Genomic DNA, 53,891 nt, shown 5'->3' with positions numbered 1-53,891 from the left:
GACGATCAGGTCCAGGCCCTGGGGCAGTTCGGTCTCGGCGTGCCAGACCATCGAGACGGGCTCGCCGGTGGAGCGTTCGACGGCGACCTTGCAGTCGCGATCACAGTTGGAACCGGGGAAGACGATGACGGCTGCGCTCATGGCGCGGGCCTCTAGCACCGTTTTCGGGAAATGTCAGTGCGCGGGTTCAAGAAGTCCGAGGCGGGTCTCGATCCGGCCGAGACGGGCGTCCTGACGATCAACGATCTGATAGAGGTTGGAGACGTCTTGGTTCAGGCCGTTGAGGTGGAGGCGCATGGCCTGAAGTTCGCCCTTCACGTCGGCGATGTTGCCGTCGATCCGATCCAGGCGCGTCTGCATCGACTTCAGCACTTCGTAGATGAGGTCATTGGTGACGTCCGCCATACGCCCATACTACTACCATAAACTGTGGTTACGCCAAACGCTCCGACGCAGCACGTTTGCGCCCCGCCAACCAGGCGATCACGAAGATTGCAAACCCGCCCAGGGACAGGCCCATGCCGACCCAGCCGGTCGAGGTCCAGCCGTAGCCGGCGGCGATGGCCAGACCGCCGAGAAGCGGACCCAGCGCATTGGCGGTGTTGAAGGCCGAGTGATTCAGGGCCGCCGCCAGGGTCTGGGCGTCGCCGGCGACGTCCATCAGACGGGTCTGAAGCACCGAGCCCAGGCCGCCGCCGCCGCCGATCAGGAAGACCACGAGCATGACGGCCCACAGGTGCGGCGCGGCGAAGGGATAGAGGGCCAGGGCGGCGGCGCTCCACAGCAGCAGGCCGCCCGCCGCAGGAAAGCCGACCCGGTCGGCCGCCCAGGCCCCGAGTATATTGCCCAGGAACATGCCGACGCCGAAGACGGCGAAGACCCAAGGCAGGATCTCCGGCCCCACGCCGGTCACCGCCTGAAGCGTCGAAGCCAGATAGGCGTAGACGCAGAACATGCCGCCGAAGCCGATCGCGCCGACGCCGAGCGTCAGCCAGACCTGGCTGCGCTTCAGGGCGCCCAGTTCGCGCAAGGGGCTGGCGTCGGCATGGGCGGGGTCGCGCGGGGCGAACAGAGCGACCAACCCCATGGTGATCACGGCCAGGACGCTGACGATGGCGAAGGTCCAGCGCCAGCCGAAGGCGTGGCTGACCAGATTGGCGAAGGGGACGCCGATGACGGTGGCGACCGTCAGCCCCATCAGAATGGTCGAGACGGCGCGGGTGCGAAGATGCAGCGGCACGATGGAGGCGGCGACCAGGGCCGCCACGCCGAAATAGGCGCCGTGCGGCACGCCGCTGAGGAAGCGGAAGACCAGCATCCATTCATAGGTGGGCGCCATGGCCGACAGGCCGTTGCCGACGGCGAACAGGGCCATGAAGCCGATAAGCAGCAGCCAGCGGGGGCTGCGCGCGCCCAGCACCGCCAGGATGGGCGCCCCGACCACCACGCCGGCCGCATAGGCGCTGATCACATGGCCCGCCGTCGGGGCGTCGACGCCCAGGCCGGCGGCGAAGTCCGGCAGGATGCTCATGGCCGCGAACTCGGTGACCCCGATGGCGAAACCGCCCATGGCCAGGGCGATCAGGACCAGGGCCACACGGCCCGCAGCCATGGGTCTTACGGCGACGTCAGTGTCGGCCACGGCGCCGGAGACGGCCATGCGAAAATCCTGGGGCGAGAGAAGGGCGGGGTGTTGCGCTGCAACATAGGCGGCCCCTCTCAGGCTTCAACCCGCTGGAAATGATCGGCGATCACATAAGGTTGCGGCGCGACCGCCGAGGGGCGGGCTCAGCCCAGGTTTTCATAGGTCGCGGTGATCGAGGCCTTGGCCAGGGTGTGGAAGTGCAGGTTGAAGCCGAAGACGGCGCCGGAATCGTCGGCGGTCACGTCCAGCCGCTCCACGTCCACGGCGAAGACGGTGAAGATGTAGCGGTGCGGGCCGTGGCCGGCAGGCGGGGCGGCGCCGCCGAAGCCGGCCTTGCCGTAGTCGGTGCGGCCCTGGACGGCGGTGGCCGGCAACTGGCCGCCGGGCGAGCCGGCGCCGGTCGCCAGTTCAGTCACATCGGCGGGGATGTTGGCGACCGTCCAGTGCCAGAAGCCGGAGCCGGTGGGGGCATCGGGATCATAGCAGGTGACGGCGTAGCTCTTCGTCCCCTCCGGCGCGCCCGACCAGGCGAGGTGGGGCGAGGTGTTGCCCTTGGCGTGAACCTGGGCGTCGGGCAGGACGCCGCCGTCCTGGATGTCGGTGGAGGTGAGGGTGAAGGGCATAGGTGCTCCGTCGTTCAAGCCGTTAGCTTAACTAGGAGTCCGCTGTATGGATGCAAGCGCCTCTTCCGCACCTTCGCGCGGAAGAGGCCGAATGCTTCAAGCCGCCTCGATACGGTAGCCTTCGATCACCGTATTGGCGAGCAGCTGCTCGCACATCTTCTTGGCCTCGCCTTGCGGATCCTCGACGCCGTCGAGGTCGAACTCGATCAGCTTGCCGACGCGGGCGTTCGATACGCCCGACCAGCCCAGACCCTGAAGGGCGCCTTCAACGGCCTTGCCCTGGACGTCCAGCACGCCGGCCTTGAGGAAGACGTGAACCTTGATTTTGGCCATCAGCCGTTGCCTTTCATGAAGGGAGTGAAGTCGGACCAGTTCTCGACGCGGAAGCCGCGAACGTCCTTCACGCATTGGGGGAACCAGGGCAGAGCCTTGAGGGCGGTCATGGCCAGAGTCAGATTAGCGAGGTCCGGGATTTCAGTGAGATAGACGCTCTGTTGGACGCGGTGGAAATCATAGCGTTTCAGGGTCCGTTCGATCTCGCGATACGCCTGCCTCACCCCGGCGGGATGGATAGCGGTCGTCTCGTTGAGGTCCAGATCGAAGGAAATGGCGAACATCAGGCCAGGGGGTCGTTTTCGGCGTCGGCCAGCGGATAGTCGAAGGCTTCGTCGCTGTCGATTAGACAGGCCCTGATGAGGTCCCCGACAATGGCGGTCACTTCATAGACCGGCCCGACGCCCGCGATGCGGCGAAAGCGGCTGGTTCCGGCCAGGTCAATGGACCGTCGGAACTCGCCGCCCTCTTCCGCTACGTCAATCATCAGTGCAGCCCGCCCTGAATCACCGTCGGCATGCCCTTCATGATGCCCAGGCGACGGGCGACTTCGGTGTAGCTTTCGATGACGTTGCCCAGGTCGCGGCGGAAGCGGTCCTTGTCCATCTTCTCGCCGGTCGAGGAGTCCCACAGGCGGCAGGAATCGGGGCTGATCTCGTCGGCCAGGATGACGCGGCTGAAGTCGTTCTCCCAGATTCGGCCGAACTCGATCTTGAAATCGACCAGGGTGATTCCGACCGCGCTGAACAGGCCCGACAGATAGTCGTTGACCCGAACCGTCATCGCCAGGATGTCGTCCAGTTCCTGGGTCGAGGCCCAGTTGAAGGCGGTGATGTGCTCTTCGGTGACCATCGGGTCGTTGAGCTCGTCCTTCTTGTAGTAGAATTCAATGATCGAGCGGGGCAGGGGCGTGCCTTCCTCGATGCCCAGACGCTGGCTCATCGAGCCGGCGACGATGTTGCGGCAGACGACCTCCAGCGGAATGATCTCGACTTCGCGGATCAGCTGTTCGCGCAGGTTCAGGCGCTTGATGAAGTGGTTGGTCACGCCGATGCCGTTCAGGCGCGACATGATGAATTCGCTGATCTGGTTGTTGACCACGCCCTTGCCTTCGAGAACGGCCTTCTTCTGGGCGTTGAAGGCGGTGGCGTCGTCCTTGAAGTACTGGATCAGGGTGCCGGGCTCGGGTCCTTCGTACAGGATCTTGGCCTTGCCCTCGTAGATCTTCTTGCGTTTGCTGTTCATATTCCGGTCCCGGCTTACGGGCGCCCTCCAGAAACAAAAATCGCGCGGCCATGGTGGAAAGGGGAAGACCCGGTCCTGGCGGCGCGTTTTGGAATCGTTCGGGCAGTCAATCTCGTTCGGCGTCTCCTTAGCGGAAGGCGGCCCTCGACACAAATGAACGCCGCGTGCGACGCCGCAACAGGACCAAGGTCTATGCAAGCCATGTTGCGTTCGGGCGCGGGCGGGCTATAGACGGCGCTTGCCCCGAGGTCAGGGGTGTGCGGAGCTTGCTGAGCGACATGACGACGTTCGACGATCGGGAAAAGGGCTTTGAGGCCAAGTTCGCCCTCGATCAGGAGCAGGAATTCAAGGCCATCGCCCGGCGCAACAAGATGCTGGGCCTGTGGGCGGCCGAGAAGATGGGCCTGTCGGCCGACAGCGCGGACCAGTACGCCGCCGCCATCGTGCGCGCCGACATGGAGCAGCCGGGCGACGAAGACGTGTTCCGCAAGGTCGCCGGCGACTTCAAGGCCTCGGGCCTGACGGTCTCGGAGGGCGAAATCCGCTCCAAGATCGACGAACTGGCCTCGATCGCCCGCGAACAGATTCGCGCCGGCGAATAGGACTTTCGGCCTTCGGGCCTTCAGACGTCGAAAGGGCCGCACCCGGGGGAAAGTGCGGCCCTTTCTTTTTGCCGGGGACGTTGGGGGATGTCTCACCCGGCTTACTGTGCGTCTCGCGCCCCCTAAGAACACGGGGGGCGGGATTTGGTTTCCGCCGGTTCCGGGCGGATCGTAAATATTTTTACGGCATCAGAACCGTATCTACGACATGGACCATGCCGTTCGATTGAGCCACGTCCGCCTGGGTGATGGTGGACTTTCCGCCCTTGGCGTCGGTGATGACCCAGGTATCGTTCGGGCCCGCCGAAACCTTCAGTTCCTCGCCCTGAACGGTCTTCAGGGTCGCGGTTCCGCCGTTCGCCTGGGCCTGGGCGGCGATGTCGGCGGCCGTCAGACGCCCGGCGACGACGTGATAGGTCAGGATCTTGGTCAGATCGGCCTTCATGTCAGGCTGCATCAAGGCGGTGCGGGTGGCTTCGGGAATCTTGTCGAAGGCGGCGTTGTCGGGGGCGAAGACGGTGAAGGGGCCGGGGCCTTGCAGGGTTTCGACCAGGCCGGCGGCCTGAACGGCGGCGACCAGGGTCGACAGGTTCGAGGCCTTGGAGGCGTTGGCGACGATGGTCTCGTTCGAGCTCATGGCGGCGCCGCCGACCATGGGTTCGGCCGCCATAGGCGCCATGGCGGTACCTTCCGCCGGCGCCATGGCCGTCGATTCGGCCGGGGCGGTCTCGTTGTTGTTGCAAGCGCCGAGCGCCATCAAGGCGCCGCCGGAGGCGGCGACGAGCATAAGTGTCCGAAGATTTGGCATGGTTGTTCCTTCCCTGTTGGTCCGCACTGCGGCGTTGACGGAAAGGTTACGGCTTGAGGCGGGTAAAGGATGCCTGCGGCGTGACAAGAGGACGCAGCTTGGCCGTTAGTCCTCGAAGATGACCGTCTTGGCGCCATGCAGCAAAACCCGGTCTTCCAGGTGCCGACGGACTGCGCGGGCCAGGACGCGGCGCTCGATGTCGCGGCCTTTTCTGATCAAATCTTCGGGCGTGTCGCGGTGGCTGATTCGCTCCACGTCCTGTTCGATGATCGGACCTTCATCCAGGTCGGCGGTGACATAGTGGGCCGTGGCGCCGATCACCTTCACCCCGCGCGCATGGGCCTGGTGATAGGGGCGGGCGCCCTTGAAGCCGGGCAGGAAGGAGTGGTGGATGTTGATGCAGCGCCCCGCCAGCCGACCGCTGAGATCGTCGGACAGAATCTGCATGTAGCGGGCCAGAACGACCAGTTCCGTGCCGGTCTCCTCGATCAGGCGCAGAAGCTGGGCCTCCTGGGCCGGCCTGTCGGCGGCGCTGACGGGCAGGTGATGGAAGGGCAGGTCGCCCAGATCGACGTGGCCGATCATCTCGCGCGGATGGTTCGAAACGACCGCCGTCACATCCATGGGCAGTTCGTCGATCCGCCAGCGGTACAGCAGGTCCGCCAGGCAATGGTCGAAGCGCGAAGTCAGAATCATCACCTTGCGCGGTTCCGGCCCCCTCAGGGTCCAGTCCATGTCGAATCGCCCAGCCAGAGGGGCGAAGGCGGTGCGGATCGCGGCCGGGTCGTCGCCTTCGCGCGGTTCGAACACCACACGCATGAAGAAGGTGGCACCGGCGGCGTCGCCGAACTGCTGGGCGTCGGAGATGTTGGCGTCCCGCTCCAGCAGGAAGGCGGACACGGCCGCCACAATGCCGTGGCGGTCGGGGCAGGAGAGGGTCAGGATCATCAGACGGCAGGCTTATCCGGGAGAAACTTGCCGAGTATGGCCCAGGTTTCCGCCTTTGCCGACAAGGATATTGCATGGGCGGGGCTGGACGACGGCAGATCGACCAGGGCTAGGCCGGCGAGGTCGGCCAGGATCCGCCGACCCAGCTTGGCCGCCAGACCACCGTTGAAGGCGACGGCGCGCAGTTCGGGGAGGTCCTGGATCAGACCGCGCAGATCGGCGGCCTCGGGCGACTTGATCGCCGCGTCCAGACTGCCGGATCGCCGGGCCGAGGCAATTACGTCCCACAGGCCGACGCCGCGCGCCTTCAACCGCTCCAGGCGGTCGGGGTAGGGCAGGGCGGCCAGGGGCTCGTCCAGCACCCCGCCGATCAAGGGCCAGAAGCCGTTGCGCGGGTGGGCGTAATATTGCGCCGCCTTCAGCGAGGCGTCGCCCGGCAGGCTGCCGAGGATCAGCAGGCGGGTGTCCGCATCGACGACGGGGGGGAACTGGCTCTTGGTCATTCCCGACGCGCCGCGTCCCGATACACCTGGCTGCGGTCGCGTCTGCCCACCGCGACGACGGTCACCGTGACGATTGCGTCCTCGACCCGATAGACCAGCCGATATCCGGCGTCGCGCAGCTTGATCTTGTAGTGATCGCGCATCCCGTGGAGCGCATCCTTCGGAACACGCGGACTCTCCAGTCGTTCGGCGAGCTTTTTCTTGAACTGGACCCGGACCGGAGCGCCCAGCTTCTCCCACTCCTTCAGCGCGGAGGGGAGGAACTGAAGATCAAAGGGCATCGAGCGAGACGCGCACCGGCGTCTCGTCCTGCCGCTGGCGGACAGTCTCGATCAAGGCCAGATCGTCCAGGCGTTCGATCATCGCCTCATAGACGGCGGCGGGGACCATATAGGCCATGACCCGATTGTGGTTCAGCACGGCCACGGTCTGGCCCGCCGCGTCGTCCATGACGGCGCTGGGGCTCTTCTTCAGGTCAGAGACGCTGACCGCGATAGAGGCTTCGACGCGTTGCATGATGATAGAGTACGAAAATCGGCGCCATTTTCAATACTGAAGATCATCCCTCGCCGAATACCCGCTTGAACACCACGTCCACATTCTTGGTGTGGTAGCCGAGGTCGAACAGGGCCTCGAGCTGGTCGTGGGGCAGGGTGACGCGGTCGTCGGCCTTGAGGAAGTCCAGGAAGGCGCCCTCGCCGCGCCAGACCTTCATGGCGTTCTCCTGCACGGCGGCGTAGGCCGCCTCGCGCGAGACGCCGGCCTGGGTCAGGGCCAGCATGACCCGTTGCGAGTGCACCAGACCGCCCAGGCGGTCGAGGTTCTTCTGCATGTTCTCGGGATAGACGTTCAGCCGCTCGACCACGCCGGCCAGGCGCTGCAGGGCGAAGTCCAGGTGGATGGTGGCGTCCGGGCCGATGCCGCGCTCGACGGACGAGTGGCTGATGTCCCGCTCATGCCACAGGGCGACATTTTCCATGGCGGGGGTCACCGCCGAACGGACCAGACGGGCCAGGCCGGTCAGGTTTTCGGTCAGGATCGGGTTGCGCTTGTGCGGCATGGCCGACGAGCCCTTCTGGCCCTTGTCGAAGAACTCCTCGGCCTCCAGCACCTCGGTGCGCTGAAGGTGACGGATCTCCACGGCCAGGCGTTCGATCGAGCTGGCGACCACGCCCAGGGCGGCGAAGAAGGCGGCGTGGCGGTCGCGCGGGATGACCTGGGTCGAGACAGGCTCGACCTGGAGCCCCATCTGTTCGGCCACATAGGCTTCGACGGCGGGATCGACATTGGCGAAGGTGCCGACGGCGCCGGAGATGGCGCAGGTGGCGATCTCTTCCTTGGCCGTGATCAGACGACGTTTGGCGCGCTGGAACTCGGCGTGATAGCCGGCCAGCTTCAGGCCGAAGGTCACGGGCTCGGCGTGGATGCCGTGCGAACGGCCGACGGTCGGGGTGTACTTATGCTCCTTGGCGCGGGTCTCCAGCGCGGCCAGGACGCGGTCGACCCCGGCGATCAGCAGGTCCGACGACCGGGCCAGCTGGACCGCGAAACAGGTGTCCAGCACGTCCGACGAGGTCATGCCCTGGTGCAGGAAGCGGGCTTCCTCGCCGACGATCTCGGCCACGTGGGTCAGGAAGGCGATGACGTCGTGCTTGGTGGTGCGTTCGATCTCGTCGATGCGGTCGGCGTCGAAGGTCGCATCCTTGCCCTTGGCCCAGATGGCGTCGGCCGCCGCCTGGGGGATGACGCCCAGTTCGGCCATCTTGGTCGCCGCATGGGCCTCGATCTCGAACCAGATCTTGTACTTGGTCTCTTGCGACCAGATGGCGGCGGCGTCGGGGCGGGAATAGCGCGTGATCATGGGGCGGTCGTGTCGGTCCGGCCGCCGTCGGAGTCAAGGTTTGCGGTGCTCTAAAGCTGTCCCATCGTATTGTCGTGATCGACGGCCTGCCGCTTCAGCCAGGCGACGAAGGCGGTGGCGCTGGGCGAGGGCGGACGGTCGCGAGGCTGGACGACGTAATAGGCGAAGCCGACCGCTTCCGAGCCGTCGGGGAAGGGGGCGACCAGACGGCCCGAGGCCAGGTCGGCCTGGGCCAGGGTCCGTTTGGCCAGGGCGACGCCGCGGCCGGAGACGGCGGCCTCGATCAGCAGGCTGGACTGGTTGAAGCGCGAGCCCCGGCGCGGGTCGGGGTGGCGCACGCCGCGCGCCTTCAGCCACATGGCCCAGTCGGGGCGGCTGGGGTCGCCGTCGTTGGACATGTCGTGCAGCAGGGTGTGGCGCATCAGGTCGGCGGGTTTGCGGATCGGATGTTCGCCGTCCATCAGAGACGGGGCGCAGACGGGCAGGACCGTTTCGGTCATCAGCCGGTCCACGGTCAGGCCGGGGTAGTCGCCGGGGCCGTAGCGGATGGCCAGATCCACCTTGCCCTCGGTCAGGTCGGCCGGCTCCATGTCGGCCGAGATCCAAAGCTCGATCTCGGGATGGGCGGCGTGGAAGTCGTCCATGCGCGGCATCAGCCATTTGGAGGCGAAGCCGGGGGCGATGCTGATCGACACCTGTTTGCGGCGCGGCGGTTCGCGCAGCAGGGCCGAGGCGTCCATCAGCCGCTCGAACCCCTCGCGCAGCAGGGGGACCGAGGATCGACCGAGGTCGGTCAGCTGGAGACCCCGCGCCTCGCGCACGAACAGGGGGCCGCCGACGATGTCCTCCAGCAGGCGGATCTGCTGGCTGACGGCGCCCGGCGTCACCGCCAGTTCGTCGGCGGCGCGCGAGAAGTTCAGGTGACGCGCGGCGGCTTCGAAGGCGCGCAGGGCATTGAGTGGAAGCAGGGAACGGGCCATCGCCGTTAGAAATCCTATCAGCGTGCCAAAGGCAATCTGGTTTGCGGGTCTGGACGGGGAGGCCGATGGTTCGGGTTCCGCCGCCGTCCCTCCTTCCCCTGATGACGGCCCTGAAAGCAAGACGATGCGTGTATTTCTCGCCTCCATTCCGCTGGAGGCCGCCAAGATTGTGATCATCGGCGGCGGCGAGCCCGCCCTGGCCAAGCTGCGGCTGTTCCTGAACACGCCGGCCCAGCTGCTGTGGTTCGCGCCTGACGGCGCCCCGCCGAAGATGGAAGTCCCGCTGAGCGCGCCGGAGCCGGTGCTGCGCGCGCCCGAGGCCCAGGATCTGGCGGGGGCGCGTCTGGTGTTCATGGCGCTGGACGACGCCGACGAACTGACGCGGCTGGGCGCCCTGGCGCGGGCGGCGGGGGCTCAGGTCAATGTGGTGGACAAACCCCATCTGAGCGACTTCCAGACCCCGGCCCTGATCGACCGGGACGAGGTGGTGATCGGGGTCGCCACTGGGGGATCGGCGCCCATACTGGCCCGCGACGTGCGCTCGCGGATCGAGGGTGTTCTGCCGGCCGGCCTGGCCAATGTCGCCCGAATGGCGCGCGAACTGCGCGATACGGTGAAGGCCAGCGTGCCGGACTTCATGGCCCGGCGGCGGTTCTGGGAGAAGGCGTTCCGGGGTCCGGCGGCCGATCTGGCGGCGGCGGGCCGCACGGCCGAGGCGCGGCGCGAGATGCTGCGGCTGCTGAACGTCGCCGCGCCCGAACAGGGGGTGGTCCATATCGTCGGGGCGGGGCCGGGCGATCCGGAGCTGCTGACCCTGAAGGCGCTGCGGGTGCTGCAGGATGCCGACGTCATTATTCACGACCGGCTGGTGCCGGAGGCCGTGCTGGAACGGGCGCGGCGCGACGCCAAGCGGCTGTATGTCGGCAAGGCGCGCGGCGAACATTCGGTGCCCCAGGATCAGATCGAGGCCCTGATGATCGAGGAGGCCAAGGCCGGTCACCGGGTGGTGCGGTTGAAGGGCGGCGATCCCTTCGTCTTCGGGCGCGGCGGCGAGGAGCTGGAGGCGATGCGGGCGGCCGGGGTTCCGGTCTTTGTGGTGCCGGGGGTGACGGCGGCCCTGGCCTGCGCGGCTTCGGCCGGGATCCCTCTGACGCACCGCGAGCACGCCCAGGCGGTGACCTTCGTGACGGCCCAGGCCAAGCCGGGCGGCGTTGACGCCGACTGGACCCGACTGGCGGCCCCGAACCATACCCTGGCCATCTATATGGGCGTGGACCGGGCCGAGGAGACGGCGGCCAGGCTGATGGCGGCCGGCCGCGCGGGCACGACACCCGTGGCCGTCGTCGAGAACGGCAGCCGGCCGGATGAGCGGGTGCTGACCGGCCGGCTCGACGGGCTGGGCGCCCTGGTGCGCGGCGCGGACCTGACCGGTCCGGCCCTGGTGTTCGTGGGCGAGACGGCGGCGTTTTCGGCGGCCCAGCCGGACGTGCGGACGGAGGCGGCGGCATGAAGATCGTCACCGCAAACCGCCTGTCGGACGGGCGCGTCATCTATGCGGGCGTGGACAATCAGCCGGTCGAGCGCCTGGACCAGGCCTCGACCCTGGACGACGCGGCGGCCGAGATCGTGCTGGCCGAGGTGGCGGCGCGGCCGGACGTGTTCGTCAATCCCTATCTGGTCGAGGTTCAGGATCGCGCGCCCTCGGGCCGGGATCGGCTGAAGGAGCGGATTCGCGCCGCCGGTCCGACCGTCGGCCACAGCGTCGCGGGAGGCGTGGGCTGATGTATCGCTATGACGAGTTCGACCACGCCCTGGTGCGTGAGCGGGTGGCGGAGTTTTCCGACCAGGTGGCGCGCCGCGCCTCCGGCGCCCTGACCGAGGACGAGTTCAAGCCGCTGCGGCTGATGAACGGGGTCTATCTGCAGCTTCACGCCTATATGCTGCGGGTCGCCATTCCCTATGGAACGTTCAACAGTCGGCAGATGCGGCGGCTGGCCCATATCGCCCGCACCTATGACAAGGGCTACGGCCATTTCACCACGCGGACGAACATCCAGTACAACTGGCCGGCCCTGACGGACCTGCCGGCGATCCTGAGCGATCTGGCCGATGTCGAGATGCACGCCATCCAGACCTCGGGCAACTGCATCCGCAACACCACGACCGACGTCTTCGCCGGGGCGGCGGAGGACGAGATCGAGGATCCGCGGCCCTGGTGCGAGATCATCCGACAGTGGTCGACGATCCATCCGGAGTTCAGCTTCCTGCCGCGCAAGTTCAAGATCGCGGTCATCGGCGCCGAGAAGGATAGGGCGGCGATCCGCACCCACGACGTGGGGCTGCAGATCGTGCGCGGCGAAGACGGCGGGACCGCCTTCCGCGTCTTCGTCGGGGGCGGGCAGGGACGCCTGCCCCATATCGGGCAGGAGATCGCGTCCAGCGTCCCGGCTGCGGACCTGCTGGCCTATCTGACCGCCATATTGCGGGCGTGGAACCTCTTGGGACGGCGCGACAATATCCATAAGGCGCGGATCAAGATCCTGGTCGCTTCGGTCGGGCTGGAGGCCTTCCGCGAGGAGGTGGACAAACACTACGCCACCCTGCGCCTGGAAGACCTGCGGATCCCGGAGGACGAGGCCGAGCGGATCAAGGCCTATTTCGCCCCGCCGCCGTTTGAGGATCTGCCCAGGAGCAGCGCGCCGTTCGAGCGCGCCCTGCTGGCCGATCCGGACTTTGCGCGGTTTGCGCGGAACAATGTGCGGCGTCACCGGCAGCCGGGTTACGCCTCGGTGGTGGTGTCGCTGAAGCCGGTCGGCGGCGTGCCGGGCGACATCACGGCGGACCAGATGGACGCGGTTGCTGATCTAGCCGAGCGATACGCCTTCGACGAACTGCGGGCCGCCTATGAGCAGAACCTGGTCCTGCCCCATGTGAAGCTGGACGACGTGCCGACGGTCTGGCGGGCGCTGCTGGAGGCGGGGCTGGCGACGGCCAACGCCGACCTGGCGACCGACGTCATCGCCTGCCCGGGTCTGGACTATTGCAGCCTGGCCAACGCCCGGTCGATCCCGGTGGCCCAGGCCCTGTCGAAACGGCTGGCGGACCTGGACTATCAGGAGAAGCTGGGGCCGGTGCGTATCAATATGAGCGGGTGCATCAACGCCTGCGGCCACCATCACGTCGGCCACATCGGGGTGCTGGGCGTCGACCGGAAGGGCGAGGAATACTACCAGATCACGGTCGGCGGCTCGCCCGACGAACAGGCGGCGCTCGGCGACATCGTCGGCAAGAGCCTGCCCGCCGATGAGGTCGCGCCCGCCATCCAGCGGACTCTGGACCGCTATCTGCAAATCCGCGCCGAGGGCGAGCGGTTCATCGACACGGTGCGCCGTGTCGGACCCGATCCCTTCCGCGACGCCATCTATGAGACGCTCGATGCTGCAAACGCTTGAGGGAGTTCAGAACGGACCGCGCCTGCCGGTGACGACCCCGCTGGAGGAGGTCGAGGCGGCCGCCGCCGCAACCGACGTCCTGGTGCTGGAGTTTGACGCCTTTCGCGACGGGCGCGGCTTCTCGCTGGCGGCGGTGCTGCGCGAGCGGGGCTACGCTGGGCGGCTGATCGCGGCGGGCAAGGTCCTGCCGGACCAGGCGCGCCATCTGCGGCGGTCGGGATTCGATGCGGTGGAACTGGCGCCGGGCGCTGACACGGCGGCCTGGGCGCGGATGGATCAGGCTTTCAGCGGCTCCTATCAGCCGGCTGTCGATCCGGCCCCGACCATCTGGCAAAGGCGGCGGGCGGCGTCGAACGATCGGGATCTGCAGGCCCTGGCCGACCGGTTGAACCGCCAGACCGAGGGCAAGGAGGCGTCCGAGATCCTGAAGGCGGCGCTGGATCCGGCCCTGGGCCTGCGCGTCGGCGCCATATCCTCGTTCGGGGCGGAATCGGCGGCCCTGCTGCACATCGTGGCCGAGACGGACCCGAACCTGCCGGTCGTCTTCCTGGAGACCGGCCAGCATTTCCTGCAGACCCTGTCCTATCGCACCCAGCTGACCAAGGCTCTGGGGCTGACCGACGTGCGGCTGGTCACGCCGGATGCGAACGAGAAGGCGGCGCTGGACGCCCGCGACGACCTGTGGAAGACGGACGCCGACGCCTGCTGCGACCTGCGGAAGGTGCGGCCCCTGGCGCGGGCGACGGTCGGGTTCAACGCCCTGATCACCGGGCGCAAACGCTATCAGGCCGCGACCCGCGCGGCGTTGAAACCGTTCGAGGTGCTGGACGGGGTGCTGCGGATCAATCCGCTGGCGGACTGGGACGCCGACGCCGTCGAGGCCTGGCTGGAGGCGCACGACCTGCCCCGTCATCCCTTGGTCGAGCAGGGCTACCGCTCTATCGGCTGCTGGCCCTGCACCCGCGCCGTCGAAGACGACGAAGACGCGCGGGCCGGACGCTGGTCGGGGATGGACAAGGTCGAATGCGGCATCCACCTAGGCAAGCGTCAGGTCGCCGCCTGATCGTCCTCCCGTTCGACCTCGCCTGAAAGCTGAAACGTGTCCGTCACACCGTCTGTCATCGACCTGATCGGCCATACGCCGCTGGTCCGCCTGAATCGCCTGTCCGACGAGACGGGCTGCGAAATCCTGGGCAAGGCCGAGTTCATGAACCCCGGCGGCTCGATCAAGGACCGCGCCGCCCTGTCCATCGTTCAGGGCGCGCGGGCGTCGGGCGCGCTGAAGCCCGGCGGCGCCATCGTCGAGGGCACGGCGGGCAATACCGGCATCGGCCTGGCCCTGGTCGGGGCGGCCCTGGGCCATCCGGTGGTCATCGTCATGCCCCGCACCCAGTCGGAGGAGAAGAAGTCGGCCATCCGGTCGCTGGGCGCACGCCTGGTCGAGGTGGACGCCGCCCCCTTCTCCAGTCCCAACCATTTCGTCCATTATTCGGGCCGTCTGGCGACCGAGCTGAACGAGAGCGAGGAGGCGGGCGCTATCTGGGCGAACCAGTTCGACAACACCGCCAACCGAGACGCCCATTATACGACGACAGCGCCGGAAATCTGGGAACAGACGGGCGGCCAGATCGACGCCTTCGTCTCGGCCGTGGGGTCGGGCGGCACCATCTCGGGCGTCGCCGCCTATCTGCGCGAGAAGAAGCCCGAGGTGACCATCGCCCTGGCCGATCCCGCCGGCGCGGCCCTGTTCAACTGGTTCACCAAGGGCGAGATGACGGGCGAGGGCTCGTCGATCACCGAGGGAATCGGGGTGGCGCGGATCACCGGCAATCTGGAGGGGTTCAAGCCGGATTACGCCTACCGGATCGAGGATGCGGAGTTTCTGCCGATCCTGTTCGATCTGGTGAAGTACGAAGGCCTGTCGTTGGGCGGATCGGCCGGAGTGAACATCGCCGGCGCCGTGCGGCTGGCGCGCGAGATCGGGCCGGGCAAGACCATCGTCACCTGCCTGTGCGATCCGGGGTCGCGCTATGCGTCCAAGCTGTTCAATCCGGAATTCCTGACGTCGAAGGGCCTGCCGGTTCCGGCGTGGGCTTAAGACCCTCTCCCGCTCGCGGGAGAGGTGGCCCGGCGTCCGCGCAGCGGACCAGGGTCGGAGAGGGGAGTCTCGTTTGAACAGAAGACTTCCCCCATCGTCAGGCGTGTCGCTGCGCGCCACGACCTGACACTTCCCCCGCAAGCGGGGGAAGGTCCTATTTCTCCGCCGCGATCCAGGCGTCCATGCGCTGATCCAGCAGGGCCAGCGGCAGCGGGCCCTCCGTCAGCAGGGCGTCGTGGAAGGTGCGGATGTTGAACTTCGGCCCCAGTTCGCGTTCCGCCCGAGCGCGGATCTCGCGCAGGCGGATCTCGCCGATCTTGTAGGCCGTGGCCTGGCCGGGCCAGCCGATGTAGCGCTGAAGCTCGGTCTCGATATTGTGGGACGCCAGGGCCGAGTTGTCGCGGAAACAGGCGCGGGCCTCTTCCTCTGTCCAGCCCATCCAGTGCAGGCCGGTGTCGGCCACCAGGCGGCAGGCGCGCCACATTTCATAGGACAGGCGGCCGAAGCGCTCATAGGGCGTGCGGTAGAAGCCCATCTCCTCGCCCAGATATTCGGCGTACAGGCCCCAGCCCTCGGTGAAGGCGGTGACATTGGCCTGGCGACGGAAATAGGGCTGGTCCTCGGCTTCCTGTTGCAGGGCGATCTGGAGGTGGTGGCCGGGCACGGCCTCGTGCAGGGTCAAGGCCGGCAGTTCGTACAGGGGGCGCTGGTCCAGCTTGGACGTGTTGACCACATAGTGTCCAGGGACGCCGTTCTGCATCGAGCCGGGATTGTAGCGGCCGGTGGTGTAGGTCGCCTCGATCTGCGGCGGGACCGGCTGCACGTCATAGGGCAGGCGAGGCAGGGTGGCGAACAGGGCGGGCAGGCCGCCGTCCGCACGCTTGGCCATCTCCGACGCCTTCTCCAGCAGGTCCTCGCGCGTCTTGGCGTAGAACTGGGGTTCGGTGCGCAGGAAGTTCAAAAAGCCGGCGAAGTCGCCGGTCCAGCCGGCGGCCTTCATCTCGACCTCCATCCGGGCGCGGATGCGGGCGACCTCGGACAGGCCGATCTGGTGGATCTGGTCCGGCGTCAGGTCCGTGGTGGTGTGGCCGCGCACCAGATAGGCGTAGAGGGCCTTGCCGCCGGGGCGGTTGCCCAGGCCGGGCTCGATCGGAGCCTTGGGCAGGTATTCGGTCTCCAGGAAGGCCAGCCAGTCCTGGCGTGCGGGGACGATGACTGCGGCGACCGCAGCGGCGGCCTCGGCCCTCAGCCGGTCGCGGTCGGCGGGGGCGATGGTGGTCGGCAGGGTGGCGAAGGGTTTGAGCAGGGGCTCGTCCTCGGGCGTGATCGCCACGTCGTTGCGCGCCCCGGCCAGGGCGCTTTCGGTGACGGAGCGGGGCTGGACCATGCCGGTGGCGAGACCCCGCCGGGCGTTGTCGGTGGTCTGGGCGTAGATGTCGCCAAAGCCCCGTATGCGCCGGATATAGGCCTGGGCCTCCGCCACCGTGTTCAGTCGGGTGCTCTGGCCGACATAGAGGGCCCAGGTTCCCGGCCCGCCTTCGCTGTCGAAGGCCAGGCGAGAGGCGTCGTAATCCAGACCCTCGACGCCGCGCTTCAGGCTGTACAGCAGAAAGGCGTGATTGATCCGCGCCGCCTGGGAAAGACTTGCCGGGTCGATGGTCTCGAGCCGGGCGACGAAGGCTTCCAGCGGCGCGCGCTGGGCCAGTTCGAAGGCGCGCGACAGGTCGGGAACCCGGCCCATGGCCTCCACATCGCCCTCTCCGCCCGCAGCGAAGGGGTCGATCGCCTTCAGATAGGTTTCGTAGTCCGCGATCAGGGCGTTCAGGGCCGCCTCAGCCGGGCGGGCCGTCGCCGGCGCCGTCACCGGGCCCCCCGTCTGCGCAGCCTGCGGGGCCGCAGCCGCGCCGGTCGCCGCCGTCGCCAAACCGGCCGCAACGGCCAAACCGATGATCTTCATGACGCCCTCCGCTTTCCACCGCCACGCAAGCGGAGCGGACGGGGGGCGTCAAGCCGTCATCCGCAGGCGGCGAAGAAGCGTTCGATCTCGGCCAGGGCGGCGGGGCGGGCGGCGTAGGCGTGACGTTCGTCCCCGTCCCAGACGGCGATCCAGCCCAGCCGGCGGAACCGCTGGAAGACGGGGTCCTTGGTGCTGGCGCGGGCCTGGGCGTAGTAGCCGTCGCTGATCGCCGCCTCTTCAGAAGTGGCGCGATAGGTTTCGGTGTCGCCGCCGGACTCCAGCCGCAGCTGGCGCGCCGGCTTGTCGAGTATGGCGGCCAGATCCAGGGTGTCGGAACCGGGACGGCAGAAGAGCTGAAGCTTGACCTCGTCGCTGTGGGCCATGCCGTAGACCAGGGCCTGTTGCGGCGGCTCGTCCGTGTTGCGGATCCAGTCGTAGCCCGGCGTCGGGGCGGGGGCGGATGCGGCCGGGGACAGGTCGGCCGTCGGCGGCTGGGTCGCGCAGGCGGCCAGGGCCGCGACGGACAGAAGGGGCGGGATCAGCTTAAGCCGGGACATCGTCGGTCTCCTCAACCGGCGCAACGGTCCGCCAAACGGCGCAGCTTGGCAAGATGGGCGCGGGGGATGGCCACCCGGTCTGTTCGATCGCCCGTCTGAATGGTCAGATCGCCCGAGCCGACGAAGGCGGCGAACAGCGGATGGTCGGTGCGGACCGTCACCTGCAGCCGTCCCCGCCGTCCGAACCGGGCCGGACTGGTCGCGGCGACGTCGCCGGAGCTCAGGCGCGCGAAGGCGGCGCCGGGCGCCGGGGCGTCTTCCTTGTATACGGTAAGGTCCACGACGCCTGAGCGCGGATCACATTCCACGGTGGCGCGAAGATTGGGCGTGTCGGGCGCCTCATTGGCCAGAACGACCGGACCCTCGTTCTCATAAAGGGTCCAGGTCCAGACCGGGGCGGCGTGCGGAGCTCCCGCCTGGCCGAAAGCCAGGAGGGCGGCGAGAATGAGGTTCATCGGTCGGCCCTGCTGGCGGTGGAAGTCAAGCCTGCGTCAGCCGCGTATTTTGTCAAGCGCGCGAAGATCCGCAATAGGCCAGAAAGTCCGCGATCATCCGCCGCTCGGCCCTGTCAGCGGTCAGGTCGAACTGGCCTGCATCGCCCTGAACCCGCATCACGCCGCGGTCGGCGAGACCCTTCAGACTGGCGTCCTGCAAGGACAGGCGCGACTCCGTAGCGTCGCCGCCGGTCAAGGGATCGATAAGGCTGGGACCGTGCGAGGCGTTGATCAGGCGAGGCGTGTCCGGCTGAACGTCGCCATAGACCACGGCCGTCCGGTCGCCGGGCGAGCAGGTGACCATCAGGGCCAACTGATCGGAGTTGGCCACGCCGTAGGCCAGCTTGGCCATGGCGCCCTCGTGGCTCAGATGCCAGGCCATGGCCGGCGTTTCCGCCGACATATGGGCCGAGGGCTCGGTCGCCTGCGGCTTGGCGGCGAAGGCGACCAAGGCGATGGCAGCGGCGGCGGGGATCAGAACCTTGAACATTTGATTAACTCGCGTCTGACGGTCAAACGCGGGTATCCGTCAACAGTTCACGGCTCCGCTTGTGCGGCTGATGGTTGTGGCTTTCGCGCCGCAGCGGGTCAGAAGGGGCTGAAGCGCTCCACCAGGCTCTGGGCGGCGGGCGTGGCCTGCATCCGGCTGATGTCGCCGCGGCCGCCGTAGGAGATGCGGGCCTCGGCGATTTGGGTGTGGTTGATCGAATTGGCCGAGGAGATGTCTTCCGGCCGCACGATGCCGGCGACGGTCAGTTCGCGAACCTCACGATTGGTGCGGACCTCCTGGCGGCCCTGGATGACCATATTGCCGTTGGCCAGAACCTCGGTGACGACGGCGGCGATGGTCAGAGAGACCTTTTCGGACCGGTTGACCGAGCCCGAGCCCGAGGCGTTCGTTTCGCCTTCCAGCCCGACCATCTTGGCCGGATCGAAACCGCCGGGGAAGGCGCGGCCCAGGCTGCTCTCTAGGCCGAAGAAGTTGGACACTCCGGTCGAGGCGTCGTTGGACCGCGACCGTTGGGTCGTGTTCTGGGTCTGGGCGCGGTCGTCGATGTCGATGCGGACGGTCAGGATGTCGCCGACGTGACGGGCGCGCTGGTCGCCGAAGAAGGTGCGGGCGCCGACCCGCCACAGGCTGTTGGCGCTGGCGGGGGTCGATTCAGTCCGCATCGCCGGGGCGGCCATATAGGCCTGCTGGGTGGGAACCAGGGCGGCGGGATAGCCGATGGGCGCCAGTTGGGGGCCGCGCACCGCCTCGACGGCGGTGGAGCAGGCGCCCAGGGAGGCGGCGGAGACGGCGGCGGCGAGGACGAGCTTACGCATGACGGACTTCCCTAGCGGGCGGCGAATTGTTGAGGATTGGCGCGGACCATGTCGGCGGCGGGACCGGCAAGGGCCTGGCCGGGACCGGAGGCCACGGCGTCGATGATGCGGTTGGAGGCGGTGTTCATGACCGCCACGGGCTCGCCCAGGGCGGCGTTGCGCAGCGCCTTGCCCATGACGCTGAGATTGACGCCCCCGACCTGATAGGTGACGCGCACCATGTCGTTGCGGGCGATGACCTGAGCGCCGGCGGAGACAAAGGCGGGGCGGGCCGTCTGGCCGGCCGAGGCGGCGGCGGTCTGAACCGGGACGGCGGCGGCGCGACGCACGGCGACTCGACGCAGGCCCGTCGGATTGTCCCAGTCCAGACCCGCCTGACGCGCCTGGGCCTGAAGGGCGCCGGCTTCCAGAACGACGGACGGGCCAACGCGCTGGGCCACCACCACCTCAGAGGCGGCGCCCGCGCCCTCGAACAGGTCGCCCAGCGTCACCCGGCCGTCGTCGTCGACAGGGTTGGACTTCAGGACCACCGAGCCGGCTGAGGCGGCGCCGGCGATCGCGGCGAAGACGGCGGTCAGGGCCAGGGCGTTACGAACGATCTTCATGGCTCAGCCCTTCACCTGGGAGGTGACCGACATCATCTGGTCCGCCGTCGATATGACCTTGGAGTTCATCTCATAGGCGCGCTGGGCGATGATCAGGGCGCTGATCTCGGACACCGCATCGACGTTCGAGGCTTCGGTATAGGCCTGCAGGATCTGGCCGAAACCGACGTCGCCGGGCGAGCCGATGTTGGCGGCGCCCGAGGCGGCCGTCTCCAGCAAAAGATTGTCGCCGATCGCTTCCAGCCCCGCCTCGTTGAAGAAGGTCGCCAACTGGATCTGGCCCACGGTGGTCGGCGCCGTCTGACCCTGCTGCGTCGCCTGGACCAGGCCGGTCTTGGAGATGGTCAGCTTGACCGTGTCCTGCGGGATGGAGATCGCCGGTTCCAGAGGATAGCCGTCGTCGGTGACGATCTGGCCTTCGGGGCTGAGCTGCAGATTGCCCGCGCGAGTGTAGCCGATCTCGCCCGAGGGCAGGGTCACCTGGAAATAGCCGCGGCCGTCGATCGCCATGTCATAGGGATTGCCGGTCTGCTGGGGCGTGCCCTGTTCGGTCACGCGATAGACCGCCCCGGCCTTGACGCCGGCGCCGATCTGAATGCCCGTCGGGACGACCGTGCCCTGGCTGGAGGACTGAGCCCCCATCCGTTCGACGTTCTGATAGAGCAGATCCTGGAACTCGGCGCGCTGCTTCTTGAAGCCCACCGTGTTCATGTTGGCGATGTTGTTGGAGATGACCTCCACGTTCAGCTGCTGGGCGGCCATGCCCGAGGCGGCGGTGCGAAGTGCGCGCATGTCCAGGGTTCCTTATGCGACCTTGCCGAGGCGCTCGACGGCGCGACGGCTCAGGTCGGTGGTGTTCTCGATCATCCGGGTGACGCTCTCATAGGCGCGGCTGATCTCGACCAGGTTGGTGATCTCGACGAGGGAGTTGACGTTGGAGGCTTCCAGAGCGCCCTGATGGACCTGGGCGTCGTTCGCCTCGACCGGCTGGGTGTTGGAACCGTTGCGGTAGAGGCCGTCGCCGCCCTTCTCCAAAACGCCCAGGGTATCGAACCGGACGACGGAAAGGCGGCCGGTGATCTGGCCCGCCTGGGTGATGGTCCCGTCCGCGCCGACCGATATGGCGCCCAGCGCAGGGTCCAGCACGATCTCGGCGCCGCCGCTCAGCACAGGCGCGCCCTGTTTGGTCGTCAACCGGCCCTCGGGGTCCAGGGTGAAGGCGCCGTCGCGGGTATAGGCCTCGCCGTTGGCGCCGTCGCGGACGGTGAAGAAGGCGCCTTCTCCGGCGATGGCGAAGTCCAGCGTGCGGCCCGTCTCGGACATGGCGCCCTGGCCGAAGTCCCGGCCGACGCCGTTGTCCAGCACGAAGCTGGCGGACGGCCGGATGGCGTCGTTGCGCGCCCGCTGGCCGATTTCCGTCCCGACCATCAGCTGCTCCACCTTGAAGCCGGTGGTGTCGGCGTTGGCGATGTTGTTGGCCACGATGTCCAGCTCGCGGCGCAGCGTCATCTGACGGGACAGTCCGATATAGGCGGCGTTTTCCACGACGAGGCTCCTTCGGAAATCCCTTACGCAATGACCGTGCCAACAGGGTTAATTCAGGCGCGGCGGGGCTTTGCGGGGGAGGAGGGCCGGGTTCGCCCGGCAAAAACTGCCGTTTGTAAACGTCGCATTAACCAAGCCGGGCCGATCTTCCCCTGTAGATTCTCCGGGGCGAGCGCATGTTGAAACTTGGCAAGAAGAAGGGCGACCCCAACGCCGACGCGGCCGAGGCCGAGGCGGGCGCCGAGGGCGAAGAAGGCGCGCCCAAGAAAAAGAAGCTGCCGATCCTGTTCATCATCGCGCCGGTCGCCCTGCTGGTCCTGGGCGGCGGCGGCGCGGCGGCCTTCTTCCTGATGAAGCCCAAGCCGGCCGAGGCGCATGGCGAGGAAGCCGCCGCAGCGGAAGGCGGCCACGGCGAAGCCAAGGCCGAGGAAAAGGGCGGCCACGGCAAGGAAGAGAAGAAGGGCGAGGAAAAGGGCGGCGGCCACGGCGGGGGCGGCAAGGAGGGCGAGGCCGATCCGTCGCTGGGCAAGATTTCGGAAGGGCCGGACGGCGTCACCTTCTACACCCTGCCGGACATGGTGATGAACATCCAGTCGCCGGACGGACGCCCCACCTTCCTGAAGCTCAAGCTGACGCTGGAGATGCATGACGCCGAGGTGGCGACGCATCTGCAGGAAGAAATGCCGCGCCTGCAGGACATGTTCACGGGCTTCGTGCGGGAGCTTCGCCCTGAGGATCTGAGCGGTTCCGCCGGCACCTATCAGCTGCGCGCCGAGCTTCTGCGCCGCATCAATCTGGTCGCCGCGCCGGGCAAGGTCGACGCCGTTCTGATCGAAGAAATGCTGGTGCAATAGGCGATGACCGACGCGCCGATCGATTCCCTGGCCGGACTGGGCGATCCTGCGGACGCCCTGTCCGAGCGCGTCCTGAACCAGGACGAGATCGACAGCCTGCTGGGCTTCGATCTCGGCGACGACGACGGGTCGGAAAAGTCCGGCATTCGCGCCATCATCAACTCGGCGCTCGTCTCATACGAACGCCTGCCGATGCTGGAAATCGTGTTCGACCGCCTGGTGCGGTTGATGACGACCAGCTTGCGCAACTTCACCTCGGACAACGTCGAGGTGTCGCTGGACAACATCTCGTCGATCCGGTTCGGCGACTATCTGAACTCCATCCCTCTGCCGGCCATCCTGGCGGTGTTTCGGGCCGAGGAACTGGACAACTACGGCCTGCTGACCGTCGATTCCAACCTGATCTATTCGATCGTCGACGTGCTGCTGGGCGGCCGTCGCGGCACGGCGGCCCTGCGGATCGAGGGGCGGCCCTACACCACCATCGAACGGGTGCTGGTGCAGCGGATGGTGGAGGTGGTGCTGAACGACGCCCGCCAGGCGTTCGAGCCCTTGACCCCGGTCACCTTCAATCTGGACCGGCTGGAGACCAATCCGCGCTTCGCCGCCATTGCGCGCCCGGCCAACGCCGCCATCCTGATCAAGCTGCGGATCGACATGGAGGATCGCGGCGGACGGATCGAACTGCTCCTGCCCTATGCGACGCTGGAGCCGATCCGCAAGATGCTGCTGCAGCAGTTCATGGGTGAGAAGTTCGGCCGCGACAACATCTGGGAAGGCCACTTGGCCACCGAAATCTGGACCACCGAAACCGAGGTGCGGGCGGTGCTGGACGAGCAGGTCATGCCCCTGTCCAGCGTCTTGAACCTGAAGGTCGGGGACACGATGATGCTGAACGCCACGCCGGATTCGGAGGTTTCGATCCGTGCGGGCTCCATCCCCCTGACGACCGGCCGCATGGGCCGAAAGGGACAACATATCGCCGTGCGCGTCGAAGGGCCGATCAGCCCGGAATCCGCGGCGAGAATAAAGGGCGCGCGCTGATGGCTGGAATGATCATGGACGCCGTCCTGATGCTGCTGCTGGTCGCGGCGGTCGGCTACGGGATCAAGCTGGAGCGCAAGCTGGCGGCCCTTCGCACCGGGCAGATCGCCTTCGCCCAGGCGGTGACCGAGCTGAACGCCGCCGCCGGCCGCGCCGAGGCGGCCCTGGCCAATCTGCGCGCTTCGGGCCAGGAGACGGATCTGCTGCACGACCGGATCATCAAGGCGCGCGAGGTCAAGCAGCAGCTGGAGGTTCTGATCGCGCGGGCCCCGACCGCGACGAGCCGGAGCCGGGAAGAGGAGGCGGTCGCCCGTCCCGAACCGGTTCGTTCGGCCGCGATCGCCCCTTCGCCGGCCGCCCTGGTCAATGACGACGACGAGCGCGCCCGCCGCATGGCCGCCCTGGCCGAACGCATCCAGGGCATGACCCCGACCGTCGCGAGCGCCGCGACGGGCCGGGCGCCGGCCGGGCGCGACAATGTCGCCGCCATCGTCCAGGCCCTGACCGCCGTCGGCTCCGCTAACCAAACCGCAAAACAAAGCCTCAACGCCGCGCGTCGTAATCTGGACGACGACCTGTTCGCCGCCTGAGTTCGGAACTTTCTTTCATGGCCCGCATCCCCCGCCTTCTCCCCCTGATCGCCGTCGCCATCGGCGGGGTCGTCGCCGTGCGCGCCGTCGGCGTCGCGCCGGGCCTGTTCGAAGGCGCCAAGGCCTGGGCCGAGGAGGCTGCGCCGGCCGCCGCCGCTGCGGCGCCCAAGCCCGCCCCGGCCGGCACCTGCGCGCTCTCGCCCGAACAGCTGGCGCAGCAGGCCGGCATTTCTCCGGCCGAGCTGAAGATCATCCAGTCCCTGTCGGCGCGCCGAACCGAGCTGGACGCGCGGGATCAGGACTTCGCCACCACCCTGCCGCTGATGGTCGCCGCCGAGCAGAAGCTGGACGCCAAGGTCAAGGCGCTGGAGGCGCTGAAGGCCGAGATGAAGCAGATGCTGGGCCAGGTCGACGAGCGCGAAAAGGCCGAGATCGACCGGCTGGTTCAGGTCTATTCGGCCATGCGGCCCAAGGACGCCGCCCCCGTCATGGCTTCGCTGGAGGATCGGGTGCGTCTGCCGGTCGCGGCGGCCATGCGGCCGCGCACCTTGGCGGCCGTCATGGCCCAGATGACGCCGGCCCAGGCCAAGGAGCTGACGGAGAAGATGGCCGCCCGCTTCCAGGCGCAGCAGATGGCGGCCCGCGCCGCCGCCGCCGAAGCGACCCCCGCCCCGGCCGCCGCCGCGCCCGCGACGCCGGGTTCTGGTCCGACGGCTGCGTCCCCGGCGCCGACGCCTGCTGCGGCGACCCCGGCGCGTCAGACCCCGCGTCCGGCCGCCCGCCGCCCGGCGAACCGTCCAGCCGCCCGCCCGACCGCGACCCCCGCCGCCGCTCCGGCCAGCGGTCCCCAAGCCTATCAGCCCTCGGCCGCCGACGCCCAGCCGCGCCAGACGGTGCAGTGACGTCCCTTGCGGATTCATCCTTAGTGGGATGACGGCGATCCGCTAACCCATTTGGGCGCATCCTCCCTTCACGCCCGATTTGGGGGCGAGGCATTGAGGATGGTCCGCCATGCTCGGGGAAGTCTTGTATATTGCGCACCGCCTTCGGCGCCCGCTGGCGCGCGGCCTGCTGACGGCGCCCCTGTGGCTGGCCATACCGCTGGCGCGGCTCTGGCTCGGGTTCTGAGCGGCGGTTTCGGTTGGCAGGGCGGCCGGGCGCGGCTATCACCGCGCCTTTCCGACCTACGAGCCCGCTGACCGACCATGTCCGACACGCCTCCCGACCGCCTCTCCGTCGACCCGTCCAGCCCCTATCACGACGCCGAGGCGTTGCAGCGCGGCGTCGGCGTCCGGTTCAAGGGCGAGGAAAAGACCAATGTCGAGGAATATTGCGTCTCCGAGGGCTGGGTGCGGCTGGCTCTGGGCAATCGCGTGGACCGCAAGGGCAAGGCCCTGACCGTCAAGTTGCAGGGGACGGTGGAACCCTATTTCCAGAACGGCTGACTCTTTCTAGGGTCGCGGCTTTCCAAGTGGAGCCGCGCCCATGTCCCTTCGTCTGCTGACCGCCAGCGCCCTTGCGCTGGGCCTTGTCGCCTTTGCGCCCCTGGCGTCGGCCCAGGACGCCGCGACGGTGGAGCGGGCGATCGCCATTCGCGACGCGGCCCTGCGCTCCAACATCGCCCTGGACTACGTCACCCAGCTGACGACCCGGTTCGGCGCGCGCCCGGCGGGATCGAAAGCCGAACAGGACGCCGCCGCCTGGGCCGCCGACTATCTGCGCGCCCACGGCTTCCAGAACGTCCGCATCGAAGAGTTTCCTCTGGTCGGGTGGGAGCGGGGCGAAAGCTCCGCCGCCATTGTCGGCGACCACGCCCAGGCCCTGGTCGCCGCCGCGCTGGGCCATTCGCCAGCCACCCCCACAGGCGGAGTCGAGGCCGAGATCGTCCGTTTCGCCTCGATGGAAGACCTTCAGGCCGCGCCGGACGCCGCTGTGCGGGGCAAGATCGTCTATGTCGATTTGGGCCAGATGCATCCGATGCAGGACGGCTCGGGCTATGGTCCCCAGACCCGCGTGCGCGGGGCCGGGCCGGGCGTCGCCGCAGCCAAGGGGGCGGCGGCCTTCGTGATGCGCTCGGTCGGGTCCGACGAGGACCGGATGCCGCACACCGGCACCACCCGCTATGTAGACGGCAAGCCGACCATCCCCGCCTTCGCCCTGTCGGCGCCGGACGCCGACCAGGTCAGCCGCCTGGTCGCCCTGGGCGAGCCGGTGCGGATGCGCCTGACCTCGACGGCCCATACCTATGAGACCCACAGCCAGAACGTGATCGGCGACCTGCCCGGCGCCAGCCGTCCGGACGAGATCATCGTCCTGGGCTCGCACATGGACAGCTGGGATCTGGGCACCGGCGCGATCGACGACGGAGCGGGCGGCGCCATTACGGTGGCCGCAGCCAAGGCCATCGCCGACAGCGGCCGTCGCCCGGCGCGCACCCTGCGCGTCATCTTCTATGGTTCCGAAGAGGTGGCCCAGCCGACGCCCCGGACCGGCAACGGCGGCGGCGTCTACGCCCGCAACCAAGGCGCCGCCCTGGACAAGCACATCATCGCCGGCGAGAGCGACTTCGGCGCCGACCGGGTCTATGCGCTGCGGCTGCCGGCCGGCGCGCAAGGCTCCGACTTCCAGAAGGCCGCCACGCGCGTCCTCTATCCGATCGGCGTCCTGGCCTCGGACCGCGTCGAGACCGAGGGCGGGGTCGATGTCGGGCCTATGGGGCCGTTGGGCGTGCCCTTCTTCGGCCTGGCCCAGGACGGAACCCGCTATTTCGACCTGCACCACACGGCCAACGACACCCTGGACAAGATCGACCCGGCCCAACTGAGCCAGAACGTCGCCGCCTGGGCGGGGCTGCTGTGGCTGATCGCCGATTCGGACGTCGATTTCCGCGCCATGCGCCCCGCCGCCCCGGCCACGCCTGCGCGCTGAGCCGCTTGGCCCCGGCCGCCGGTTCTGGCTATAGAGCCGGACCGGCTCGCGGGCGTGGCGAAACTGGTAGACGCAGCAGACTTAAAACCCACTACCGTAGATTTACGTATCTAAATCAATGGGTTAGGAGGGGTAGAGACTTGCACATGCCTTACACAGTTGCCGTGAGCGGCAAGGAGGTCATGTGTCGGAGTCTCACTCCCTCATGGATGGAAAGCTCCATGTGTACCGTCGCGAGAACAGCCGCTTCTGGCAGTGCGCGACGTACCTGAGCGGTCGCAACTATCGTCAGTCGACGAAGGAAACGAACATCGCCTACGCGCGAGAGTTCGCCCGAGACTGGTATCTCGATCGCGTAGCCGAGGACCGGTTGCGGAGGCACGGCGTGTTGCCGACGGCTCCAAATTCGATGGTCATAATTCCGGAGCGGATCGCCCCGCGCCGAAGCGGCGAGAAGACATTCCGCGAGGCTGCCGCGGCGTTCGAGAAGGAGTACGCGGCGATGACGCTGGGCGAGCGCAACGCTCAGTACGTCGCGAGCAAGGGTAGGGTGATCCGGCTCTACCTGAACCCGTTCTTCGGCGACCTGCCGATCTCCGAGGTCTCTGCAGGTCGGATTCAGGACTATCGGCTTCAGCGGGTTACACCTCCCGAGGAGCCACAGCGGGTGCGCTTCGTCTCAGACGGTCGGGAGCGGATCGGCAAGGCCAAGGCTTGGAAGCGTCCGAGCCGGCAGACGCTCCACAACGAGATGGTCTGCCTCCGACAGATCCTGAAGAGCGCCAACCGCAAGGGTTGGATTTCGGCCCTCCCCGATATGAGCAACCCCTATCGGTCGTCCGGGAAGATCAGCCATCGGGCCTGGTTCTCCCCCGAGGAATACAAGCGGCTCTACGAAGCGACGCGGGAGAGGGCAAAGAACCCGAAAAAGGAACGGTGGCGCGAGGAGTGCGAGCAGTTCCACGACTTCGTCCTGTTCATGGTCAACACCGGCCTTCGTCCCGACGAGGCGCAGCGTCTTGAGTTCAGGGACGTCTCCATCGTCGAGGACGAGGCCACCGGCGAACGGATCCTGGAGATCGAAGTCCGGGGAAAGCGGGGCGTCGGGTACTGCAAGAGCATGCCGGGCGCCGTGCGTCCCTTCGAGCGGGTCCTGAAGCGCAAGAACGGCCAGCCGACCGATCTGGTTTTCGGACTGGTCCAGCGCGAGCTCCTGAACGCCATCCTGGACGAACTCGGGCTCAAGAAGGACCGGGACGGCAAGCCGCGAACTGCCTACAGCCTGCGGCACACCTACATCTCGATGCGACTAATGGAGGGGGCGGACATCTACCAGGTCGCCAAGAACTGCCGGACCAGCGTGGAGATGATCGAGAAATACTACGCCTCGCACATCAAGAACGTGCTCGACGCCTCGGCGATCAACGTCCGCAAGGCGAAGCCGGCCAAAAGGGCGGGCAGGGACGGCTCAGGCGGCGAACGTCGACTGACCTCGCCTTGGCGATAGCGGCCGAACGCGGCTATAGAGCCGGTTCGGCTCGCGGGCGTGGCGAAACTGGTAGACGCAACGGACTTAAGCTGAGGATTGAGTGCGCCGGGGGAAATCCCGGACGTAGAACCGCTCAAAGTCGGGGAACCCTGTCAAATGGCGATCCCGAGCCAAGCCCGTCTCTCGACGGGAAGGTGTAGAGACTAGACGGGCGGCGTCTAAGGCCTTCGGGCTATGACGAAGGGATAGTCCAGACCACGAACGCCCTCGGGCGGCGGCGAAAGTCGAAGTGGTATGAAAATCCGTCGGGCTTTGCCCATGCCGGTTCGACCCCGGCCGCCCGCACCAACCCGAATTCGATGAACGCTGCGCCTTGAACTGGTGGTGTCCGGTTCCGATGTCTCAGGCCCCCCTGAGAACGGAGAATAAGAAACCATGGGAGAAGCCCGCACGCCGCTGTTCGCCTACGTCGATGAATCCGGAAACACCGGAAGGAACATCTTCGACACGGCGCAGCCCGATTATTACACCGCCGCCCTGGTCAGCCGGGGCGACTTCGACCGGAACTACGGCGACAAGGTCCGGGCCATCGCCGGGAAGGTCGGCGCTACCGCCATCCACGCGAACGAGCTCGGTCTCGGGCGACTGGAAACGATCGCTGACGACCTGCTCCGGTTGCTGCATCGCGCCGGAGCGACCTTCTTCGTCTCGAGGGTCGAGAAGAAGTACCTGCTGGCGACCAAGATGTTCGACACCCTGTTCGATTCCGGGGAGAACGCCGCCGTCCCGTGGCACGCCTATAATCTGAAGCCGCTCAAGATCATCGGAGCGTTCAAGCTCGCCGGCGTCATCACCGATGATATCGCCCGGGATTTCTGGAAGTGCCTGCTGATGCCCAAGGAAGCGGACGCGCGCGCAGCGCTTCCGCCGATCTGCGAGGCGATCAAGGCCCGGCTCGACATCCTGCCCGATGCGCGTTCGCGCGAGTTGCTGGGGCAGGGGCTGGACTGGATCATCGCTCACCCGGAGTGCGTCCAGTTCGCCACCGAGCAGAAGCTCGCCAAACAAGGCCACTTCCCCAATCTGGTGGCCTTCGCGAACCTTCTGGAAGGGCTCCAGTCCATGTCCAGCCGCCTGAACAAGAAGATCGCGTCGATCATCCACGATGAGCAGAACGAGTTCGGCCGTACGCTGAGCTCCTGGCACGGTCTGTTTTCCAACGCCTCGCCGGATGTCATCGAATGGGCTGGCGAGCGATACTCCCTGCAGCGGGCTCCGGGCAGTCTCTTCGTCATGAAGCCCGACGATCAGAGCGCCGGCATCCAGATGGCTGACGTCGCGCTCTGGCTTTACGGTCAGTGGCTGAAGGGGAAGGACCTGCCGGAGAACTGCGAGCGTCTGCTGCTCTTTATCCTCGCCAACGGCTGGCACAACGACTTCTCCTTCAAGGGGGTCGAACACTCGCTGCTCAATCAGTTCGGAGAGGTGATGTTCGGCGACATGCCTGAAGAGAAGCTGGAAGCGGGTCGAGCGCTTGTGAAGATGAGCGAAGAACGTCGCGTCGCGTCGATGGAACAGTACGAAATCGACGGACTGCCGCCGTTCATGCGAACTCCGCCGCCAGGCGTTGGCACGGCCGGGCCGGCGGCGCCGCTGGCTCAAGGTTAGCACCCTTCGCAAGGTCGGGGTCGGTCGGCTTCCGGATGAAGCCGTCGACCCCAGACGCCACGTCGAAAGCAGTTCGTCCGAACGTCGTCCTGCATCGCGCGGGGGAGGACGCCGCCGCCGACTCCGCCTAGTCGCAGGTCATGACCCACGACGAACTCGACCAGGCCCTCGACCGCATGTTCGCCGAGGCGGCTTCGCCAGACCAGCAGCCCGGTGCCGTGACGGTGCAGACGGACGACTGGCTGGGCCCTCTGTCGACGGTCAAGGCGACCTGCGCCACCCTGCATGACGGGCTTCGGTACCGCGAGATCCGGATCCTCGTGTCGTCGCACTTCGAGACGAAGCTGCTTTCGCGGGCGGAGGCCGGGGAGAGAGGCGACCCCTATCGCGATCTCAGGCCGCGCACGCCGGAGGACTCGCGCGCTCCCGCCTAGTGAATCGAGGCCGGGGCGGGGGCGCCGCTTTCGGAGCTCATGACGAGACTGTCGACCATCAGATCGATCTCCGCATGGAGCTCGCTGACATCCTGGCCTTCGAACCGCGCCTGGGCGGCTTCGCGCCAGGCGATCCGAAGCAGGTCGCGGGCGGCCTCGGGAGCGAGATCGTCAAGATAGATCAGGCCGCGTTCGGCCAGGATCCGGCGCGCGACCTCGCCCGCCCGTTCCGCCAGCTCGTCATAGAGGGCCGTTTCCTCGGCGGTGAACTCATCGGCCACGGCGATCCTTTCGGGACGGCGAATGGGGGACGGGCCTGGAACTTCTGTGAGGAAGCCCGGGGTTTCAGAACCGGCCGCCGCCGACGTCAGGGACGTCCCCCGGCTCCCGGTCGGTCCCTATCGTTCCGGAACCCGTCAGCGGCCAGCCTACAGGCTCGCCGCCCCGGCGCAATCGACGCGGATCGCCGCGAATGACGCATCGCGGGAATCGGTTCGATGCGATAGGCGAGACCGCCGGACCGCGACCGACCTTGCGCCCGGCAGCGGTCCCGCGCCGACCCGCCGTCGGCCGGGCCGCACCCTTCACCGCGAGGCCCCCGTCATGAAATCCCTGATCGCCCTCACCCTCTCGGCCGCCCTCCTGTCGGGCTGCATCGGCATGACGCCGCCCCGCGACGGCGGTAGCCTCAAGATCGCCAGCTGGAATATGGAGCATCTGGCCGAACGGGACGGGGAGGGCTGCAGCCCACGCACCGGGGCGGACTACGCCCGTCTGCGGGCGCACGCCTCGGCCCTCGGGGCCGACGTGATCGCCTTCCAGGAGGTGCAGAACCGGGCCGCCGCGGAGCGGGTGTTCGACCCGGCGCTCTACGACGTGGTCATGTCCGGCCGTCCGGCCAGCACGCGCAGCGGCGAGTGCCGCGGGCGTCCGGGACTTTACATTCAGAATCAGGCCGTCGGCTTCGCCATCCGCAAGGGCGTGCCCTGGACTCGCAACCCCGACCTGAGCGCCCTGGCCCTTGGTAACCCCGATCTGCGCTGGGGCGTGGATGTGACCGTGTCGCGCGGACGGCCGGTCCGGCTCCTGGCGGTGCATCTGAAGTCTGGCTGCAACTCCGGCCGCGAGCCGACCGACCCTGACTGCCCCGTGCTCTTCGACCAGCTGCCGGTGCTGGAAGGATGGACCGAGGCGCGCGCTCGCGAGGGGACGGCCTTCGTCGTGCTGGGTGACTGGAACCGTCGTCTCGCCAGCCGCAACGACGCCTTCCTGGCGGACCTGAACGACGGCGACCCCGAGGGTTCGACCCTGAACCTGACCTCGGGCGACCGGTCGGCGGGCTGCAAGGCGCGGTATCGCGAATACATCGACTTCATCGCCACGGGCGTCGCCGCGACCGCCCGGATCGAGCCGGGGTCCTTCGAGGAATATGTCTACGGTGGTGTGCCCGAGGCCGAGCACCCGTCGGACCACTGTCCGATCTCGGTGCGGATCGCGGGCTGACACACGGGTAGCACGTCCTGAACGCTCGCCGCCGCCTGCTGACAATCAGATCCTCAGCTTCGACCAATCCACCTTGCCCAGATCGTTGTCGAACCAACTCAGCTCGACGCCGAGAGGCAGCGACTGACCATCCTGGAGCAGAACGTGCTCCGGCACGTCGGTGGCCAGGACAGTTTTGGTAAGATGGTTGTCAGCCTGATCGTGCGCGTCGCGTAGGCCGATTGCGACGCTGTTGATCTGAGCCGGCGTGGATCCGGCGACCAAAAAGTGCTGACGGGGGAGTTGAGCGCCCGCTGCGGTCAGAATGATCCGGGCGTAGCAGGCGGGTCGGGCGGGGGATGCAGCGGTGGTCATCTAGGCACTCCGTGTGGGCCGCAATCGGCGAAGGGACATCACCCTAACCGCTGATTCGGCTGGCCGAACCGCGATCGCATGCCTCTGAAGATCTAAGGGCTCCGCCCTCGCGCGGGCCAGGGTGAAGCGGCTTCGCCGCCGGATCGGCCGGTCTCCCCGGCCTTCCGCGCCGGCGTCGGGCGCGATGTCCGCGATCGATACGAGGCTTGTGCAGGCCGGGCGATCCCCCTCCGGCCGATCCGCCCTGGCCCTTGCTACCCCGGTCTCGCCGACGGGCAGGGTTTCAGGCGCGCGTTTCGCGTGCCTGCAACCCTTGCCCAAAGGAGGCAGACATGACTGCTCAATCCACCCAAGCCCGTATCCCTGCGGCGGCTGGCGCCGCCGCGACCGGAGCGGATCAGGAGCCGGTTCACGGTGCGGAGATCGTGGTTCCGCTGAACCGGTTGAAGGCGTCCCCGAAGAACGCCCGGAAGGTGCCGCACAGCGCGGCGACCATCGAGGCGTTCGCCGCCTCCATCAAGGTCAAGGGGGTGTTGCAGCCGCCCGTGGTCGAGATCGAACGCGGCGAGGACGGCGCCGCCACCGGCAATTACCTCGTAACCATCGGGGAGGGGCGCCGTCAGGGCCTGAGGCTCTTGGCCAAGCGCAAGCAGATCAAGCGGACCCATCCGGTCAAGGTTGTCGTGGATACCGAGAATGACGCCCATGAAATCAGCCTCGACGAAAACACCACCCGCGAGGCCATGCACCCCGCCGACCAGTTCGAGGCGTTCAAGCGGCTGGCGGACGAGAAGGGCTATGGCGCCGAGGAGATCGGCGCCCGGTTCGGCGTCACGGCGACCGTAGTGCGTCAACGTCTGCGGCTCGGGGCGGCGGCCCCGGAGCTGATGGCGGCCTATCGGGAGGGGGCGCTGGCGCTTGATCAGTTGATGGCCTTCTGCGTCAGCGGCGATCAGGACCGGCAGCGTCAGGTGTTCGAGCAGTTGGGCGAGTACCGTCCCGTCCACGCCATTCGCCGGGCCATGACCGAGGCCAAGGTCAGGGCGGACGACCGCCGCGCCGTCTTCGTCGGCGTCGAGGCGTATGAGGCCGAGGGCGGTTCGGTGCTGCGCGACCTGTTCACCGAGGACGGCGGCGGTTGGCTGGAAGACCCGGCCCTGCTGGACCGGATGGTGGGCGACAAGCTCACCGCTCTGGCCGACGAGGCGCGCCAGCGCGAGGACTGGAAATGGGCCGAGGCCGCGTCCGACTATGTCGCCGTCAACGCCCTGGGCCGGGTCTATCCGGTCGAAGTCGTCCGCTCCGAGGACGATGCGGCGCAGATCGCCGCCCTGTCCGAGGAATATGACGCCCTCGTCTCCGAGGCCGGGCCGGAAGGGCTGACGCCCGAAGCCGACGCCCGACTGGAAGAGATCGACAAGGCCCTGCAAGCCTTCGGTCCGGACTTCGACTATCCCGCCGAGGTCAAGGCGCGGGCCGGGGTCATGGTCCTGTTGGGACATGACGGGCTGGCCCGGTTCGAGCGGGGTCTGGTCAGGGCCGAAGATGCGGTCAGCGACCGCGCGCCCGATCCGGACGCCCCGGAAAGCTGGTCTGAGCCGGAGACGCAGGACGACGAAACGGCGCCGCCCGCGCCGGACGCCGAGGCCGACGAGGGACCGGCGCCCCTGTCCGAACGGCTGGTGATCGACCTCACCGCCCATCGGACCATGGGGCTGCGCGATGCGGTTCAGGCCGATGAAAACATCGCCCTGACGGTGGTGGTCCATGCGCTGGCCTTGCAGGTCTTCTACCCGGCGTGGGGGACGTGGACGCCCCTGCAACTGCGTCTGAGCGTGACCGGTCTGGAGCGGCTGGCGCCAGGCGTCAGCGACAGCCCGGCCGGGCGGCGGGTGGCCGACCGGCTGGAGGCGTGGGGCGCCCGTCTGCCGGAAGAGGCGCGAGACCTCTGGGCCGTGCTGATGACCCTGCCGCCGTCGGACCTTCTGGACCTGATGGCCTGTTGCGCGGGCGTCGGTCTCTACGCTGTGCGTGACCCCCACGACCGCAAGCCGGACGCCTTGGCCCATGCCGAGACGCTGGCGACCGCCACCGGTCTGGACATGACCGGGACGTGGACGGCCACCGCCGCCAGCTATTTCTCCCGCGTGTCCAAGGCGCGGGTGCTGGAGGCGGTGACCGAGGCGACCACGCCCGAGGAAGCCGGGCGGATAGCAGGGTTCAAGAAGGGCGATATGGCCGAGGCCGCCGAGCGGCTGGTGGAGGGCAAGGGCTGGCTCCCGTCGGTGCTGCGCACCGTCTCGGATGCGGCGGAACCGGAGACCCCGGAGCCGCAAGGCGAGGCGACCGAGCCGCCCGCCGCCGATGACGACGCCTATCGGTTCGCCGCCGAATAGACGGCGTCAGGGCCGAAAACTCGCCGCGCGCCCTTTGGGGGCGCGCGGCTTTTTGTCTCTGGGCAAGGCGCCGATGCGCGGTGTCGCGCTTCGGCATAACGCTGTAAGTCCAATGGCGGGGGGACGGACCTATGGACCGGAACTCGGGCGACCCTTTCCGAACCGACCGGCTCCGGGTCGGGTCGCCCACGGCTCCCGATCAAGGTATGACCTGCGCATGAAGCCCAGCAAGTTCATCGCGCATCAGGAACGACGACTGAAACGCGCGCTGAGCGACGACGAGCGCGACGCCGTCGAACAGGCCCGCGAGGATACGACCACGGGCCAGTCCGACACGGTCAAGTCGATGTGGAAGGCGCTGGACGACGCGCCTGAACCCGATCCCGAGAACCCGCGCGAGAAACCGTCGCACCAGCGTTAGGGGGCATGGCGGGAGCTAGGCCGCTCTGATCTGCGGCCACAGCGAACCGTACTTTCGCGCCTCCTGTTTGCGGCGTCGGTCCTGCGCCCGTGCGCCGTTGGGCCGACAGGCGATGTCCAGCTCAAGCAGGTGAGACTGGGACATGTTGAAGGTGACGTTCGGCCACTCGTTGCCGTCCCGGTCGTGAGCCGTCCGGTATCGGAAACCAAGATGGACGGCCGCCACGATCAGAGGGCCGTTCGCGACGTAGTCCGGGCCCAAGGGCGCGCCGTCCGGGAAGGTGCAGGCGAAGTTTTCCGCGATGTGTTTCAGGCGATAGCTGTCGGTGTCGGGGCGGATGGTTTTCGTCGCGGGCACCGACGCCAGCATGGCGAGCGCGCGCAGCACATGGTCGGCGACGGCGATGTCTTTCAGCTCCTCGCAATACGCCTGGACCCGATCATAGTGCTCATAGGGCGTCTCCCAGCGGCCATCGGTTCGGCGTTCGGGCCGCCCGAACCCCCATCCCCATTTGTGGAGACGATCGTCTCGGTCCATGGCCGTGAGTGTGATCGCATGCCCTGCGGCGCGCAGCAGCATCGACGCCGGCGCATCGAAGCCGCGTTCGGCCAGGTAGCGGCCGAAAGACTCCGGATCGATCCGTCGAGAACCGCACCCGTCAATGCGAGCGCGCAACTCGGCGTTGGAGTGAAATCCCAGTCCACGCGCCAGCGCTTCGACGCGATGCGAGGATTTGATTTCGGGAGCGGTCTGTCGAAGTCCGGCCTTGAGGCGCTCAAGGGTGACAGGATTCAGAGTGATGTCGAGTTCGACCATGGCGTTTGCCTCAGTGGGTGCGCAGGTCGCCGATTACGCTGCGGCACACGAGGAAAACGTGGGGCCGAGGAAGGGATTGCAAGCCACGAGACGTTTGACCCGGCGACAGGTCACAGGCGCCTAACCCGACGCCCAAGATGCCGTGAGTCGCAGGATGCGCAAGGAGGGGCACGATCGGGCCGACTGGCATCCTGATCGCCATGCGTTCGTCGATGGCGCTTTCCCGGGAAGCCTGGTCATGGACCTCGGGAAGCTGTGCCGGGCGAGGCTCGCCGCGGCGTCGCCTCAGGGCATCCGGCGTTGCAGGCCTTCCAGCAGATAGGCGACGAGCAGGGTGAGGCCTCGCCGCTCCACGCAGAATTTGCGCCGCTCGTTCACGGCGTCGAGCAGGTCCTGCCACTCCCCGAGAAGTTCCGCCTCCTGCGCCGGATCCAGCAGGCTCAGGTCGATGTCCTGACCGAGGCGACGACGCAGATAGTCGAAGACGGTTCCGTTCCTGATCTCCTCCTTGACCTCATCGATCATGATGTCGTCGTAGCGACCGGAGTCCATCGCCCCGTTCAGATAGAAGGCAATGAAGGTCAGGATGGATGGGGACATGAGCGCTCCTTGTCAGGCGGAACGCCACGTTGCCCGCTCGGTGCGATCGCTGCAAGCCGACCACCTTGGGGCGCCGTGGTGCATCGCGCCCTCAACCCCCGCTTGTGGACTCGCCGAAGATGCGGATAGCTGCGCGTCGGGAGGCGCGTATGGGACATTTTTTGCATCGATCGGAGTGCCGGTCCTGGATCTATCCGTGGCGATGTCCGGACTGCGCCTCGGCGATCTATGTCTATCAATGCAGTTGCGGCAGCGGCGTCTTCTTCGAAACCAATCAGCCGCCGTGGCCGCGACACGACTGCACCGCCGCGATCGTCGGCGCTTCAATGGCGGGCGCGGGCGGCTGGCTGAAAGCCGGCCTCGATCCTTCGACCGGAAAGGGACAGCCTCTTGCGGCCCTCAAAGGCTTTGTGGCCATCGGCACGGGCGCACCGACGCCAGAGGCGCCCGCCCACATCGTCGCGCCGGCGCACCAGCTTGTCGGGGTCAAGGCGATGGACCCGATGCCGGGTGAGCACGAGAGCTTCATCGGCGTCGTGCGCGATCTGAAGGCCGACACGACCCGGATCAAGGAGCTCTACGCGGATCTCGGCGACCTTGGACGCAAGCTCCTGGACCTGCCTGCGCGCGGCGCCGCCCGGCAGATCACCATCGAGAAGAATGATCTCGACCCTATCGAAAGCTACACGGCCGTGGCCCCGGTCGATCTTCTTCAAGGCGTCGGCGTCGGCGAGATGGTCTGGGTTGAACTGTCGGCCCGCCACGGCGCGGATCGGTCGGCCTGGGTAGTGGTCAGTCTCGGCGCGCTGGGCTGACGGGGTCACCCTCGATCGCTCCCGTTCGCACTTTCGCGTCAGACCGAGCGGAGCCCTCGGTCCTCGTAAACCGAGCGGGGCGGATCGCGGAGGGCGCTCAGCCAGGCTGGGACCTCAGCGCGCGTCTCGCCATTAAAGCCTTCGACGAAGACGCTGCAGAAGGCGAGGGCGGCGTCCCTCGCCGTCATCACTGCGGGAATGCGGTGGCTCGCTGCAACCGCGTCGCCCGCCACGCCGGACCAACCCGTCACGCGCTCCTGATGCTTGATCATGATCATCTGGACGATCCAGAGAAAGTCAGTCCGTTTGTCACTCATGGCGCGGCCTCATGCGAAGACTGCCGGGGCGGGCCGCTGTTGGGCGGGCCTGTCGGCTAACATTGCTCTCTTATAGCCGGTGCTGTGATGGAGTCCCACGTGCGCAGCAACGGCCAGCACGTCAGCTGGTACAGCAGCCAGCAAGCGTAAACGGCCTCGGTCGTATGGCATCCCCCAGTGCCGATCCGTCCATGGGCCACCGCATGGCGCAGGGCCGACCCAGCCCGGAAGTCGAACAGGAGCTCAAGCTCCAGAACGGTGGCCGGCGGCAGGATGGCTTCCAGCTGAGGGCGCAGTCTGCCCAACATCGCCGACAGAGACACATTCTCCTCCGTCATGTCGTCGAAATCGACGACCGGGTCATGGCCCGCAACCCGGAGCACATGGCGCAGGCACGGCTCCAGTTGCGGAACGAGCAGATGGACCGCTGACTGATCGTCACCCTGCAGAAGGCGGGTAAAGCCCAGCGCCATGAGACCTCGCTGCTCCCAGCGCACGAACGGGGAGCGGGACACGATCGCCGCAAGATGCCGTTCGTGGATGTTGTGCCGTTGGGAGAGGGTCAGCCGGGCCGGGTCGAAGCTCCCCTCGACGATGATCTGCCGACGAAATCGCTCGGATTCGTTGATCCTCTGCTTCAGCCAATCCTCGTCGGGATCTTCCCGATCTCCGGATGGCGTGTTCGCGGCGGTTCGTCCGTCTTCGTCGGAGTGCCGGGTTCCCATCATGGCGCCGAGCGGGAACTGATCGAGCGAGGCCAGTGCGTCCTCGCGAAGCGTCTCGACGGGCTGGGACCGTCCGATGCAGGCCAAGGCCTTCAATGCCGCCGGGAGATCCAGCTGCGCGAAGGTCTCGAACGCCTCCCGTCGCTCTTCGCCGAGGTCGAGCGGAACGGTCATCATGACGAACTCGGACAGGGCGTCTTCCTGAAGATCACGCAAGTCCCGCCGGAGCGAACGGCGCCACTCATCCTGTCCCTTTATGCCGCGCAGGGCGTGCAGGGCGGACTGCACCCAATGCGCCTTGGCGCCGGAGGTGCTGACCTGGTCCACCATCTTCAGGATTGTGCTGACCCTCTCGACCTGACACCGCCTGCTGGCGTCCTCGTCTCGGGCTTGCAGATGAAGGTGCGCAGCGTGTCCCAACAACTGCGCGGAGGCCAAGGGGTCGAACCGATCCGGAGCGTCGCGAGCGACGGCCTCCAGGTCGGCGGCGACGTCGAGGGCCGGGACCAGATCGTAGTAGCGCGCAAGTTCCGCCGCCGAACCGAAGACAGTGACCGCGCGGTCGGTCACCGCTCTACAATAGAGGCGCAAAAAGGCGTCACGCGCGGCCGGGTCGGTTTTCTTCTTGCCGGTCAGCCTGAGCGCAAGCTGCAGGGCGCGTTGGGCGAACCCCAGCGCTTCAAACGAAGCGCCCTCGACTTCGCCGTATCGCGGTCTGGCGCGACCATCGAGCAGCCGATCCAGGCTATCGACATAGGCGTCGATCGCGCAGCGTCCCGCTGCCCCGCGATGGCGCTCATTGGTCCAGGCGATATCGGCCAGTCGAGCCTTCAGCCCGGGATGATCGAGTTGAGCCGCCAGGGTTTCGAAAGCCTCGGCCTGAGGGAGGAAGTCCTCGATCACGGGCATCCGCCAGCCGTCGCCCATATACCGCGGCCCCCAGGGTGATCCCTGGTCGGCGGGGCGGAGCAAAAGTCCAACGGCGCCGGACAGCCAGAACCACCCGAAGGCCAGCTTCCCTTCGCTCGCTCGCGCGCGCACCATGAATCGTTGCTCGAACACGCCAGCATCGACGTGCGAATGGTCCGCCGTTTCGGCGTTTATCGCTTCGACATCGAAGCCGACGATCGCCATGGTCGGCGGCGGCCAGTTCAAGCCTTCGGCAGAGGTCGTGGACATGGTCGTGGACGGCGGCGCTAGGTCTCGCCCGAACCCCCAGCCCGCAGCTCAGCGAGCCGGCGATCGGAGGCTTCGGCCACAATCTGGCGGAGCAACTCGATGCGCTCTCCGAGATAGGCGAGCTCCTCCTCCGTGATGCGGTAGTGGCGCGAGTAGCGAGCCTTCACATAGGCCGCGCGCAACAGTTCGAAGCAGCGCTTCTGGAACTTGGTCTCCTGCGGCCACACCTCGCGCAGGCGGGGTTCCAGCGGCTCCGTGATCTTCCGGAGATGGACGAGGTTGTGGCTGCGAGGCGCATAGAGCGTCAGGACGAGCAGCAAGCCCTGATACAGGGACTCGGTCGCTTGATGCAGATTGAACGCTGCGAGCTTTAGCTCGTGATCGTCGATGCAGAACCGCGCGATTTTCGTGAAGCCGTTCGAAGCTGCTTTCCACTCCTCGACGTACTCCATCGTCTCTTCCAGTGCGGTCGCTGGCGGAAGAGGCTGCGGGTCCGACAGCTTCACGCCGGGCGTATCCTTCAGGACGACGCCCTCGCGGACGATGTCGATGAAGAACGGACGGCCGTGCTCCAGCTTGAAGTTCACGTCGTCGAGGCTGTGAACGATGAGCTCGGTGGAGGTGCGCATGGCGCCGAGCGTCCACTGCTCCATCAGCTCCTCGTTGACCTTCTCCCAGAACTCGATGTCCGTGAGGTCCTCGTGATCGACGATGACCAGCAGATCGAAATCCGAGAAGTAACGGCTGATCGGATCGTGGACCCAGTCGCCTCGTGCGTAGCTCCCGTAGAGGATGATCTTCAGGATGCGACCGTTCTTCAGTCGGTCGGCCCGTCGCGTCGAGATTGCCTTGGCGAACCCCTCCTCGATGATGTCGACGTACCGTTCCAGCTCGCGCTGCTTGGTCGGCGACAGTTTGCGGAGAGGGCGTTTCATGGGGTGAGTCTCGGAAATGCCCGGCCTCGAAGCAAGGTCGAAAACATCGCATACCTGTCGCAGCGGCGATCGGGCATCAGAACAGGGGCTCGTGATCGACGTCGTCTCGCCGCAGGCCGTAACGCCGGATCAAAAGCGCTTCCAGCGCGTCCGGATCTCTCATTCGTCCGCCCTGCAAGCCCCACGAACCGACGTGGGCGCCGATGAACATCAGCCTGTTCACTCTGATGGCCTCTTCCGAAAAGGCCTCGGCGGACAGAGCTTCATCCGGTTCTTCAGGCCTGCTCAATTCGGCTTTCGCCTTCTCCATCACCTCGCGCGACGGTCTTCCCACCACATCGAACGAAAAGCGGGCGTTCAAGGCGATGTTCGCCAGGATGCTCAGGATTTCCCAGTCCTTGAGTCCCTCGTCGCGCATCGCCGCGAGGCGGGCGCGCACATCCGGATCCGCTAGAATTACTGGGAGGGTGTGCCGGAGATAGGCGAACGAGCGATCGTACCGCTGCTCAATCGACACTGCGGCTTCATCCGCATCGTATCCTGGCCCGGGGCCCGTCGGCCCCGACAGCGCCTCGATCTTTCTGAGCTCAAAGACGCGTTCGGGCTCGATGGCCGGCAACGCCTGGCGGATCGCCTCGCCGAACGCCTCCTCAGAGATCAGGTCTCGGTAGAGTTCCGGGTAAGGGCGAGCGGTGAAGAGCTCGCCGGCGAGCGCTTCCATCTGGTCGCTCAGTGCTTCGGCCGCTTCCGTCGGCGGCAACAGCGACAGGGCTCCGAGGATCGGAGCGAGGACGCCTTGGATCATCGGCCATGGGTCTAGCGGGCCCCCAGATGGAAGGGTGAGGCTGAAGGTGCGTATTGTGGTCGGCGTGCTGGGTTCGACTTCCTCGAACGCAGGCTCCGCGCGTGTCGGATCCACCCGCACATCGATATGCACTTCACCCGGAAGGGTCACCAGATCGACCCGGAGCAGGATGACGGCGAAAAGCTGGAGGCTGGCTATAACCTGTTCGGCCTCGGGCACGACGGCGTAGCGGTTCTCGAACACGCACGTCCAATCGATATCCATCGCGCGCCAGCGAACGGTTCGTTTGGGGCCAAAATCACTGAACGGACGATCAAGGAAAGCCTCCTGGAGACGCTCCCACAGTTCATCCGGGTTATCCTGCATCCAGAAGCCGTCCGCCGACTCAGAAGCGGACCGGATTGGATCCCAGAGAACAGGCGGCCAGTCGGCGTACAGTCTGTCAAAGGTCGGCAGCGCCTCGGGGGCGAGTCTGAGAAGAGCCCCACGCCACGTCGTCAGTTGCCCGATGTTGACATTGAGGTCCGAGTGCTTCTGAAGGTTGAGAGGGTCCGCTTTATGCTGGACATGAGCGTGCAACATCGCCGCCATCGCCTGAATGAAACCAACCGCGCAGCCTGAGTTGTCCTCGAAGTCCGCCACGGACAAGCGCGCGGTGGGCAGAAGCGGGCCGAGCGCGTCATCGGGGTGGTACTCGGCAATGAAGGCCGCCGCGAGCGCGTAGTTCTTGGCTGCGTAGGTCAGCCCCAAATCCCGGCAGCAGCCTGCGAGCAGGAGCATGACGCGGACGGCGCCCTCGATGCGGTCCCCAGAAAACCACTTCGCCTTGGCCTTGTGGAGCTCGCGGATCGCCGTCAGTGGATGATCATTGTCCAGAAGCGCGAGCGCCCTTCTGAGCGCCTTTTCACCCGCCACGGCGCCGCCGGCCCGCTCCGCAATCAGTTCGTCGGCGCGTTCCGCCAAGGCGAGCAACTCCGCATCCTCGCCCGTGATCGCGATCACCTTGGTCAGGAAATCCGAGAAGTCTTCGATCGGAAAGAGTGGCGTAGACTTGGCTTCATCGAGCATCCGTCCCCAATCCGAACGAGACGCGTCGGGATCGCTTGGTGCGTCCGGAGCGCTCGGGAGTCCGCTGATGTGCCCGCGGACGCGAAGTAGCCCGGTGCGACGCACCGGGCCGGGCGCGGTCTCGATCTCGCGATCGATTACGTCGAGAAGGGTGTTTCGCCACGCAACGAGCTCCTCCAATGAGCCGTGATAGGTCGAGTGGAGCAAGCCGCCGTGCGCATAGACGAGCAAGGTGGCTGCGTTCTGCAGGTCAGCCTGCCCGGTCCATTCACCGACGTCGGAGTAGTAGTCGCGGAGCCTGTGCGCCTGGGGGTTCAGATCCCCGAACCCTCGAAGGGACGCGACCGCGATCTCATAGGCCGCGTTCCGGGCGAGACCACGCGGTGCAGCCTCGTGCGCCGCGAAGACCTCCATCTTCGAAATCCAGAAGCGGAGATCGTGACGTGCTTCGATGTCGAAGGTCGCTCGCCGCACACCGCGCTTTATGTCCGTGAAGTCGGCCTGGCTTATCACCAGCGGTTCGCGGTCTCGCCAACGGGCAAGACGATCATCGTACCCGTCGCCACTCGCAGGACCTGCGGGGCCGGTCTCGGCCGGCAGCGAAAGGTACTGCTGGGCGATCCAGAACAGGTCGCGATCTGCCAGCCATTCGGCGATCGCCTGGCCATCGAAAATCCTGAGCTCGATGTTGTGCTCGTCTCTCGCCCACTTCTGCAATCTGCGGCGCCGACCGATCGGGAAATCCGCCTCGCAGAAGTAGACGATCTCATCGACGGCCCCGCCCGCGACGATGGACTTCACATCCTTCTTGATCTTCGGTTCGATCCGCTTCTCGAGACTGCAGGCGAACACGACCTCGCGGGCTCCGGAGGCCTGTGCGACGAACGGCGAGTTCGCGGTCAAGGGAAGCGGCAGGTTCGTCCTGAACGACTCGAAATCCCGGCCTCCATCACCGCCCGCACTGACGGGGCCGGTCGCGGGCAGGATGTTCGAATAGAGCCGAGCTCGCGCGACGTGTCGCGTCAGATGCTCGAAGTCATGGTGCGCATTGAGCGCGCCCAGCTCGTTCAGGTGATAGCGGAGAACGCGAGAAAGCTGTGCTGGCGAGGGGCCGTCGGCCAAGGCGTATTTGTCCCGTCTAGGTTTTTGCGCCCGTTTCCGGGTCCTAGCTGTAGTTGTGATGCTGATTTGGTTGCTGTGGAAGGCTAACGGAAGTCCCGCGTTCGCACCCGGATCGCCTCAAGCGACAGATCGGGGATGTATATGTCCCGCACCTTGGGCGTGCGGGCGTCGGGCGCGCTGCCGCGATAGACCTCGTCGCCCCGGCCGTGCGGCAGGGGGAAGTGATCCCGCTGGCCTAGTGACGCCAGCAGGTCGGATGCGTCGTGCAGGCGTGTCGCCACGATGTGGACGACCTCGCCCTCGCGCTGGACCTTCCCGTCCACGACGAGAAGGCTGGCGCCGAGCACGATTCGGCGCTGCTGTTCATAGAGGCTGGGCCAGATGACCAGATTGGCGACGCCGGTCTCGTCCTCGATGGTGATGAACATCACGCCCTTGGCCGACCCGGGCTTCTGACGGACGAGCACCAGACCCGCGACCCGGGTCTGGCGGCGGTCCCGCATCGCCGAGGCGTCGGCGCAGGTCATGACATGACGTGACTGGAGGGTGTCGCGCAGGAAGGCGACCGGATGCTCGCGCAAGGTTAGGCCGACATGGCTGTAGTCCTCGACCACCTCTTGGCCCGCCGGCATTCCGGGCAGGGTCGCGTCCGGCTCAGCGACCTCCGGCGTTGTCGCGCCATCGTCCTGGACGACGGCGAACAGAGGCAGGGGATCATCGCGCAGGGCCCTGATCGCCCATAGCGCCTCGCGCCTTTGCAGCCCCAGCGACGGCAGGAAGGCGTCCGCCTCTGCGAGGCGGGTGAGGGCGCCGACCGGCGTCGAGGAGCGTCGCCACACATCCTCGACACTGGTGAAGGCGGCCGCCCGCCGGTGAACGATGAGGCGCCCTGCATCCGCGTTCGCCAGGCCGCGCACCATGCGCAGGCCGAGGCGGACGGCGAACCGGTCCTCACGGTTGGTGGGCTCAAGCGTGCAGTCCCAGCGGCTGGCGTTGACGCAGACCGGGCGGATTTCGACGCCGTGCTCACGGGCGTCGCGAACGATCTGGGCCGGGGCGTAGAAGCCCATGGGTTGGGCGTTCAGCAGGGCGGCGCAGAAGACGTCAGGGTGATGGCATTTCAGCCAGGATGAGGCGTAGGCGATCAGGGCGAAGGACGCCGCATGGCTCTCGGGGAAACCATAGGAGCCGAAGCCCTCCAGCTGGCTGAAGGTCTTCTCGGCGAACTCGGCCGTATAGCCGCGCTCCACCATGCCGTTGACCAGCTTATCCTTGAAATGGCTGACGCCGCCGGTGAACTTGAACGTCGCCATGGCCCGGCGCAGTTGGTCCGCCTCGGACGCCGTGAACCCGGCGCATTCGATGGCGACCCGCATCGCCTGTTCCTGGAAGAGGGGGACACCGAGCGTCTTGCCCAGCACCCGCTCCAGCTCCGGCTTGGGATAGTCGACCGGCTCCTTGCCCTCGCGCCGCCGAAGATAGGGATGGACCATGTCGCCCTGGATCGGGCCGGGGCGGACGATCGCCACCTCGATGACCAGGTCGTAGAAGGTGCGCGGTTTGATCCGGGGGAGCATGGCCATCTGGGCCCGGCTCTCGATCTGGAAGACCCCCAGCGTGTCCGCCTTGCGGATCATCGCATAGGTCTTCGGATCCTCGGCCGGGATGGAGGCCAGATCGAGCCCGACGCCCTTGTGGTCCCGCAGCAGGTCCAGGCCCCGCCGCATGCAGCTCAACATGCCGAGCGCGAGCACATCGACCTTCATGAACTTCAGGGCATCGATGTCGTCCTTGTCCCATTCGATGACCTGGCGGTCCTTCATCGCCGCAGGCTCGATGGGGACGAGATCGTCCAGTCGGTCGTCCGTCAGGACGAAGCCGCCCGGGTGTTGGCTCAAGTGCCGGGGAAAGCCGATCAGCTGGCGGGACAGGTCGAGCGCCAGCCGAAGGCGACGATCCTGGAGGTTGAGGTTCAGTTCCTCGGCGTGTCGATCCTCGACGCCCTCGCTCGAATAGCTCCAGACCTGGGACGACAGCGTCTTGATCAGATCCTCGGACAGGCCGAGCGCCTTTCCCACGTCGCGCAAGGCGCCGCGCGACCGATAGCGGATCACGGTGGCGCACAGCGCCGAGCGATCGCGGCCGTAGGTCTCATAGACCCACTGGATCACCTCTTCGCGTCGTTCGTGTTCGAAATCGACGTCGATGTCCGGCGGCTCCTTCCGCTCCTGGCTGACGAAGCGTTCGAACAGCAGGTCGTTGCGGCCCGGGTCGATCGAGGTGATGCCCAACACGAAACAGACCGCCGAATTGGCGGCCGATCCCCGGCCCTGGCAGAGGATGTCCCGGCTTCGGGCGAAGCGGACGATGGAGTTCACCGTCAGGAAATAGGGCGCATAGCCCAGGGCCTCGATCAGCGTCAGCTCATGCTTCAGGCTGGCGCGGACCTTGTCCGGCAGACCGTCCGGGTAGCGATCAGCCGCGCCCTCCCAGGTCAGTCGCTCCAGCGCCTGCTGCGGGGTCAGGCCGGGCAGGGCGGCCTCTCTGGGATATTGATACGACAGCTCGTCGAGGCTGAACCGGCAGCGCTCGGTGATCTCGACCGCCCGGCGCAGAGCGTCCGGATAGCGGGCGAATAGCCGGTGCATCTCCTCGGCGCGCTTCAGATGACGATCGGCCGATCGTTCCCGCTTGAAGCCGACATCGTCGATCGTGCAGCCCTCGCGAATGCAGGTCAGCACGTCCTGAAGGATGCGGCGGTCCGGGTGGTGGAAGAGGACGTCGTTGGTCACGACGGTCTTCACCCCAAGATCCTGCGCCAGCTCCGACAGCTGATGCAGCCGCATCTGGTCCCGGGGGCGTCGCCGCAGGGTCAGGGCGCAAAAGGCGTCAGCGCCGAAGATGTCGGCCAGGGCCGAGAGGCGTCGGCGGCACGACGCATCGGCGCGATCGGTGACGAGCGCGGCGATCAGGCCTCCGGCATGGTCCGCCAGATCGGACCAGTCGAGGCGACACGCGCCCTTGCCTGCGCGCCCCTTGCCGAGGGTCAGCAAGCGACACAGGCGACTGTAGGCCGCCCGATCGGTCGGATAGACCAGTATGGCCGTCTCATCGACGAGCTCGAGACGACAGCCGATCACCAGTCGGACCCCGGTCGCCTTGGCGGCCTCGTGCGCCCGCACGATGCCGGCGACGCTGTTCCGGTCGGTGATGGCGAGCGCCTCCAGGCCGCAGACGGCGGCCTGGGCGAACAACTCGTCGCAACTGCTCGCGCCACGCAGGAACGAGAAGTGGGAGGCGCACTGGAGTTCGGCATAGCGCCGCGTCGCGGTCTCGCTCATCCGAACCGGCCGTGGATGAACCAGGCCTGGGAGCCGGTCTTCGCATCCTCGCCGTCGCCGGCCCGGAACAGCCAGAAGCGCTCGCCGGCGTCGTCCTCAACCTGGAAGTAGTCGCGGACCGCCCACATCTCCGCATCGCGTCGCCCCCACTCGCCGAAGATCCGCTCCGGGCCGTCGGCCCGGCGAATCCGGCGGCGAACGCCGCGCCATGTGAAGTGGGTCGGCGGGTTATCGGGCAGGAGTGCGATGGTCTCGATCGGCTCCGGCTTGCGGAACAGCCGCGTCGGGCGCGGCCAGTCCGGCGCCCAGGCCCCGCCCGTCGGGGCGGACAGGGGCGCGACCTTCCGGGTGGAGCGCTCCGGGACGTCGCTTTCCACCGGAGACAGTCGATAGAGCTGGTCGGCGCCGATTCGGTTCGCCAGCGTATCGACGAGCAGGGACACGTCCGGTGCGGCTTCCGCTCCGAGACTCGTAGCGGCGGGCCGCCAGTTCAGCGGCTCGGCCGCGCTGGCGGCCAGCGTCATGCGGTCGATGCCGAAGCCGGGCGCGATCGTTTCGATCTTGTCGGTCAGCAGCCGGGTCAGTCGGCGCACGTCGCGCACCGGCCGGGCCAGACCCACGCGGACGGCCTCGATCCGGTTGTCCACGCGGTAGCAGAGCCAGTCGAGCCGCCGCGCCCCCAGGCCGCGCGTTTCCAACTGCCCACACAGGGTTTCGGCCAGGGCGCCGGCGTACCGGGCCAGGGTTTCGGGGGCCCCGATCGGCTCGGCGAAGACCCGTTCGACGCGGGGCGTCTCAGGCGCCTCGACCGGGATCAGGGGCTCGCCCGACCGGCCATAGGCCTGGTCGAGACGCCGGCCCAGCTCCGCTCCGAAACGGAGCTGGAGAGGCGCGCGGGGCCGGTGGGCGACGTCGCCGATCCGCTCGAACCCCATTCGCCTCAGCCCGGCGGGAAGGTCCGCCGGGAGGCGCAAGGCCTCCAGCGGCAAGGGGGAGAGCGCCGCATCGACGCCGTCGTCCGCGATGAGGCTCTGGTTGGCGCGGAAACGGGCGACCGCATGGGCGGCGCCGAGCGTGGGGCCGACGACGCCCCGACTGGTCACGCCGACGCCCTGAAGGCGCGTCGCCAGATCGCGCAGAAGCGCCGCCTCGCCTCCCTTAAGATGGGCGGCGCCGGTGACGTCGATCGCCAGCCCATCCGGCGGATCGGCCTGGCACACGGGGGCGTAGCGGTGCATCGCCCACAGGGCGAGGCGGTCCAGAGCCTCGGCGTCGCCATGCGGATCGGCGTCTCTCACGTCCAGACCCGGGATCAGGGCCTGGGCCTGGGTCGCGGCCATGCCGACGCGCGCGCCGGAGGCGGCGGCGGCGGCGTTGCAGGCTGTCACGACTCGTTTGCGACCGATCCGGCCGGTGAGGACGAGAGGATGCTCAGGCGGCGGCGCGTCGGCGCCCAGCCGGCGGTGCAACCGATCGACGGGCCAGTTCGGCAGGAAGAGCGAGACGACCCGTCTCATCGCAAGCGTCCAGAATAAAGTCCGCCGCGTCGGCGCCGCGGCAACGCATAAGTTCGATCCGCCATCGCGCCCGACCGATCCCGGGGACCGGCAAGGGCGCCGATGGCTCGGCGCTGACGCGCCAGCGCGTGGCGGCGGCGGTCGGCTGGCCGAAGTCGGCGGCCTCCGCCGCCCGGCGCCATCGCCGGACCGCAAGGCCGATGACGCCCGACGCCTCGGCGGCCAGCTGCAGCCGACGTGAGGCGGTCATGGTCAGGCGGGACGTCTCGCAGACGACGCCCGCCAGCCCGCCATGGCGCAGGCCTTCCTCGAAACATGCCATCAGCGCCTTCTCGTCGCCCGCCTCGACGTAGATGACCCGGTCCGGTCCCAGCCCTGCATGGTTGAGCGCGGGGGCGAACAGGTCGGGGCGGGTGATGCACCACAGAACCGGTCCGGGCAGACGGGCGACGATGCCCGCTGCGAACAGGGCGGCCGCCGCGCCGCCGACGGCATCGTCGCCGCCCCCGGCCACCTCGTGGAGCGCCCCGAGCGCCAGACCTCCGCCCGGCAGGGCGGCGTCCAGCGTCGCCACCTCGAACGGCAGCACGCCGGCCGCGCGACGGTCAGCCTGCTCCAGCGCGCGAACCTTGGCGCGCAGATCGTCGAAGTGGGCCGAGCGGGCGGCCGGCATAGACGAACTCCTCCTCGTCTCTACAATGTTCCTGAAATGTTCTGGTTCGAAGGTGAGGCCGGAGTCAATCCGGCCGGCGCCTTTTCCCCCGGGATTTGCGGCGACCCCGGAGCCGTGAAATCCTCGGCGCGACGTCACGGGAGCTCAGGTCATGTGCAACGAGTACCAACTCATCCTGCCGTTCGACGATGTGATCGCGGCGTTCAATCTGACGGGAAATCGGCTCGTCTTTCCCGGCGGCATGCCGAACTTCGGCCCGATGGCCTCGATCCGCATCGGGGATCGGGCCCCGATCATCCAGATGGGGGCGGAGGGGCCCGAAGCCGTCATGACCCCCTGGGCCTGGAAGGGGCAGGGCGGACGCCCGGTCTTCAACTTCCGATCCGACGGGCGATCCTTCGAGGGGTCGCACCGGTGCCTGATCCCGGCGGACGGCTTCTTCGAGTTCACCGACCCCGAACCCGGACAGAAGCGAAAGACCAAATGGCGCTTTACCCTGTTCGGCCAGCGGCTCTTCTGGGTGGCGGGCCTGATCAAGGAGGGCGCCTTCGCCATGCTGACCACCGAGCCGGGGAAGGATATCGCCCCCTATCACGACCGGCAGATCGTGGTGCTTCGGCCCGAGGACGGTGCGGCCTGGCTCGACCTTCAGCGGCCCCAGACCGAACTGTTGCGGGCTCTGCCCGCCGGGAGCCTCGACGTCGAGAAGGTCTTCCCCGCCGCCGCCTGAGCGCCGGTTTGAGCCTGGGCGGGTCGGGGCCTGACCGACCATGCCGGGGACCGATAGCGGTGACGGGGTGTTCGGGGCGGCCGGGGTCTCGCATCCTTTTCGCGCCAGCCGGCGCTGCCTCTCGATGAGGCGGATCTGACCGAAACCCGGTCGGCTGGCGCAACCGCTTGCGCGACTTTCATCCCCGGCCTGACGGCCTTCCTCGCGAAACAAGAAAGTCTCTTGTCGCGGTCCTCCGCTTCGCTGCGGGGGCTCGCTCCGCTCTCCCTGCGCGCCGCCCGGGCCCCGGTCTCCCGATCGCCATCGAGGCCGCGGCAGGCGTGGCCCGAAGCAAAGGAGAGACTGACATGGCCACCATCGGCACCTTCACCGCCCAAGGCGACGGCTACACCGGTTCGATCAAGACCCTCACCCTGAACGTCAAGGCGGCGGTTCTTCGGCCCAACGAGAAGAACGACGACAAGGCCCCCGACTTCCGGATCTTCGCCGGCCAGACCGAGTTCGGCGCCGCCTGGAAGCGCAAGAGCCAGCAAGACCGCGACTACCTCTCGGTCAAGCTCGACGATCCCAGCTTCCCGGGACCGATCTACGCCTCCCTGGTGGAGGTCGAGGGCGGACACAGCCTGATCTGGTCCCGCTGACCCAAGAGCCGCGGGGGGGCGGAGACCGCGCCGCCGCTCCTTCTTCCCACACTCCGTTTCGAGGAGGCCGCCATGACGCGCCCCGCCGATCCCGCACGCCCGGACATCCACACCCGGATCACCCAACAGATCATCGCCCAGCTCGAAGCCGGGGTCCGCCCCTGGACCCAGCCCTGGAAGGCCTCGATCTCCGTCAGCCGCCCGCTCCGCCATGATGGAACGCCCTACAACGGCATCAATGTCGTCCTGCTCTGGGGCGAAGCGGCCAGCCGGGGATTCAGCCGCTCCACCTGGATGACCTTCCGTCAGGCGCTGGCCCTCGGCGCCCACGTCCGTAAGGGCGAACGCGGCGCGACGGTCGTCTACGCCAACCAGATCGTCCGTGAGGACACCGACGACACGGGCGCGGACGTCCAGCAGCGCATCCCGTTCCTGAAGGCCTACACCGTCTTCAACGTCGATCAGATCGAAGGCCTGCCGGAGCGCTTCGGCGAACCGGAGATGATCGAGATTAATCCGGATGAGCGGATCGCCCGCATCGACGGCTTCTTCAGACACTGCGGCGCCGAGATCCGGCACGGCGGCGGCAGCGCCTACTACGCCCCGGGTCCGGACCATGTGCAGATGCCGCCGTTCGAATGTTTCGAGACGGCGGACGACTACTACAGCACCCTCGGCCACGAGATGACCCACTGGACGCGCCATCCCACGCGTCTCGATCGGGACCTGGGCCGTCAGCGCTTCGGCGACGCCGGCTATGCCCGCGAAGAGCTCGTCGCCGAGCTCGGTGCCGCCTTCCTCTGCGCGGACCTCGGGCTCGCCCTCGAACCGCGCGAGGACCATGCGGCCTATATCGCCAACTGGCTCGAGGTCCTGAAGGTCGACAAGCGCTTCATCGTCTCGGCGGCCTCGCACGCGCAGAAGGCGGTCGACCATCTGCACGGTCTGCAGCCCTGAGGCCGGGACGGGCCGACGAGCCGTCGGCCCGCTTCCTCAGAAGTCGAGGAAGATCGCGGCCTTCTGTCGGTCCGCGAGGCTGACGACTGTGTGCGTGAACGCCGCGTTCTCGGCGTAGCTGGCCTCGAGAAGACCGATGAGGCGCTCCCGGTTGCGCGCCTGGGTCGGGCTCAGGGCGGCCTTCAAATCCCGAACCTCGTGCTCGTCCACACTGGAGATCCAGCTGAAGAATTTGGCGAGGAAGCCGACCATCACATCGGAGACCTGGACGCCGGGATCGTCATGCGACCTCTCGACGAAGCGATAGTTGCAAAAGGGGGCGTCGCCGTCGGTCAACGTCATCCGGGCGAGCTCGCCGGAGACGACGTCCTCGGCGTCGAAGATGTGGCTCGCATTCTTCAAGATGCAGATGCGCTCCAGGAAGAAATCCCGGAAGCCGTCGATCAGAACCCGCGCTTCCCCGCCCTCGATGAAGGGCAGGGGATGGTGGCGGCCCATCTGCAGCAGGCCCCGCAGCATCTGGTAGCCGAAATGATCCAGCAGACCGGCGTGATCTTCCGCGAAGGCGATCAACTCGGTCATGAAGGCGTGCCGGTTTTCCGGCTTCAGGTCGGGATAGTCGAACCGGGCCATCAGGGCCGCGGTCCGGGCGCGGTCGTCGCGAAGCACGGTGCAGAGGTCCGACTTCAGGGTTTCCCCGAAGCCGTCCGGCATTTCCCCGGCCGCCAGCACCGAGTCGACGACATCGACGACGGACCAGTAGAAGGGGTCGAGCGCGAGGTAGTGGACGAGGAGGTCTTCCTTCAGCGCCCAGTCGAGAAACGTTTCCAGCTTCCTCGACCCGAGGACCTTCGGAAACTCGCCCCGGCCGAAGAGCGCGAAATGCAGCTCCTCGGCGTTGGGCTGGATGAAGGCCCGCGCCCTCAGCGGCGCGACATCGATCGGGGTCGAATCCCGACGACCGAGACCGCCGAGCACCCAGCAGTTCAGATCCGGGACGTTGAAGGCGTCGGCCTGGAGATGCAGTCGCCGGATATTGTTCGTTTCGTCGTAGTAGAGCCAGTAGGCCCGGTCGGCGTGGATCAGGCCGTGCGCCTTGATGGCCGTCCGCCTCAGCATGTTCACGTCGATGACCGGGCTCGTCGTCCCGGAGGGCTCGCTCACGCCTCGTCCTTCCCGGGGCGGGGCAGGGCGAGACGCTCGGCCGGGTGGACCTCGGGGAAGCGGTCGACCGTCCCGCGCCAGTCGTCCATCGCCGGCGACAGCCAGCGGGTCATCTCCAGCATGGCCTGATGCAGCTTGGGCAGGTTCCAGTAGAGAATGGGTTCGTGGTGGGCGATCCGGTTCCGCAGGAGCCGCACCTGTGTCAGGCGCGCGGTGAAGTCCTTCCTGGCCAGGAAGCGGCCTTCCCGCGTGGCGATCCGGTGCAGGGTGCGCTTCCACAGATCGTCCTGCTCCCGCCCGAACATCGAGGTCCAGAAGCTGAAGGTCAGGGCGGCGACCACGCGGCCGTCCTCGATCGGCTTGCCCGCCTCGGTCAGCTCGGCGATCGCCGTGCGCACCTGTTCGGCCTGACGGTCGGTGACGTGACCGGCCTCGGGCTGGAACCAGCCCGGGCCATGGGCCTCGGACATCACCGTATGGATGCGATTGCGCAGCGCCACCTCCAGGGCCTGGAGGGGCACATAGAGGGCTTCGGAGACCTGGGTGTTCAGCGTATAGAGTGCCACGGCGCGCTCGCGGTCGCCTTCCGCCCACGCGACATAGCGGGCGAAGCGTTCGAGAGAGAGCGCGGCTTCCACCGCATCGGCGTCGGCCGCCGGCCTTGCATCAGGGTGGGTCATGGATTATCTCTACCTGCGTACACCCCGGGATCGCCTCTGCTGCAAAGCATGCCCCCGGGGTAAATCAATTCTGGGCCCGGACTTTACGGCTGACGCAGTCCCACCGGAGTGGAGACACGAAGCCGGGCGGCCTCCCGATCCTTGCGCGCCTGGGTGAACTCGGGTTCGAGCTTGCGGACCCGTTCGATCAGACCATCGAGATGGTAGATGTTGGAGGCCCAGTCGCCGGCCGCCGTCTTGCGCATCTCGCGACGCACCAGGCCGGCCTGCTCAAGCTGCCGCATATTGGTCTGGATAGTCTTCGGCTTCACACCGATGCGGCGGCCGAGCTCCGCCCGCGACGGGAAGGGGGCGCGGTTCGGGTCCCGGTAGTAGTCCAGCAGCTGAACCAGGATGTTGAACTGCATTGCGGTCAGCCCCAGTCGCGACTGCGCCTGGATCAGGATCGACGGGATGCCGGCATAACCGTTGGCGATGACGGCCTTGCCCCAGATCCGGTCCTGCGACGCGGCGGTCTTGGCGGGGGGCGGGGCGGGGGCGAGC

The 53,891-nt window shown here is 67.4% G+C and carries 59 protein-coding genes (1 of these 59 running past the window's edge); 22 read left to right on the top strand and 37 right to left on the bottom strand.

The features are described 5' to 3' along the window. The 8 genes from purQ to purC form a co-directional block, all read right to left on the bottom strand. On the bottom strand, positions 1-141 hold the 5' end (the start) of the coding sequence (purQ, locus tag AC07XS_RS08420; RefSeq protein ID WP_182714053.1) for a phosphoribosylformylglycinamidine synthase subunit PurQ. Its footprint begins 522 nt before the window's first position; the window shows 141 of its 663 coding nt (coding positions 1-141); its start codon is at positions 139-141; the stop codon falls past the left edge of the window. Between the two features lie 33 nt (positions 142-174). After that, positions 175-405, bottom strand: a complete 231-nt coding sequence (locus AC07XS_RS08415) for a hypothetical protein (protein ID WP_054766405.1) — start codon at positions 403-405, stop codon at positions 175-177. A gap of 28 nt (positions 406-433) precedes the next feature. Next, a complete protein-coding gene (locus tag AC07XS_RS08410) occupies positions 434-1,660 on the bottom strand; it encodes an MFS transporter (RefSeq protein ID WP_321208017.1) in 1,227 nt (408 codons plus the stop codon). Between the two features lie 128 nt (positions 1,661-1,788). Next, positions 1,789-2,268 carry a YbhB/YbcL family Raf kinase inhibitor-like protein gene (locus tag AC07XS_RS08405; protein ID WP_182714054.1) on the bottom strand — a complete coding sequence of 160 codons (480 nt, stop codon included), beginning with the start codon at positions 2,266-2,268 and terminating at the stop codon, positions 1,789-1,791. A 96-nt stretch (positions 2,269-2,364) separates the two neighbouring features. After that, complete coding sequence (gene purS / locus AC07XS_RS08400; RefSeq protein WP_054766403.1) at positions 2,365-2,601, bottom strand: phosphoribosylformylglycinamidine synthase subunit PurS; 237 nt, start codon at positions 2,599-2,601, stop codon at positions 2,365-2,367. Further along, positions 2,601-2,885 carry a hypothetical protein gene (locus AC07XS_RS08395; protein WP_054766402.1) on the bottom strand — a complete coding sequence of 95 codons (285 nt, stop codon included), beginning with the start codon at positions 2,883-2,885 and terminating at the stop codon, positions 2,601-2,603. The genes purS and AC07XS_RS08395 overlap by 1 nt, the downstream gene beginning before the upstream one ends. Next, the gene (locus AC07XS_RS08390; RefSeq protein WP_152950775.1) at positions 2,885-3,088 is read right to left on the bottom strand and encodes a hypothetical protein; all 204 of its coding nucleotides are present in this window, start codon (positions 3,086-3,088) and stop codon (positions 2,885-2,887) included. The genes AC07XS_RS08395 and AC07XS_RS08390 overlap by 1 nt, the downstream gene beginning before the upstream one ends. Next, positions 3,088-3,846, bottom strand: a complete 759-nt coding sequence (gene purC, locus AC07XS_RS08385; RefSeq protein WP_054766400.1) for a phosphoribosylaminoimidazolesuccinocarboxamide synthase — start codon at positions 3,844-3,846, stop codon at positions 3,088-3,090. The genes AC07XS_RS08390 and purC overlap by 1 nt, the downstream gene beginning before the upstream one ends. A 278-nt stretch (positions 3,847-4,124) precedes the next feature. On the opposite strand from purC, the gene AC07XS_RS08380 reads away from it, so the two are divergent. After that, complete coding sequence (locus tag AC07XS_RS08380) at positions 4,125-4,448, top strand: DUF1476 domain-containing protein (RefSeq protein ID WP_054767022.1); 324 nt, start codon at positions 4,125-4,127, stop codon at positions 4,446-4,448. A 181-nt stretch (positions 4,449-4,629) separates the two neighbouring features. On the opposite strand, the gene AC07XS_RS08375 is transcribed toward AC07XS_RS08380, so the two are convergent. From AC07XS_RS08375 to gcvA, 7 genes are all read right to left on the bottom strand, one after another. After that, entirely contained in the window at positions 4,630-5,235 is a 606-nt protein-coding gene (locus AC07XS_RS08375) for a fasciclin domain-containing protein (RefSeq protein WP_227975973.1), read from the bottom strand. Between the two features lie 126 nt (positions 5,236-5,361). Then, positions 5,362-6,204: a formyltetrahydrofolate deformylase gene (gene purU, locus AC07XS_RS08370; RefSeq protein ID WP_182714055.1), complete on the bottom strand. Its 843-nt coding sequence runs from the start codon at positions 6,202-6,204 to the stop codon at positions 5,362-5,364. Beyond that, complete coding sequence (locus AC07XS_RS08365) at positions 6,204-6,707, bottom strand: DNA-deoxyinosine glycosylase (RefSeq protein ID WP_182714056.1); 504 nt, start codon at positions 6,705-6,707, stop codon at positions 6,204-6,206. The genes purU and AC07XS_RS08365 overlap by 1 nt, the downstream gene beginning before the upstream one ends. Next, entirely contained in the window at positions 6,704-6,988 is a 285-nt protein-coding gene (locus AC07XS_RS08360; RefSeq protein ID WP_054766396.1) for a type II toxin-antitoxin system RelE family toxin, read from the bottom strand. Before AC07XS_RS08360 ends, AC07XS_RS08365 begins: the two co-directional genes overlap by 4 nt. Next, positions 6,978-7,223, bottom strand: a complete 246-nt coding sequence (locus AC07XS_RS08355) for a type II toxin-antitoxin system Phd/YefM family antitoxin (RefSeq protein ID WP_182714057.1) — start codon at positions 7,221-7,223, stop codon at positions 6,978-6,980. The genes AC07XS_RS08360 and AC07XS_RS08355 overlap by 11 nt, the downstream gene beginning before the upstream one ends. A 43-nt stretch (positions 7,224-7,266) precedes the next feature. Further along, complete coding sequence (gene purB, locus AC07XS_RS08350; RefSeq protein WP_182714058.1) at positions 7,267-8,568, bottom strand: adenylosuccinate lyase; 1,302 nt, start codon at positions 8,566-8,568, stop codon at positions 7,267-7,269. Between the two features lie 50 nt (positions 8,569-8,618). After that, a complete protein-coding gene (gcvA, locus tag AC07XS_RS08345) occupies positions 8,619-9,548 on the bottom strand; it encodes a transcriptional regulator GcvA (RefSeq protein WP_054766393.1) in 930 nt (309 codons plus the stop codon). Positions 9,549-9,672: 124 nt separating this feature from the next. Here gcvA and cysG point away from each other — a divergent pair, with 124 nt between their 5' ends. The 5 genes from cysG to AC07XS_RS08320 are packed head-to-tail and all read left to right on the top strand — an operon-like array spanning position 9,673 to position 15,098. Continuing rightward, the gene (gene cysG / locus AC07XS_RS08340) at positions 9,673-11,058 is read left to right on the top strand and encodes a siroheme synthase CysG (RefSeq protein WP_182714059.1); all 1,386 of its coding nucleotides are present in this window, start codon (positions 9,673-9,675) and stop codon (positions 11,056-11,058) included. Beyond that, positions 11,055-11,330 (top strand): DUF2849 domain-containing protein, encoded by a 276-nt coding sequence (locus tag AC07XS_RS08335; RefSeq protein ID WP_152950767.1) that lies wholly within the window; start codon positions 11,055-11,057, stop codon positions 11,328-11,330. Before cysG ends, AC07XS_RS08335 begins: the two co-directional genes overlap by 4 nt. Beyond that, positions 11,330-13,000 carry a nitrite/sulfite reductase gene (locus AC07XS_RS08330; protein WP_182714060.1) on the top strand — a complete coding sequence of 557 codons (1,671 nt, stop codon included), beginning with the start codon at positions 11,330-11,332 and terminating at the stop codon, positions 12,998-13,000. The genes AC07XS_RS08335 and AC07XS_RS08330 overlap by 1 nt, the downstream gene beginning before the upstream one ends. Next, a complete protein-coding gene (locus AC07XS_RS08325) occupies positions 12,984-14,063 on the top strand; it encodes a phosphoadenylyl-sulfate reductase (RefSeq protein ID WP_182714061.1) in 1,080 nt (359 codons plus the stop codon). Before AC07XS_RS08330 ends, AC07XS_RS08325 begins: the two co-directional genes overlap by 17 nt. A gap of 36 nt (positions 14,064-14,099) precedes the next feature. Then, positions 14,100-15,098, top strand: coding sequence for a cysteine synthase A (locus AC07XS_RS08320; RefSeq protein ID WP_182714062.1), 999 nt, complete (start codon positions 14,100-14,102; stop codon positions 15,096-15,098). Between the two features lie 154 nt (positions 15,099-15,252). On the opposite strand, the gene AC07XS_RS08315 is transcribed toward AC07XS_RS08320, so the two are convergent. From AC07XS_RS08315 to flgF, 8 genes are all read right to left on the bottom strand, one after another. Then, a complete protein-coding gene (locus AC07XS_RS08315; RefSeq protein ID WP_182714063.1) occupies positions 15,253-17,055 on the bottom strand; it encodes a DUF885 family protein in 1,803 nt (600 codons plus the stop codon). 56 nt (positions 17,056-17,111) lie between these two features. After that, complete coding sequence (locus tag AC07XS_RS08310; RefSeq protein ID WP_054766389.1) at positions 17,112-17,612, bottom strand: hypothetical protein; 501 nt, start codon at positions 17,610-17,612, stop codon at positions 17,112-17,114. 11 nt (positions 17,613-17,623) lie between these two features. Further along, positions 17,624-18,067 carry a hypothetical protein gene (locus AC07XS_RS08305; protein ID WP_054766388.1) on the bottom strand — a complete coding sequence of 148 codons (444 nt, stop codon included), beginning with the start codon at positions 18,065-18,067 and terminating at the stop codon, positions 17,624-17,626. A 52-nt stretch (positions 18,068-18,119) separates the two neighbouring features. Then, complete coding sequence (locus AC07XS_RS08300; RefSeq protein ID WP_152950761.1) at positions 18,120-18,596, bottom strand: hypothetical protein; 477 nt, start codon at positions 18,594-18,596, stop codon at positions 18,120-18,122. A 98-nt stretch (positions 18,597-18,694) separates the two neighbouring features. Next, complete coding sequence (gene flgH / locus AC07XS_RS08295; RefSeq protein WP_152950760.1) at positions 18,695-19,432, bottom strand: flagellar basal body L-ring protein FlgH; 738 nt, start codon at positions 19,430-19,432, stop codon at positions 18,695-18,697. Between the two features lie 11 nt (positions 19,433-19,443). Then, positions 19,444-20,037, bottom strand: coding sequence for a flagella basal body P-ring formation protein FlgA (locus AC07XS_RS08290; RefSeq protein ID WP_182714064.1), 594 nt, complete (start codon positions 20,035-20,037; stop codon positions 19,444-19,446). 3 nt (positions 20,038-20,040) lie between these two features. Then, complete coding sequence (flgG, locus tag AC07XS_RS08285; protein ID WP_054766384.1) at positions 20,041-20,829, bottom strand: flagellar basal-body rod protein FlgG; 789 nt, start codon at positions 20,827-20,829, stop codon at positions 20,041-20,043. 12 nt (positions 20,830-20,841) lie between these two features. Beyond that, complete coding sequence (gene flgF / locus AC07XS_RS08280; protein ID WP_182714065.1) at positions 20,842-21,582, bottom strand: flagellar basal-body rod protein FlgF; 741 nt, start codon at positions 21,580-21,582, stop codon at positions 20,842-20,844. A gap of 176 nt (positions 21,583-21,758) precedes the next feature. Between flgF and AC07XS_RS08275 the strand changes: the two genes are divergently transcribed. The 9 genes from AC07XS_RS08275 to AC07XS_RS08235 all read left to right on the top strand — a co-directional run bounded on the left by AC07XS_RS08275 (position 21,759) and on the right by AC07XS_RS08235 (position 30,589). Next, positions 21,759-22,436: a flagellar basal body-associated FliL family protein gene (locus AC07XS_RS08275; RefSeq protein WP_182714066.1), complete on the top strand. Its 678-nt coding sequence runs from the start codon at positions 21,759-21,761 to the stop codon at positions 22,434-22,436. A gap of 3 nt (positions 22,437-22,439) precedes the next feature. Beyond that, on the top strand, positions 22,440-23,480 hold the full coding sequence (gene fliM / locus AC07XS_RS08270) for a flagellar motor switch protein FliM (RefSeq protein WP_054766381.1): 1,041 nt from the start codon (positions 22,440-22,442) through the stop codon (positions 23,478-23,480). Continuing rightward, positions 23,480-24,070, top strand: coding sequence for a DUF6468 domain-containing protein (locus AC07XS_RS08265; RefSeq protein ID WP_054766380.1), 591 nt, complete (start codon positions 23,480-23,482; stop codon positions 24,068-24,070). The genes fliM and AC07XS_RS08265 overlap by 1 nt, the downstream gene beginning before the upstream one ends. A 17-nt stretch (positions 24,071-24,087) precedes the next feature. Then, complete coding sequence (locus AC07XS_RS08260; protein ID WP_054766379.1) at positions 24,088-24,972, top strand: MotE family protein; 885 nt, start codon at positions 24,088-24,090, stop codon at positions 24,970-24,972. A gap of 303 nt (positions 24,973-25,275) precedes the next feature. Beyond that, the gene (locus tag AC07XS_RS08255) at positions 25,276-25,515 is read left to right on the top strand and encodes a DUF3297 family protein (RefSeq protein WP_054766378.1); all 240 of its coding nucleotides are present in this window, start codon (positions 25,276-25,278) and stop codon (positions 25,513-25,515) included. Between the two features lie 40 nt (positions 25,516-25,555). Next, positions 25,556-26,998, top strand: coding sequence for a M20/M25/M40 family metallo-hydrolase (locus AC07XS_RS08250; RefSeq protein WP_054766377.1), 1,443 nt, complete (start codon positions 25,556-25,558; stop codon positions 26,996-26,998). A gap of 205 nt (positions 26,999-27,203) precedes the next feature. Next, a complete protein-coding gene (locus AC07XS_RS08245; protein ID WP_182714067.1) occupies positions 27,204-28,505 on the top strand; it encodes a site-specific integrase in 1,302 nt (433 codons plus the stop codon). A 417-nt stretch (positions 28,506-28,922) separates the two neighbouring features. Beyond that, on the top strand, positions 28,923-30,155 hold the full coding sequence (locus AC07XS_RS08240) for a DUF3800 domain-containing protein (RefSeq protein ID WP_182714068.1): 1,233 nt from the start codon (positions 28,923-28,925) through the stop codon (positions 30,153-30,155). Between the two features lie 140 nt (positions 30,156-30,295). After that, on the top strand, positions 30,296-30,589 hold the full coding sequence (locus AC07XS_RS08235) for a hypothetical protein (protein WP_182714069.1): 294 nt from the start codon (positions 30,296-30,298) through the stop codon (positions 30,587-30,589). Here the strand turns inward: AC07XS_RS08235 and AC07XS_RS08230 are convergent. Then, entirely contained in the window at positions 30,586-30,870 is a 285-nt protein-coding gene (locus AC07XS_RS08230; protein ID WP_161639671.1) for a hypothetical protein, read from the bottom strand. The genes AC07XS_RS08235 and AC07XS_RS08230 overlap by 4 nt on opposite strands. Before the next feature lie 322 nt (positions 30,871-31,192). Between AC07XS_RS08230 and AC07XS_RS08225 the strand changes: the two genes are divergently transcribed. Then, positions 31,193-32,092 (top strand): endonuclease/exonuclease/phosphatase family protein, encoded by a 900-nt coding sequence (locus AC07XS_RS08225; RefSeq protein WP_182714070.1) that lies wholly within the window; start codon positions 31,193-31,195, stop codon positions 32,090-32,092. Between the two features lie 45 nt (positions 32,093-32,137). Here AC07XS_RS08225 and AC07XS_RS08220 read toward each other — a convergent pair whose 3' ends face one another. After that, positions 32,138-32,446: a hypothetical protein gene (locus AC07XS_RS08220; RefSeq protein WP_182714071.1), complete on the bottom strand. Its 309-nt coding sequence runs from the start codon at positions 32,444-32,446 to the stop codon at positions 32,138-32,140. Between the two features lie 332 nt (positions 32,447-32,778). Between AC07XS_RS08220 and AC07XS_RS08215 the strand changes: the two genes are divergently transcribed. Further along, positions 32,779-34,842, top strand: a complete 2,064-nt coding sequence (locus AC07XS_RS08215; protein ID WP_161639674.1) for a ParB N-terminal domain-containing protein — start codon at positions 32,779-32,781, stop codon at positions 34,840-34,842. Positions 34,843-35,059: 217 nt separating this feature from the next. Further along, positions 35,060-35,263 carry a hypothetical protein gene (locus AC07XS_RS08210; protein WP_161639675.1) on the top strand — a complete coding sequence of 68 codons (204 nt, stop codon included), beginning with the start codon at positions 35,060-35,062 and terminating at the stop codon, positions 35,261-35,263. Between the two features lie 15 nt (positions 35,264-35,278). Here the strand turns inward: AC07XS_RS08210 and AC07XS_RS08205 are convergent, their stop codons facing one another. Further along, positions 35,279-36,079, bottom strand: coding sequence for a hypothetical protein (locus AC07XS_RS08205; RefSeq protein WP_161639676.1), 801 nt, complete (start codon positions 36,077-36,079; stop codon positions 35,279-35,281). Between the two features lie 285 nt (positions 36,080-36,364). Then, the gene (locus tag AC07XS_RS08200; RefSeq protein WP_161639677.1) at positions 36,365-36,679 is read right to left on the bottom strand and encodes a hypothetical protein; all 315 of its coding nucleotides are present in this window, start codon (positions 36,677-36,679) and stop codon (positions 36,365-36,367) included. A gap of 119 nt (positions 36,680-36,798) precedes the next feature. Between AC07XS_RS08200 and AC07XS_RS08195 the strand changes: the two genes are divergently transcribed. After that, a complete protein-coding gene (locus AC07XS_RS08195) occupies positions 36,799-37,494 on the top strand; it encodes a hypothetical protein (protein ID WP_182714072.1) in 696 nt (231 codons plus the stop codon). 38 nt (positions 37,495-37,532) lie between these two features. Here AC07XS_RS08195 and AC07XS_RS08190 read toward each other — a convergent pair whose 3' ends face one another. The 7 genes from AC07XS_RS08190 to AC07XS_RS08160 form a co-directional block, all read right to left on the bottom strand. Beyond that, entirely contained in the window at positions 37,533-37,811 is a 279-nt protein-coding gene (locus AC07XS_RS08190; protein ID WP_161639679.1) for a hypothetical protein, read from the bottom strand. A gap of 56 nt (positions 37,812-37,867) precedes the next feature. Further along, positions 37,868-39,715, bottom strand: coding sequence for a DUF7380 domain-containing protein (locus AC07XS_RS08185; RefSeq protein ID WP_182714073.1), 1,848 nt, complete (start codon positions 39,713-39,715; stop codon positions 37,868-37,870). Positions 39,716-39,732: 17 nt separating this feature from the next. Further along, entirely contained in the window at positions 39,733-40,650 is a 918-nt protein-coding gene (locus AC07XS_RS08180; RefSeq protein ID WP_182714074.1) for a HEPN domain-containing protein, read from the bottom strand. A gap of 76 nt (positions 40,651-40,726) precedes the next feature. Further along, complete coding sequence (locus AC07XS_RS08175; protein WP_182714075.1) at positions 40,727-43,645, bottom strand: hypothetical protein; 2,919 nt, start codon at positions 43,643-43,645, stop codon at positions 40,727-40,729. A gap of 83 nt (positions 43,646-43,728) precedes the next feature. Next, positions 43,729-46,986 carry an error-prone DNA polymerase gene (locus AC07XS_RS08170; RefSeq protein WP_182714076.1) on the bottom strand — a complete coding sequence of 1,086 codons (3,258 nt, stop codon included), beginning with the start codon at positions 46,984-46,986 and terminating at the stop codon, positions 43,729-43,731. After that, positions 46,983-48,503 carry a Y-family DNA polymerase gene (locus tag AC07XS_RS08165; RefSeq protein ID WP_182714077.1) on the bottom strand — a complete coding sequence of 507 codons (1,521 nt, stop codon included), beginning with the start codon at positions 48,501-48,503 and terminating at the stop codon, positions 46,983-46,985. The genes AC07XS_RS08170 and AC07XS_RS08165 overlap by 4 nt, the downstream gene beginning before the upstream one ends. Further along, positions 48,418-49,176, bottom strand: a complete 759-nt coding sequence (locus tag AC07XS_RS08160) for a damage-inducible protein (RefSeq protein WP_182714078.1) — start codon at positions 49,174-49,176, stop codon at positions 48,418-48,420. The genes AC07XS_RS08165 and AC07XS_RS08160 overlap by 86 nt, the downstream gene beginning before the upstream one ends. Before the next feature lie 151 nt (positions 49,177-49,327). Here AC07XS_RS08160 and AC07XS_RS08155 point away from each other — a divergent pair, with 151 nt between their 5' ends. From AC07XS_RS08155 to AC07XS_RS08145, 3 genes are all read left to right on the top strand, one after another. Then, positions 49,328-49,906, top strand: coding sequence for an SOS response-associated peptidase family protein (locus AC07XS_RS08155; protein ID WP_182714079.1), 579 nt, complete (start codon positions 49,328-49,330; stop codon positions 49,904-49,906). A gap of 347 nt (positions 49,907-50,253) precedes the next feature. Then, positions 50,254-50,547: a DUF736 domain-containing protein gene (locus tag AC07XS_RS08150; protein WP_182714080.1), complete on the top strand. Its 294-nt coding sequence runs from the start codon at positions 50,254-50,256 to the stop codon at positions 50,545-50,547. Positions 50,548-50,619: 72 nt separating this feature from the next. Then, positions 50,620-51,504, top strand: a complete 885-nt coding sequence (locus AC07XS_RS08145) for a zincin-like metallopeptidase domain-containing protein (RefSeq protein WP_182715198.1) — start codon at positions 50,620-50,622, stop codon at positions 51,502-51,504. 36 nt (positions 51,505-51,540) lie between these two features. Here AC07XS_RS08145 and AC07XS_RS08140 read toward each other — a convergent pair whose 3' ends face one another. The 3 genes from AC07XS_RS08140 to AC07XS_RS08130 all read right to left on the bottom strand — a co-directional run. Next, positions 51,541-52,668, bottom strand: a complete 1,128-nt coding sequence (locus AC07XS_RS08140; protein ID WP_182715199.1) for a hypothetical protein — start codon at positions 52,666-52,668, stop codon at positions 51,541-51,543. Continuing rightward, positions 52,665-53,348 (bottom strand): Abi family protein, encoded by a 684-nt coding sequence (locus tag AC07XS_RS08135; RefSeq protein ID WP_054766354.1) that lies wholly within the window; start codon positions 53,346-53,348, stop codon positions 52,665-52,667. Before AC07XS_RS08135 ends, AC07XS_RS08140 begins: the two co-directional genes overlap by 4 nt. Before the next feature lie 83 nt (positions 53,349-53,431). Continuing rightward, the coding region (locus AC07XS_RS08130; RefSeq protein WP_182715200.1) for a helix-turn-helix domain-containing protein at positions 53,432-53,891 on the bottom strand (460 nt) is incomplete at its 5' end.

Source organism: Brevundimonas sp. GW456-12-10-14-LB3, assembly GCF_059424365.1.
Note: the sequence above shows the minus strand (reverse complement) of the source record. Positions and strands in the feature narration are given on the sequence as shown.

Coding starts and splice junctions, on each gene's coding strand:
- AC07XS_RS08415 (WP_054766405.1), bottom strand. CDS start 405: ATGGCGGACGTCACCAATGACCTCATCTACGAAGTGCTGAAGTCGATG.
- AC07XS_RS08410 (WP_321208017.1), bottom strand. CDS start 1,660: ATGGCCGTCTCCGGCGCCGTGGCCGACACTGACGTCGCCGTAAGACCC.
- AC07XS_RS08405 (WP_182714054.1), bottom strand. CDS start 2,268: ATGCCCTTCACCCTCACCTCCACCGACATCCAGGACGGCGGCGTCCTG.
- purS (WP_054766403.1), bottom strand. CDS start 2,601: ATGGCCAAAATCAAGGTTCACGTCTTCCTCAAGGCCGGCGTGCTGGAC.
- AC07XS_RS08395 (WP_054766402.1), bottom strand. CDS start 2,885: ATGTTCGCCATTTCCTTCGATCTGGACCTCAACGAGACGACCGCTATC.
- AC07XS_RS08390 (WP_152950775.1), bottom strand. CDS start 3,088: ATGATTGACGTAGCGGAAGAGGGCGGCGAGTTCCGACGGTCCATTGAC.
- purC (WP_054766400.1), bottom strand. CDS start 3,846: ATGAACAGCAAACGCAAGAAGATCTACGAGGGCAAGGCCAAGATCCTG.
- AC07XS_RS08380 (WP_054767022.1), top strand. CDS start 4,125: ATGACGACGTTCGACGATCGGGAAAAGGGCTTTGAGGCCAAGTTCGCC.
- AC07XS_RS08375 (WP_227975973.1), bottom strand. CDS start 5,235: ATGCTCGTCGCCGCCTCCGGCGGCGCCTTGATGGCGCTCGGCGCTTGC.
- purU (WP_182714055.1), bottom strand. CDS start 6,204: ATGATCCTGACCCTCTCCTGCCCCGACCGCCACGGCATTGTGGCGGCC.
- AC07XS_RS08365 (WP_182714056.1), bottom strand. CDS start 6,707: ATGACCAAGAGCCAGTTCCCCCCCGTCGTCGATGCGGACACCCGCCTG.
- AC07XS_RS08360 (WP_054766396.1), bottom strand. CDS start 6,988: ATGCCCTTTGATCTTCAGTTCCTCCCCTCCGCGCTGAAGGAGTGGGAG.
- AC07XS_RS08355 (WP_182714057.1), bottom strand. CDS start 7,223: ATGCAACGCGTCGAAGCCTCTATCGCGGTCAGCGTCTCTGACCTGAAG.
- purB (WP_182714058.1), bottom strand. CDS start 8,568: ATGATCACGCGCTATTCCCGCCCCGACGCCGCCGCCATCTGGTCGCAA.
- gcvA (WP_054766393.1), bottom strand. CDS start 9,548: ATGGCCCGTTCCCTGCTTCCACTCAATGCCCTGCGCGCCTTCGAAGCC.
- cysG (WP_182714059.1), top strand. CDS start 9,673: ATGCGTGTATTTCTCGCCTCCATTCCGCTGGAGGCCGCCAAGATTGTG.
- AC07XS_RS08335 (WP_152950767.1), top strand. CDS start 11,055: ATGAAGATCGTCACCGCAAACCGCCTGTCGGACGGGCGCGTCATCTAT.
- AC07XS_RS08330 (WP_182714060.1), top strand. CDS start 11,330: ATGTATCGCTATGACGAGTTCGACCACGCCCTGGTGCGTGAGCGGGTG.
- AC07XS_RS08325 (WP_182714061.1), top strand. CDS start 12,984: ATGCTGCAAACGCTTGAGGGAGTTCAGAACGGACCGCGCCTGCCGGTG.
- AC07XS_RS08315 (WP_182714063.1), bottom strand. CDS start 17,055: ATGAAGATCATCGGTTTGGCCGTTGCGGCCGGTTTGGCGACGGCGGCG.
- AC07XS_RS08310 (WP_054766389.1), bottom strand. CDS start 17,612: ATGTCCCGGCTTAAGCTGATCCCGCCCCTTCTGTCCGTCGCGGCCCTG.
- AC07XS_RS08305 (WP_054766388.1), bottom strand. CDS start 18,067: ATGAACCTCATTCTCGCCGCCCTCCTGGCTTTCGGCCAGGCGGGAGCT.
- AC07XS_RS08300 (WP_152950761.1), bottom strand. CDS start 18,596: ATGTTCAAGGTTCTGATCCCCGCCGCCGCTGCCATCGCCTTGGTCGCC.
- flgH (WP_152950760.1), bottom strand. CDS start 19,432: ATGCGTAAGCTCGTCCTCGCCGCCGCCGTCTCCGCCGCCTCCCTGGGC.
- AC07XS_RS08290 (WP_182714064.1), bottom strand. CDS start 20,037: ATGAAGATCGTTCGTAACGCCCTGGCCCTGACCGCCGTCTTCGCCGCG.
- flgG (WP_054766384.1), bottom strand. CDS start 20,829: ATGCGCGCACTTCGCACCGCCGCCTCGGGCATGGCCGCCCAGCAGCTG.
- AC07XS_RS08275 (WP_182714066.1), top strand. CDS start 21,759: ATGTTGAAACTTGGCAAGAAGAAGGGCGACCCCAACGCCGACGCGGCC.
- fliM (WP_054766381.1), top strand. CDS start 22,440: ATGACCGACGCGCCGATCGATTCCCTGGCCGGACTGGGCGATCCTGCG.
- AC07XS_RS08265 (WP_054766380.1), top strand. CDS start 23,480: ATGGCTGGAATGATCATGGACGCCGTCCTGATGCTGCTGCTGGTCGCG.
- AC07XS_RS08260 (WP_054766379.1), top strand. CDS start 24,088: ATGGCCCGCATCCCCCGCCTTCTCCCCCTGATCGCCGTCGCCATCGGC.
- AC07XS_RS08255 (WP_054766378.1), top strand. CDS start 25,276: ATGTCCGACACGCCTCCCGACCGCCTCTCCGTCGACCCGTCCAGCCCC.
- AC07XS_RS08250 (WP_054766377.1), top strand. CDS start 25,556: ATGTCCCTTCGTCTGCTGACCGCCAGCGCCCTTGCGCTGGGCCTTGTC.
- AC07XS_RS08245 (WP_182714067.1), top strand. CDS start 27,204: ATGGATGGAAAGCTCCATGTGTACCGTCGCGAGAACAGCCGCTTCTGG.
- AC07XS_RS08240 (WP_182714068.1), top strand. CDS start 28,923: ATGGGAGAAGCCCGCACGCCGCTGTTCGCCTACGTCGATGAATCCGGA.
- AC07XS_RS08235 (WP_182714069.1), top strand. CDS start 30,296: ATGACCCACGACGAACTCGACCAGGCCCTCGACCGCATGTTCGCCGAG.
- AC07XS_RS08225 (WP_182714070.1), top strand. CDS start 31,193: ATGAAATCCCTGATCGCCCTCACCCTCTCGGCCGCCCTCCTGTCGGGC.
- AC07XS_RS08220 (WP_182714071.1), bottom strand. CDS start 32,446: ATGACCACCGCTGCATCCCCCGCCCGACCCGCCTGCTACGCCCGGATC.
- AC07XS_RS08215 (WP_161639674.1), top strand. CDS start 32,779: ATGACTGCTCAATCCACCCAAGCCCGTATCCCTGCGGCGGCTGGCGCC.
- AC07XS_RS08210 (WP_161639675.1), top strand. CDS start 35,060: ATGAAGCCCAGCAAGTTCATCGCGCATCAGGAACGACGACTGAAACGC.
- AC07XS_RS08205 (WP_161639676.1), bottom strand. CDS start 36,079: ATGGTCGAACTCGACATCACTCTGAATCCTGTCACCCTTGAGCGCCTC.
- AC07XS_RS08200 (WP_161639677.1), bottom strand. CDS start 36,679: ATGTCCCCATCCATCCTGACCTTCATTGCCTTCTATCTGAACGGGGCG.
- AC07XS_RS08195 (WP_182714072.1), top strand. CDS start 36,799: ATGCGGATAGCTGCGCGTCGGGAGGCGCGTATGGGACATTTTTTGCAT.
- AC07XS_RS08190 (WP_161639679.1), bottom strand. CDS start 37,811: ATGAGTGACAAACGGACTGACTTTCTCTGGATCGTCCAGATGATCATG.
- AC07XS_RS08185 (WP_182714073.1), bottom strand. CDS start 39,715: ATGTCCACGACCTCTGCCGAAGGCTTGAACTGGCCGCCGCCGACCATG.
- AC07XS_RS08180 (WP_182714074.1), bottom strand. CDS start 40,650: ATGAAACGCCCTCTCCGCAAACTGTCGCCGACCAAGCAGCGCGAGCTG.
- AC07XS_RS08170 (WP_182714076.1), bottom strand. CDS start 46,986: ATGAGCGAGACCGCGACGCGGCGCTATGCCGAACTCCAGTGCGCCTCC.
- AC07XS_RS08165 (WP_182714077.1), bottom strand. CDS start 48,503: ATGAGACGGGTCGTCTCGCTCTTCCTGCCGAACTGGCCCGTCGATCGG.
- AC07XS_RS08160 (WP_182714078.1), bottom strand. CDS start 49,176: ATGCCGGCCGCCCGCTCGGCCCACTTCGACGATCTGCGCGCCAAGGTT.
- AC07XS_RS08155 (WP_182714079.1), top strand. CDS start 49,328: ATGTGCAACGAGTACCAACTCATCCTGCCGTTCGACGATGTGATCGCG.
- AC07XS_RS08150 (WP_182714080.1), top strand. CDS start 50,254: ATGGCCACCATCGGCACCTTCACCGCCCAAGGCGACGGCTACACCGGT.
- AC07XS_RS08145 (WP_182715198.1), top strand. CDS start 50,620: ATGACGCGCCCCGCCGATCCCGCACGCCCGGACATCCACACCCGGATC.
- AC07XS_RS08135 (WP_054766354.1), bottom strand. CDS start 53,348: ATGACCCACCCTGATGCAAGGCCGGCGGCCGACGCCGATGCGGTGGAA.